Source organism: Oscillibacter sp. MSJ-31 (genome assembly GCF_018918025.1).
GTDB lineage: Bacteria > Bacillota > Clostridia > Oscillospirales > Oscillospiraceae > Hominicoprocola.
The window spans coordinates 1-42,341 of record NZ_JAHLPT010000019.1 but is presented as its reverse complement, the minus strand read 5'-3'; the positions used below and the strand labels follow the sequence as shown (position 1 = coordinate 42,341).

Here is a 42,341-nt window from a genome sequence, read left to right as displayed (position 1 = left end):
TGGACGAATCCTCGATCCACAGATTCTCGTTCGACTTGCATGTGTTAAGCACGCCGCCAGCGTTCGTCCTGAGCCAGGATCAAACTCTCAATAAAATGGTATCTAAACAGCTCTCGCTGCTCAAACCTTTATCGAGCTATTTGTCATAGCTTGCAAAACTTTTTATCCTTGCCTTCCGCCGTAATTGACTAAACCGGCTTCCGGCAAGCTCGATGTCTTTTCAGACACCTCATATCTGGTGCTTCTTTGTTCTTCGTTGTTTAATTTACAAGGTACACGCTCCAACCGCGGAACGAATTTTAGGTTACCACAACTTTCCGGCCTTGTCAACACTTTTTTTGTGCTTTTGCAATTTTTCTTCACTCGCGACGGAGGAAGGAAAGCCGTTGTCGGAAAGCCGTCCGCTTTTCGCGAACAGGTCGTATCTTAGCACGCCGCCGGAGCTTTTGCAAGTCTTAATTTTGTATTTTTCGTTTTTCGGTCAAACGGCACAATCAGAGCCGCTTATGTCCGTCATAACTGCTAAAAATAGCAGGAGAGAGGCGGGCAAAGCCCTCCTCCCTCCGAATATTTGACGGCTTTAGCCGTTGCAGCCGACGCCGAGCATCTGGCACAGCAGCGCAAGCAGAGCAGCACAATTCATAGCGCGTGAGCCTCCTTATCGGTAGTTTCGTCTTGATCAAGGACGCCGTCTATGATACCGCGCAGGCGGGCAGAATGCAAATGCAATGTCTTCCAGCGTTTTTTCTTGTCAGGAAAAGCGACGCGTGCTATACTATATATTTATTATGAGACCCGCTATTTCATCGACTGCCAAAGGAGCGAAGAGATGAATCCCAAACACACCTTAAAGGAATATGCCGACGCGCTCGCACGCGCCGGGCTTCTGACCGCAAGTACACTGACGCCCGCAGCGGAGGGTACCGTCATCAACTGTCTGAGCTACGACACGCGCAGCCTGCACGGCACCTCGCTGTTTCTCTGCAAGGGCGCGCACTTCAAAGCGGAGTACCTCTCTGCGGCAATCGCGCAGGGCGCGGTCGCCTATGTCGCCGAAAAGCCCTACCCCGTGGACGCGCCGCAGCTGCTTGTGAGCGACATCCGCTATGCGATGGTCGTACTCGGCCAACTCTTCTACGATCATGTGACCGACAAGCTCACGAGCGTCGGCATCACGGGCACCAAGGGCAAGAGCACGACCGCCTACTACGTCCGCTCCATCCTCAATGACTGGCTCACGAGCGAGGGCAAGCCCCCATGCGCCATTCTCTCCTCCATCGACAATTATGACGGCGTCATCACCGAGGAGTCGCACATCACGACGCCCGAGGTGCTGGAGCTCTATCAGCATTTTCAGAACGCATACGATTCCGGCATTTCCCATCTGGTGATGGAGGTCTCCTCGCAGGCGCTCAAGGTCGGGCGCGTGCGCGGCATGACCTTTGACGTGGGCGCGTTCTTGAACATCGGCACCGACCACATCAGTCCCATCGAGCACCCGGATTTCGCGGATTACTACGCCTCGAAGCTGAAGCTCTTCGACAGCTGCCGCGTCGGCTGCGTCAATACCGACGCCGACCACGCCGCGGAGACCATCGCCCACGCGAGGTCGGGCGGCTGCGAACTCATCACCTTCGGCAGCCACGCAAGCGATACGGTCTTTTGCGAACGGGTCGAAAAGCACGCCGACGGACTGTATTTCACCGTGCGCTCGCCGAAGTACAACGGTGAATTTTCCATCACGATGCCGGGTCTGTTCAATGTCTCCAACGCGCTCGCCGCGATGGCGATCTCCATGGCGCTCGGCGTGCCGGAGGAATTTGTCCGCTCGGGTCTGCGCAAGGCGCGGGCGAACGGACGGATGCAGGTCTACGAAAGCCGTGACAAGCGGGTGACCGTCATCGTGGACTACGCGCATAACCGCATGAGCTTCGACGCGCTCTACCGCTCGACAAGGGTGGAGTATCCCGGCAAGGAGATGATCTCCGTGTTCGGCTGCCCCGGCTCGCACGCGCTCCAGCGCCGCCGCGACCTCGGCGAGCTGAGCGGCGAGAACTGCGCCTTCGTTTACATCACGGAGGAGGACTCCGGCGAGGAGCCGTTCTCGCAGATCGCCGCCGACATCGAAAAGCACGTCAAATGCCCGCACCTCGTCTGCGAGGACCGCGCCGAATGTATCCGCCGCGCCATTCTCGACCGTCCCGAGCCGCACGTCATCCTGCTCACAGGCAAGGGCGAGGAGACGACCATGAAGCGCGGCAGAGAGTTCGTCCCCTTCCCGAGCGACGTGGAGCTGACTCTCAAATATCTGGCAGAATATGACGAAAAGGAGGCGAAGGCATGAAGAAAAAGGACTTTCTGCCCATCATTCTCGGCAGCGACGAGAACGCCTACGGCACGGCGCGTCTCTTCCGCGAGGCGTACCCCGAGGTCACGCCGCTGCTCGTGTGCACCGCGCAGCTCATTCCTACGCGGCACTCGCGTCTTTTTGACTGCCGCATCATCGCCGGCTTTGAACGCGAGGAGGTCTTTCCCGACGCGCTGCTCGGCGTACTGCGCGAGTGCTCCAAGGACTACGAAAAGCTGCTCGTCATCCCCTGCTCGGACTATTATACCGGTCTGCTCTGCCGCCATTATGACCACTTCGAGGGACTGATCGCGAACCGCTTCATCCCCGAGCAGCTGCTCGAGACCTTCGACACCAAGGATCGGTTCTACGCGCTCTGCGAGCAGTACGGTCTGGACTATCCCAAGACCGTCATCGCCGCGCCCGACGAGCGCATCGAGGTCGCCGACCGTCTGCCGTTCGACTTCCCCATCGTCGTCAAGCCGGAAAACTCCAACGCGCTCGACTACCTGCGCTGCCACTTTGAGGGGCAGAAGAAGGTCTTTTTCTTCGACACCAAGGAGGAATACCTCACAATGGTGCGCAGCATGAACGGCTCCGACTATCGCGGCAAGCTCATCCTTCAGGAGTTTATCCCCGGCGGGGACGACGCCATGCGTGTGCTCAACAGCTACTCCGACACGGACGGAACGGTGCGCGCGATGTGCCTCGGCCAGCCGGTGCTCGAATACTACGACCCCAAGAGCGTCGGCAACTACGCCGCCATCCTCTCGCGCGGCGACACGCTGCTCTACGATAAAATGCAGCGGTTTTTGCAGGCCATCGGCTACGTCGGCTTCTCCAACATCGACATGAAGTACGACAGCCGCACCGGGCGCTATGTGCTCTTTGAGATCAACCCGCGGCTGGGCCGTTCGAGCTTCTTCTGCCGCGCGGCGGGCATCAACATGATGAAGCTGCTCACCGAGGACGTGGTCTACGGCCGCCGCGGGAAGTGCATCTACAACGAAACGACCGCGCTGTGGTCCAACGTCCCGCGCGGCATCCTGACGAGGTACGTCACCTCCCCCGCCCTGCGCGAGGAGATGAAGCAATACAAAGCCCTGCACACGCTCTGGTACGGCAGCGACCTCGCCCCCGCGCGCGTATACCGGCTGGCAAGGTATTACGCCGCGCAGTACAAGAACTTCGCGCGCTATTATTTTGATAAGAGCAAAGAGAAATGACGCAGAAGCGCCGGCACGGAGCCGGCGCTTTTCCTATTTCACAATGCCGTACAGCTCCCGCAGGTCGCGGATCTCGTAGTCCACGCGCAGACTCTCCGGCTTCGGCGCTTTCTTCGGATTGAACCAGCAGCACGCAAGCCCGTAGTTGTTTGCGCCCTGAATGTCGCTCGTGAGTGAATCGCCGATGACCAGACAATTTTCCCGCGTAATGCCGTCGATGTGGGCGAACACATAGTCAAAGTATTCCACGGACGGCTTCGCCGCACCCGCGGTCTCGGAGATGAACGCCTCCTCGATGAGCGGCGCGAGCGCCGAGCGTCCCAGCCGCCCGCGCTGGACGGACTCGACCGCGTTGGTGATGAGATGGATATGGTGTGTTTCGCGCAGCTTGGCAATGACCTCCGCGGCATGTGGCATAAGATAGGTCGCATTGCTCAAGCTCGCCAGATGGATGCGGTTGCACGCTGCCGGCTCAAGGCCGCGGATGCCCTCGGCGGCAAAGAAGGCGCGAAAGCGCTCGAGCACCGTTTCGTCCTTCGTCAGCTCCCCGCGGTCGAACCTTTCCCATGTCGCGTTGTTGATGACCTCGTAGCGGTCGAAAAGCTCCTGCGAAAAGGGCAGACCGAAGGCGTCGCACACGGCGCGGAAGGCGTGGACATTGGCCTCGTCGAAGTCAAAGAGCGTGTTGTCGGCGTCGAAGAGCAGATAGGGATAACGTGTCATAGACGGGTCTCCTTTGATTTTTTGCCATGATACCACACTCTTTTGCGTTTCGCAATCAAATTCCCCCCGCCGTGCGCATAGAGTAAGAGGAATGGAAAGGGGGACGCCTATGGAAAAAACGATCGCCGTGCTCGGCGGGGACCGGCGCATGGCGCTGCTCGCGCGTCTGCTCGCGGAGGACGGTCATCCGGTGCAGACATGGGGACTCGCCGCCTTCGGCATGGAGGACACGGCGCTGGAGGAAGCGGCGCAAGCCGACCGCGTCGTGCTGCCCGTGCCTCTCTCGCGCGGGAAAAATCTCAACTGCACCGCCGCGGCGCTGCCGCTGTGCGGATTGTTCGCGCTGCTGCGTCCGGAGCAGCGCCTTTACGCCGGCGGCGTGAAGGCCGCCGACCGCGAGGCTGCGGCGGAATACGGTCTGACGCTGACCGACTACCTCTCGCGCGAGGAACTGGCGGTGCGCAACGGCGTACCGACGGCGGAGGGCGCCATCGAGGCGGCGATGGCCGCGACGGACGTGACGCTCTGCGGCACGCCGTGTCTGGTCATCGGCTTTGGACGCATCGGCAAGCTGCTTGCCCACCGTCTGCGGGGGCTGGGCGCGGAGGTCACGGTCAGCGCGCGGCGGCTGGACGATCTCGCGTGGATCGACGCCTTTGGCTACCGTGGTCTCCGCACGAACCGTCTCGCCGGACGGCTCGGGAGCTTCCGCGTCGTCTTCAACACCGTACCGAACATGGTACTCACAGAGGAGCTGCTGCGTGAGCTGCCGCGCGAGTGCGTGCTGCTCGAACTGGCATCGCAGCCCGGCTTCGACCGTGCGGCGGCGGAGGCGCGCGGGCTGAAGTGCATCGCTGCGCCGGGACTTCCCGGCAGGGCCGCGCCGGAGACCGCGGCGCGCGCCATCAAGCTGACCTTGGAAAAAATATGGGAGGAAGAAGCATGAGAACCGAACGCATCGGATTTGCCCTCTGCGGCTCATTCTGCAATCACCCGAAAATTTTGATGCTCTTTGAGGAAATGGCAGAGAGCTTTGAGATGGTCCCCATTCTCTCCGAAAACACAGCGCGGTACGACACCCGCTTCGGGCTGGCCGACGATCTCATCGCGCGCGTGGAGCGCGCGGCGGGGCGTCCCGCCATCCGCACCATCGTGGAGGCCGAGCCGTTCGGCCCGCAGGATCTGGCGGACGTCCTCGTCATCGCGCCCTGTACGGGCAACACCCTTGCCAAGCTCGCCCACGGCATCACCGACGGGCCGGTGACGATGGCGGCAAAATCACATCTGCGCAACGGCAAGCCCGTGGTCATCGCGCTGGCGACGAACGACGGTCTGAGCGCGAGCGCGCCGAATCTCGCCGCGCTCCTCAACCGGAAGAACTACTACTTCGTTCCCTTCGGGCAGGATGACCCGCAGGGGAAGCCCACCTCGCTCATCGCCGACTTTTCACAGCTCGTGCCGACCGTCGATGCGGCGCTGCGCGGCGTGCAGCTCCAGCCGCTGCTGGTGAAATAGGCGCAAAAAACGACCGCTCATGCGGTCGTTTTTTCATTCCTGTAAAATGCTCAGATAATCCGCGACGCTGCCGAGGACAAATGTCGGCTGTACCGCGCTGCCGGCGAGGTCTGCCTCCTTCGTCTCGCCCGAGAGGACGAGCGCCGTGTCGATACCCGCGTTCACGCCGCAGGCAATGTCGGTGTAGAGCCGGTCGCCGAGCAGCACCGTCTCCTCTGCGGAAAAGCCGCCGCGCGCCATCGCAAGGCGCGCCATATCGGGCCGCGGCTTGCCGATGACATAGGGCCGCCGTCCGGTCGCGCGGAAAAGCATCTCGCACACGCTGCCGCAGTCCGGCACAAAGCCGTACCACGTCGGGCAGACCCAGTCGGGATTGGTGGCAAGGTAGTCCGCGCCGCGGTTCAGGAGAATGCAGGCGTCCTCTAACTTCTGAAAGGTCAGCTCGGTGTCGAAGCCCATCACCAGGGCGTCCACCGCCGCGTCGCGGTCGTCCGTCAGGCGCAGTCCCGCCTGCGTGAGCTGCCGCTTCATCGACTGTGTGCCGCAGACGTAGAGGAGCTTTTCCGCCATGCCCTGTGCGTGCAGATGCGCGATGAGCGCGTCCACGCTCGTAAGGAAGTCGGAGGTCTCCGCCTCCACGCCGAGGCGGCGCAGCTTCTCCACATAGCTCTCCGCCCCGCGGGAGGAGTTGTTCGTCAGAAAGCGGTACGTCCCGCCGCGCGAGCGGATCGCGCGCAGGAAGTCCGCCGCGCCGTCAAAGAGCCGTTCGTCCAGATAGAGCGTTCCGTCCAGATCGAGCAGGAAGAGCCGCTTGGCGCGGAGCCGTGCAAGGTCGGGCATGGCTCAGGCCTTCTTTTTGCCGTCGATGGCGATGAAGAAGAAGGAGCTGACAGCCAGCAGGAACGGATAGAACAGATTCGGAATGATCTCAAACGCGGAGACCTGATACCCCAGCTCGTGCGCCGCGGCGATGGCGACGAGCATCTGCGCGCCGTAGGGGATGATGCCCTGGAAGATGCAGGAGAAGGTATCGAGAATTGACGCCGCCTTGCGCGGTGTGATGCCGTATTCCTCGCTCATTTCCTTTGCGATGGGATTCGCCATCACGATGGCGACGGTGTTGTTCGCGGTGGCGATGTCCATCGCGCCGACGAGCAGGCCCATGCCGATCTGTCCGCCGCGCTTGCCGCGGAACGCTTTTCTGATCCAGCCCAGCAGCGCCTCAAAGCCGCCGTACTCGCGGATGAGGGCGCAGATGGCGGAGACGAGGATGGCGACCATCGACGTTTCAAACATACCGGCGGCGCCGCTGCCCATGTTCTCCAGCAGCGCCTTGACCGCAAGCACGCCCGTCTGTCCGGTCGCACCGGTGGCAAGCACGATAACGGACCCGGACACAATGCCGATGAGCAGCACCACGAACACGTTGATGCCGATGATGCCGCCGACGAGCACCAGCACATAGGGGATGATCTGGATCAGGTGATAGCCGGGGATCTCCGCCGGGATGACGTCGGCGTTCAGCGTCAGCACGAGGATGAGCACGAGCGTCGCGAGCGCCGCGGGCAGAGCGATGTGGAAGTTCTCGCGGAACTTATCCTTCATCGCGCAGCCCTGCCCGTTGCAGGCGGCGATGGTGGTGTCGGAAATGAAGCTCAGATTGTCGCCGAACATCGCTCCGCCCATGACCGAGCCGATGCACAGCGGCAGGGAATAGCCGCTTGCCGCGGCAATGGGGATGGCGATGGGCGTGATGAGCGTGATGGTGCCGACGCTCGTGCCCATGGCGGTGGAGACGAAGCAGCTGACGACGAACAGCACCGCCACGGCAAACCTGGACGGGATGATCGAGAGCATGAAATACGCCACGCTCTCCGCGCTCGAGCGGCCCACCACGCCGACGAAGATACCGGCGGCAAGGAAGATGAGCAGCATCGTCACGATGTTCTTATCGCCGATGCCCTGACCCATCAGCGTGAGCTTGTCGTCAAAGCTCAGCGCGCGGTTCTGGCAGCACGCCGTCAGCAGCGCGACAAGAAAGATGACTACAATAGGGATGGAATAAAAGCCCATCGGGATCTTGAGCACATACTCAAAGATAAGTCCCAGCCCCAGGTAAAGGAGCAGGAACACAAGGATCGGCAGCAGCGCTGCGGGATTGGCTTTCTTCTGCATAGTGATTTTTCCTTCCTGATTTTCTCTCTCGTATTCTTAACGCACCCGTGTGTGGAAACGGCGGCTCACTCCGCCCAGCGGAAGCTCTCGCGGCCCGCGCCGAGCTGAAAATGGTATTTGACGATGCCGAGGTCCACATGGCTGTAGCTGCCGCCCCGGCTCTCCGCCCGAACGGTGTCGTCCGGCAGGAGCGTGAAGCGGAAGCGCTGCTGGTTCATCGCCGTGGGCGCGAGCAGCGCCGCCTTGAGGCCGCGGCCGAACCACTCGGGCAGCGTGCGGTCGGCGCGGTACACCTCGCGCATCGGACGACTCTCGTGCGCCTCGCCCTGCTCGGCCCCATAGCCGAACGCGATCACACACACGAGCCGCTCGTCCGGTGCGAGCACATAGCTCCTGCGCGCGACCGCTTTTGAAAAGGTCAGGCCCACCCAGCAGGTGTTGAGCCCCAGCGTCTGCGCGAGCAGCACAAGGCGTTCGCCGAACCAGCCGGCGCGCTCGTCAAGATCCTTTGCGCGCTTGCCGGCAAGCACGATGTAGTTGCACACGCCGCGGAATTTCCCGTAGTGCGCAAAAAAGCCGCGGAACGCCATCGGCTCATTCATCACGAGCTGGATGTGCAGTCCGCCCTCGGCGTTGCACGCGCGGATCTCCGCGCGCAGCGCGTTCACGATCGCCGGCTCGACCGGCTTTGTCAAATAGGTACGCACGCTGTGGCGTGCGGAGATCGCCTCCTGCACGGTCATGGAATTTCCCTCCTGTTCCCATATTCCGATCAATTGAATATTTATTGTATCACAGGAATTTTAGAAAGAACAGCCATATTTTGAACTTTTTTCAATTTTTTGCCTCTCGGGGACGAAAAAAGGAGGCCGCCGCGTCCGCGGCAGCCTCCTGCGTCAGTTTTGGGTTTTCGCCGCCGCTTTGACGGGCAGCATGAGCTGCATGGAAAAGATGCCGCCCCGTGCACGGAACTCGCACAGTCCGCCGCGCCGCTCGGCGATCGTCTGGATGCTGCGGCAGCCGTAGCCATGCCCCGCGCGCTCGGAGACCGGCAGGCCGTCGCGCATGACAAGCCCCTCGGCACAGGGGTTTTGGATCTCCACGAGCAGCTTGCCCAGCCGCACGCCGCAGTAAAGCGTCACCCAGCGGTCCGCCTCCGGCTGATCGGACACGGCGCGCAGCGCGTTCTCCAGCGCATTGGAGAGCACGGCGCACAGCTCGGTGTCGGAGACCGACAGCTCGCGCGGGAGCTTCGCGTCCACCTCCAGCCGAACGCCCATGCGCTGCGCCTTTCCGGCGAAGGCGGAGCAGAGCAGGTTCACCAGCTCGTTGTCGCAGTAGCGCTTTGGCGTGATGCGCTCGATATCCGAGCGCACCTTGCGGATATATTCCTCCGCCTGCTGCGGCTTTCCCGCCGCCAGAAAGCCGTCGATGGCGTTGAGATGGTGGCGCATATCGTGCTGATAGACGGCGGTCTGCACCTCTGCCCGGCGCAGCGCGTCCACCTCGATCTGCGACTGCTTCAATCCGGCCTCGAGCATGGTGCTCTGCATCTCCGCCTGCGCGCGGCGGCTGCTTTGGGCGTGATAGGCTGTGAGAAACATAACGTAAAAAATGATGAGCGCTGTGGGCAGGAACTCGTTGATCGCCCCGTAGCCGCGATAGAGCGCGTCGGAATAGACGACCGTGGCGTAATCAAAGAAATAATACGCCACCGGCAGGCTGCCGAATAAAAGCAGCGACTGCGGCGAGGCCATCATGGCCGCGTAGGCCGGGCGGACGAAGAAGCGGTAGAGCAGATAAAACAGCGGCCCGATCACCAGCGTGTAGCAGATCTCGCCAATCAGCTCGGAGCGGGTAAGCGCCGTGACCACCAGATCCACCCAGCGCGGGAGCTGGCAGCAGAGGTAGGCCGTGCAGATGCTCACCAGCGCCACGTCGACTTTCTTCTTCAGAATGCAGATCAGGATGAGCGCCAGCGGCAGGTGAGTGATGAGCGGGTAGAGCTGCCGCGCCATGTCCGCACCCAGCGCCAGCCAGCACACGCTCTGGATCATCAGAAACAGCGGGCAAGCGGCAAAAACAAGCGTTCTCTGCTTCGTATTCTCCCAGCCGCCGGAGATGAAGGTGCTGAGGAACAGGCCGTAGAGCAGCACCAGCCCGTAGTTAAAAACGCCGAGCGTGGTCAATACGGACATCGTCTCACTCCTCCCTCTGCGCGAACAGCAGCTTCATATAGTCCTTTTGAAGCTGGGGGTATAACAGGCGTGAGACCGGCAGCTCGCGCCCCGAAAAGGTACGCAGGCCGGCGGGCGAAAGCTCCTCGATCTGCAGCATATTGACGATGTAGGAGCGGTGGATGCGCATAAACTCCGGCCGCGCAAGCAGGGTATCCTCGTATTCCTTCATCGAGCCGACGACCTCGCGCACCTGCCCGTCGGCAAGGTTGAAGTAAAGGTGCTTGCCGTTGACCTCCACATAGGTGAGCTGCGAAAACGGCACGCGCACGATGATGCCGCCGGTGCGAAGCGTAAGTGCCTCCTGCGGGCGGCGCTCACGCAGCTCCAGCCGGTCAAGGATGGGATAGAGCGTCTTGGCGCGAATGGGCTTGAGCAGATATTCCAGCGCCTTGACGCTGTAGCTGTCATAGGCGAAGCCGGGGGACGAGGTGAGGAAGATGATGTCCGCCGCCTTGTCAAAGCCGCGGATCTCGCGCGCGGCATCCATGCCGTTCAGCCCTGGCATCATGATGTCGAGCAGGTACAGCGTGAAGCGCTCATGGCGCGCCGCGTCCAGCAGCGCCGCCGCGCTGCGGAAGCTCTTCACGCGCACGGGCGTGCCGCGGTCCTCCTCCCACGCGCCGATCAGCTCCGTCAGGCTCCCGAGCTCCTCCGTCTGGTCGTCGCAGACTGCGATGTACATTCCGCCGCCCCCTTTCCTCGCTTCCTTTTGCCTTATTGTAGCATACCATTCTTTTCCTTTCCAGCATTATCTCACATTTCAAGCCGCAAATCCATACATTTCAAGTCACCGACCGTTCCGCGGATGGAATTTTTTGCTATGCTGTGAGCATCAGCGGCCTCCTGCGGGAAGGGCGCAAAAAGAGCAGACTGCGGCGGCGCCGCCTTTCGGCGCGCCCGCGCGGTCAATATGGAGGGAAGTCAAATGAAGAAAAGGCTTTTGAGCGTCATACTGTGTCTTTGCATGACGCTCGCAATGCTGCCCGTCTCCGCTTCGGCGGCCGGCAAGAGCATCTCCTCGATCGCCGCGCCCAAGCTCACGCTGGACGAGAACCGGATGCCCGTGCTGACGTCCGGCCTCAGCAGCTCGGCGCACTGCACGGCGGCATCCATCGTGTACGACACCCCCGGTCCGATCGACGACTATGCCTGGTTCAGCGCGACCGTGACCTACACCGCCGACGACGGCTACAGCTTCGCGAGCGACCTCAAGGCCCGCTTCGGCTCGAAGTGCGCCTCCAAGCTCGTGAGCAGCAGCGGCTCGCAGGCGGTCGTGACCTACTACGCCTGGAGCCGGCTCGACAACAGCTCCGCCGTTACGCAGGGGATGAAGGACTATTACAAGGCGCACACGAGCGATACCGCCAACGGCCGCACGCCCATCGCCACCGGCAAGAAATTCGACCCCATCGCCGAGCAGCACCCCGACGTCACCGGCTACCACACCGCGCGCGTGTACAAGTACCCCGCCGTGGTGCGCAGCGCCGCGCTCGGCGACCTGTCGGAGACCGTGAAGATCTACGATCTGCACGCCGAGCAGCTCATCTCCGGCGTGACGGGACAATGGTATCTTGTCAGCTGCGGCAATAAGCTCGGCTTTGTTCCCGCCGCCTGTGTCACCGATGTGACGACCGGCGGCTCCTCCGGCAGTACGTCCGGCAGCACGACCGGCAGCGGCAGCGAAAATACCGGCGCATGGGCCGGCGCGCCCGGCGTATGGAGAGTCAGCGACTATGTGTTCGCGGGCGGCTCCGGTACGAAGGAGGATCCTTACCTCATTGCTACCGCCGACCAGCTCAACGCCGTGCGCCGCGGGATGGATAAGCACTATAAGCTCATTGCCGACATCGACCTGTCCTCCTGGGGCAACTGGACGCCCCTCGGCGGCAACCCCGCCTATGAGTACAACGGCCGCGACTGCGTCCGCTTCACCGGCTCGCTCAACGGCAACGGCCACGTCATCTCCGGCATGACCATCGTGGACCACCGCGGGCAGCTCTACAACGAGGGCAGCTTTGTCCACCGCTGCTACGGCCTGTTCAACAATGTCTGGAACGCCGAATTCACCTACGAGGCGCATCAGGATAAGCTCTACGAAAACGCTTCGTACAACAACATCTGGGATCTCGGCATCGTGAACTACAACATTGATCTGAGCTATACGGAGATCGCCAACGACGTTCACATCGACATCGGCGCGCTGAGCGCGTTCATGTCCAACTCGCGCGTTTCCAACTGCTACGCCTCCGGCGGCAGCATCCGCGTGCAGCTCGGCGGCGGCGCGCCGCAGGTCTATATCGGCGGCCTGGTGTCCAACGTCGGCAACTCTGCCTTTGTGGACTGCTACAACGCCTCGCCCATCACCGTCAACACCACCGACGGCGCGCGTGTCGGCGAAAAGCGCGTGCAGGCGGGCGGCATCATCAGCGGCATGAGCTACTGCTGGATCTTCCGCTGCTTCAACACCGGCGACATCACCGTTCCCTTTGCCGACAGCATCGCTCTGGACGCGATGGCCTGCGGCATCGTTGACACGCAGGACCACGGCGACCTGCCTGGCGTCTACGGCTACACGCGCACGGGCACCAGCTACCTCAAGGACTGCTACAACACCGGCAACATGACCGGCAACATGGCCTTCGGGCTTCTGGGCTATGCCTATGTGGACGTTTTCATCGAAAACTGTTACAGCGTGGGCGCGCTGAAGGTAGACTCCATGGCGGAAAAGGGCGGCACGGATTCGTCCTCGAACGACATCGCCTCCACCAGCGAGGGCTACAACTCCCTCAAGGGCAACCGCACGCACAACGGCGTCGGCGTCGTCTCCGGCGATGCGTGGCAGTATTCCTCGAGGCTGGGGCGCAAGGTGCTCAAGTCCCATCCCGAGGACGCGCTGGGCCTCGTCAAGCCCGCCGCGGCGACCGTCGGCGGCTTCGCCGACGTGAAGGCCGCCGACTACTGTGCCGACCCGGTGCTCTGGGCCATCAAAAAGGGCATCACCAACGGCACCACCGCCTACACCTTCTCGCCCAACGCCAAGTGCTCCCGCGGTCATATTCTGACCTTTGTCTGGCGCTCCCTCGGCTCGCCGGAGCCCACCATCGCCAACCCCTACTCCGACGTGACGGCGAGCGACTGGTTCTATAAGAGCGCCCTCTGGGCCTACGAAAAGGGCTACTACACCGGTGCCGTCTTTTCCGGGAATACGGACTGCACCCGCGGCGAGGCCGTGACCTATCTCTACAAGGGCGTCGGCGCCGACGCCATGGGGCAGTACCTCTCGGCGGGCTTCACCGATGTGCCGGCCTCCAGCCCCTACGCCAACGCGGTCAACTGGGCTGTTTGGGCCAAGGTCACCAACGGCGTGAGCGCCAACCAGTTCGGCCCGAACGAGACCTGCACCCGCGGTCAGATCGTCACCTTCCTGTGGCGCGCGCAGTATTACCGCGCGCTGCTGGGCGACTGGGAATCCATACAGGATTTCATCTGACCTGCGAACGCAGCCCCCGCCCCGTTCCTTTATCGCTTCTGCCATCAATATAAACCATTCTTACAGGAGGGAACCATGAAAAAGAAACTACTCAGCGCACTGCTCTGTCTCGCTCTGGCGCTCACCCTGCTGCCGACCGCGGCCCTCGCCGCGCCGACAAGGCTCAAGAGCGTCGACCTCGTCATCGACCTGCCGAAGGCGGGCGACCCCAACGAGATGGAGACCGAGGTCACCATCAAATCCATGAAAAGCGGCAACATCGACCTGCTCGCGAACGGCGCGGGCATCCTGTACACCGAGTGGCAGGGCGACGACGTGGAGACCGACGACGGCTATGCCTTCCGCGCAGGCACGACCTATCTCGTCAACATCAAGCTGGCCTTTGACACCACCAAGGGCTATTGCGCCAACTACAAAACCGTCAACGGCGAAAACATCGTCGGCCCCGACACCTTCTCCGCCACCGTCAACGGCGTGCCCGCCACCATCCGCACCAGCGCCCAGTATTATCCCACCCTGCAGGTCAGCCTGACCCTTGAGGGCGAGCGCTATACCGAGCAGGAGAAAGAGGAGCTCAACGCCGATCTGACGCGGAAAACAGACCTCCTCCGGCAGGCCAAGCGGGCGATAGCGACTCCCCGCACGCAGGCTGTGGCAGAGTCCAAGCAGCTTGAAAACTTTGTAAACGGTGTGACCGTCATGACTGACGCCAACCACGTTCTGGAGAACACCGACAGCATCCGTACCCTCATTCTGGACACCAATGGGAAAATAACGGATGGAACGTGCTTTTTCATCTGCTACGCGAAATATTTGAAGGAGCTCTGGCTCAGCGATAAGGTGGATGTCTATCAGTTTATTCAGGCGATGGATTCCTACCTCTGGCTGCCCATCGCCGGGTTATACCGGTGGGAGAGGCAGAGCGACCTGCCCTTCTACACCGCCGAGACCGTGGTGTATATCCCCGAATCTGCCGTGCCCGCGCTCAAGGCAGCCCAGGCCCAGCGCGGCTATAAGATCCCCTACACCATCAAGACCTACTCCGGCAATGACGTCTACGCTGCCCAAAAGGCGGGTGACGCCGCCGCGAAGGACAACTGGTGCACCGCCCACCAGTACACCCTGCAGATCCGGACGGCCGACCGTGTCTACACCTATGCGCAGGCCTGCCAATACGCCCGGCGTTATTACTGGTCCTGCGCCATCTGCGGCAAGTGCGAGTACAATGCGAACCATGTCGCTCCCCATAACTCGGATAAGGAGATCGAGCTCAAGACAGAGAAGCTGGCCCACTCGGATAACGGCGAGTATCCCACGGCGGAGGCCTATATCGGCGTGAACGCCGCCGGCGAGCACGTCTACTGGCTCAGCTGTGAATACTGCGGCCACTCCCACCGTTATCTCCAGCAGCATCTGACCTCACGGGATGTTTACGCCTCCGGCACGGGAATGACCCTCGCGCAGTATCAGGCGGAAGCCAACGCCTCCCTGCAGTGGGAGGAAACGCAGGCGCTGAACACCACAGAGCTGTATCCCGGCACCTTTACGCTCTCGAAGAAGTCCGCCGCCAAGACCAGCTCCTGGGCTGAAAGCGATGTGAACCTCGCGCTCAACGACGATCTGCTCGATACTGCCCTGCTCGGCAGCGACTACACCAAGCCCATCAGCCGTCTGCAGTTCTGCTCCGTGGCGGTGCGTCTGGCGGAAACGCTGACCGGCAAGAGCATCACGCCCGCCGCCGCGAACACCTTCACCGACACGAACAACGCCTACGTCCTCAAGGCCTATGCCGCGGGCATTACCACCGGCACCTCGGCGACCGCCTTCTCCCCCAACGCCACCCTGAGCCGTCAGCAGATGGCGACCTTCCTCCGCCGCACGCTGCAATATGTGGAGAAGAACTCCGGCTATTCCTACACCAGCTACACCTCCAAGCTCGCCTCCTACACAGATAACGCGCTGGTGCAGAGCTGGGCGAAGGAAGCGATGGCGTTTATGAACGCGCTTGATCTTGTCAAGGGCACCACCGCCACCACGCTCAATCCCAACGGCACCTGCACCATCGAGCAGGCGGTCATCGTAGCGGAGCGCAGCGTCTACGCCCACCAGATTGGCTGGTATCAGGCCGCACCGGTGACCAACGTCTATAGCTATAATGGCAGCACAGGGGAGACCGAGCGCGAGGACGGGGAGTACACCTCCTTCGACAGCACCAACGCCAGCCTCCACCCGGGCGATCTCGTCTGGATCACGGGCAAGCTGACCGGTGTGAGCAATCTGCTGGCCACCGCCCCCGGCACCACCGTGGACCAATGCGTGTACTCCGCCTATCTCCCCGGCATCAACCCGTACACCGGACAGATCATGTATCTCCACTATCGCGACCTCATCCCCGTCCGCGGGTAAGCCGCCGAAAGCCAATACCGTCCGCAAGCGCGGAGACCGTCGGTCTCCGCGCTTCCTTTTTTCCTCGGTTTCCGGTCATTTCGGCGCAAATGTCGGGGAGGGCTTGCGGGATGCGCCGCGGGATGGTATGATTGAGATGGGCGCATCGCGCCCGCCCCTCCGCCGTCACACCGCGGAGGGAGAACCGACAAAGCCGAGGAAACAACACATGGCATTGAAAAACAGCACCGACCGCGGCGCTCTGGAGCGTCTGCTGCTCTCGCGCCTGCCGCGCAAGGAGATCAGCACGCTCGTGCAGAGCTACACGCAGCCCTACCGCGAGCTGATGAGCTACTACCGCTGCGCGATGATGGAGGTCGAGACCAAGTTCAACGTTCTCAACGAGGAGCTTTCGCTCCAGTATGACCGCAACCCCATCGAGAGCATCAAAACGCGCCTCAAGTCCCCCGAGAGCATTGCCGAAAAGCTCCAGCGCCGCGGCTTCCCGCTGACGGTGGAGAGCATCGAGGAAAATCTCAACGACATCGCCGGCGTGCGCGTCATCTGCTCCTTCCCGTCGGATATCTACCAGCTCGCCGACGCCTTTCTGAAGCAGGACGACATTACGCTCCTCCAGCGCAAGGACTACATCGCCGAGCCCAAGCCCAACGGCTACCGCAGCCTGCACCTCATCGTGGAAACGCCCATCTTCCTGCACGATCAAAAGCGCATGATGCGCGTCGAGGTGCAGTTCCGCACCATCTCCATGGACTGGTGGGCAAGCCTTGAGCACAAGATCCGCTACAAGAAGGATCTGCCGGAGCTCGATCACGTCAACCGCGAGCTGTTCGAGTGCGCGCAGATGAGCGCGCAGCTCGACGCGCGCATGGAAAAGCTCCAGCGCCTCGCCGAGACTGCCGCCGCGGAGCAGCACACCGACAGCCGGTGGGGCGAGCGCCGGTCCGGTCCGCTCACGCGCTGAGTACCGGACTCCGGCGCACCAGCGTCTCCATACCCGTTTCCCGTTCCATAAACCAGCAAGGCTCCCCTGCCGAAGCAGGGGAGCCTTGCTGTTCGTTATAGCGTATATCGCGGGTCGACGCTTACACCGTCGCCTGCAGGAAGCGCATCAGCATGGCTGCGACCTGCCCGCGCCGGGCGAGGTCCTGCGGCGCCATACGGTTGCCGCCCACGCCGTTGAGGATGCCGTTGTCCACGCACCACCTCACGGCGTCGTAGGCCCAGATGCTGATAACAGTCGTGTCGTCAAAGCCCAGCTCGCCGCTGACGGCGGGGGAGCCGGCATAGCGGTAGAGCATCGCCGCCAGCTGCTCGCGGGTGACCGGCTGCTCGGGAGCGGTTCCGTCGGAAATGCCGTTCTCGACCGCCCAGACCGTGCCCTTGGCGTACCACGTCTCCCCGCCAGCCGTATCCGCGCCGGCAAGGCGCGCGAGCACGGTGCTGACCATGCCGCGGGTCATGGAGAGGTCAGGGCCGAAAGCGTCATTGCCCACGCCGTTGAACAGCTCGCGGGACGAGGCGAATTCCACGGCGTCCTTTGCCCAATGGTTCGCCATGTCGTTAAAGCGCTTGGCGTTGTCGATGATCTTGAGCCGCACGTCGCCCTCCGCGCGGAGCGCGACGCCGGTCTCGGTCACGACGGAGCCCTTGACGATCTCCTCCGTGCCGTCGGGATGGACGATCACGGCGACCATGCTGCCGCTCGGCTTGCTCACGGGAATGTCCACGCGGGTGCTGCCGACGCTCTTGGGTACGCTGACGGACGCCGTGATCTCACCGCTTGCGGGCTGCGCGGTCTTGATCTCCGTGCCGTCGGCACGCTTCTCGACGGTGCTCACGCTGCCGTCAGGCTTCGTCTCGGCGACGGTCGTGCTGCCGTCGAGCTTGGTGGTGGTCTCAACGGTCGTACCGTCGGGCTTCGTCTCGGTCTTGGTGGTCGAGCCGTCCGCATTCGTGACCGTCTCCGTCTTGCCGACCGCGCCGCCCGAGGCCGGCGCGGAAATATCGAGACCGCTCTCCTTGGTGTAATCGGCGGTGTAATATACGGTGACCGTCTCGCCGCCGTTTAGCGGGTAATCGGCGATACCCACATTGGGCGCCTTGCCGTTGACCTTGTACAGCCAGCCGCTGTTTGGCCCCTCGTCGTACTGACCGAGCGTTACGCCGCTGCGGATCACGGCACGCAGATAGCCGTCCTTGATATTCAGTATCAGACCGACCTGCGCCGCCGCTGTCTCGAGCGCTTGCTCAACGGTCGCACCCTCGGCGACCCTGACGCTGCCGGAATACCACGCGCTTCCGCTGCCCGGCTCGATGCTGACCGCGACCGAGATCCATTTCGCTGTCGTCGTACTGCCGGCCGAGCCGCCGGTGCCGCTATCCGTTGAGGTGGACGGCACCGTACCGGCGCCATTGGATGTGAAGCCATCGCTCGGCTTTTCGGGCCGGGTCGTTGTGGTGCTGCCGCTTGCCGAGGTCTTGACAAGCTGCGTATAGATATTGAAGCTCTTGCTGTCGCCGTTCAGGGACGCCAGCTTCTCCAGCGTCACGAGCGCGCGGAAGCCCTGCTCGGTCGCAAGCGCCGCAGCCTTCTGTGTCGACTCGCCGTTGACCGCGCCGACTGCCGCCGTGGTAAAGCCGTTCCTCGTGTCGTTGACGTACAGCAGCAGGGCATCCGCCAGAGAGCAGCCGCCCTTGACGAAGCGTTCATCCGAAGCTGGGTCGATGCCCACGGCGGTCAGGCCGATAATGACCATGGCGTCGGAGTTCACGTTGCCGTAGGAGCCGTTGCTGTTCTGGGCCTTGCTCAGGCCCGCGACCGCCTTATCAATAAAGCTCTTCACCGCCGCACGGTCTGCATACGCAGCCAGAGCCGTCAGGGCCGTGCCGGTGGTGTCGGGGTCGGCGTAGGTCTCCCCCGCCCATTTGGTGAAGAACAGGCCGTCATCGCCCAGGTTCTTGCTGTCGGTCAGTAGAGCAATCATGCTGTTTCTTTGGGCGTCGGTCAGCTTGAGCTGACCCGCCTGCTCCGCCAGCAGCACCCAAGGTGCGGTGTAATGGCTGCTGCCCAAATTCATATCTGCCAGCTTGGCAGCGTTGCTGTATTCTGTGCCGTCAACGGTTTTCAGCTTGGTGCTGTTCACGCCGAGGGCGGCGAGAATGATCTCCGCCTTGGCGCGGTCGGTCACGAGCGGCGTATTGCCTGCCAACTCGTTGGTGGTCAGATTCAGATAATTTTCCCTTGCGGTATCGCTGGTTTTCACCGCGGCGCCGTCCAGTTTGGCATAGGCAGCCATGTCGAATACGACCCAGTCGCTGGAACTGTTGGTGTAAGTTTCCGCAATGTTGTCCATCAAGGTTTTGCGGGAATTGACCGCCGGGTAAATATTGACGGTGACCGGCTTGCTCAGGGTCTTGTCACCCTTGCGCCAAGTGATGGTAGCGGTCGCCTCGATGACCTTGCCGGTCTCGTTCTTCTTCGCCAGCCGGAGCTTGCCGTCCACCACCTTGAGATAAGCCCTGTTGGTGTCGCGCTCGCCCACGGAGCAGGTGACGGTGATACCTTCATCTGCGGCTTCGCCGCTCTTGAGTAACGTGATCTCGTAATTCTCTCCGGCAGTAGCGGGCACCGCCAGCACATCGTTGTACTTTCGGGATTCCTTCAGCAGCTCGTCCTCGGATTCGCTGCCGCCGGTGTAGGTGTTGCTGCCGCTGTTGATGAGATAGCCGCTGCGGATGGTGCCCTTGCCGTAGAGATTATTGGTCTTGCCCGCCGCGCCGAGCAAGACGCCGCTGTTGCTGCTGTCCTTGATGGTGGGCACAAAGTCGCCGGTCTGATAGCCTGCCTCACCCAGTAGACCGCCAACGGTGCAGCCGGGGGCGTTGACGGTGCCGGTATTTGTGCAGTTCGTCAGCTGCACGCAGTTCGCGTTCGCACCGACCATGCCGCCAACAAAGGCTTTCTCGTTATCACCGGTGACGATGATGGTGCCGTTGTTCACGCAGTTGGTCAGTGTCATGCAAATGTTCCAATAAACGTATTCCACGCCGTCATCATAGCCGCCCACCAGACCGCCGACACCGGCGCTGCCCCGTGCCAGAGAAGAAACGGTGGCGTTGTTGACGCAGTTCTTGATCTCGACCTTGCCCCGGGCACACCCCGCGATGCCGCCCACATGAGCATAGGGCTCGGAGCAGTAGACCGTGCCGTTCACGGTCAGATTCTCCACCACCACGGTGGGCTGTTCGTCAATGGGAGTGGTGCTGTCCCGATCCGGCTTACTGTTCAGACAGCCGAAGAAACCAAAATAGCTCAGACCGGGGTCGTCCACCGTAATGGTCACGCTGTGGCCCTTGCCGTCAAAATGGCCGCTGAAGGGGAACGCGGTGTTCTTGCCCAGCGGTGTCCATGAGCCGGACACGGTGATGTTATCCGTCAGCTCAACATAAGCGTCGGACAATTCGCCGTCGTTGACCTGTTCTGCAAAATAACGCAGTTCTGCTGCCGTACCGATGAGGATGGGGGCCTCCTTCGTGCCCGTACCGGAGGGCTCGGTGGTCTTGTAGGTCAGCGGGACCGCGATGGTCTTTGCGGTCTCGTCCTCGCCGACGGTGAAGCCGGTCTCGGGAATGTCGTTATAGTCGGCGTCCGCGCCGAACGTGACCGAATAGCTGTAATCGCCCGCCGCAGAGAGGGTGTAGACACCATCTGTAGACGTCAAAGCCGTTCCTTCGCTGTCCTTGACCGTCAGCACACCATCCTCCACGCCGGTGAAGGTGAGGGCGCAGGAGAAGGCGGGCTCCACAGGCTTGGGGATGCCGTCTTTATCTACGGGTGTCCACTTGGGAACGGGATAGCCGCCGAAGTCGGCGCTAACAGCAAAGCCGTCCATGGTGAGGGATTTTAGTTCGTCGGTGGAGAGTTTATTAACGGAACCAGTATAGTTGTTTTCGTAGCTTTGTTTCGTGGGAAGAATTTGGAACGATTTGTCGCTGTTATTTGTAGAATCGTAAGAAAAATCGGTTAACTCAACTGTATAAGACGACAGATATCCGCAATAGGCAACCGCACCAACCTTACTGCCTGACATAGCACCCGCTACATAGCTGTTATTCACCGTTAACTTGGGCGAGCCACTATTAAAATAACCAACAATACTGCCGCCGTATTTACCGCTGGTGATATTCCCCAGAACAGCTGCGTTTTTTACAGAAATTGTACCGGAGAAAAAGGTTGCCGCGCCTAATAGTCCACCAGCATAACCGGAATTACCACATGTTAAAGTGACATTGCTGAGGCAATTGTTGATTACAAGCGCAGATGTACCGGTTACATATCCAACTAAACCGCCAATAAAGGTATTTGAACTACTGCTGCTACTACCGATTGCTCCGCTGACAACGCAGTTGTCGATTCTGCTGTTGCTGTTGTCAGCAATTTTACCAACGAGTGCACCAATATTGTTCCAGTTTCCAATATTCTCTGTGATGCTCACACCCGTCATTTTGACATTGATGATAGACCCATTCAATTCACCGATCAGACCCGTGTTGACCGGTGAGCCATACTTACCAGTTCCACCCTTCAAGGTCAAACCGGAAATGGTATGGCCGTCACCGTCCAGATAACCGATCAGGCTGGTGATGGGCGTCCATTCCTCGCCAGCAAGGTCAATATTTGCCATCAGCTTGGCGCAGGCAGGGCTTTCACCGCCGTTGACCTGATCGCGGAAGGCCTTCAGTTCGTCCGCATTGGAGATCAGATACGGCTCATCAAATGTACCTTTACCGCTCAATGTGCCATCCGCCGCCCGGACCGTGGCAGGCAGCAGGCTGACGACCATTACAAGGGCCATCAGCAGGGATAATGCGCGTTTTTTCATTTTTTCTTCCTCCTTTTGCATGAAAAAAACGTCTGTACCCGCCCGCCTACGCGAGCCGTACAGACGCAAAAGGGCGCAAAGACCCCTTGGTGTCTCTCGGCTCCCGGTGTGGGCAGGAGCGTCCAAGGCCGTCCGGGCATTCTGACTCATCTCCTCGTGGGAGCTTCACAGTGACCCGCTCGCGGGGCTTTTCACCCCATTCCCCCGTTCCGGTTTTTCTCCGGCAGACGGCCTTGATCGCTATTCTTTTTCGCAGCGGAGCATCTCCCCCGCCGACTGTCCTATCATAAAGAAATTTTACCCAAAAAGCAAGAGCAAATCGCGGGGCGGCGTCATGCGCGCCGCCTTCTCTGCATACTCACCGAAAAGCGCCGCCGGACTTTGCGCATTTTCCCGAAAAATTCGGGCGGGTAGCTTTCTTGCGAGAACGCTCTTTTTCTGTTAAAACGAAATCATAATCGCAAGTCCAATTTGAAAGGAGCGTGAACGTTTGTCATTGCGAGGGAAACAGGCCAACGGCCTTGTGACGCAGCAGTGGGTGCTGCGCGCCGCCGTAGCGCAATTTCTGGAGAAGGGCTACACCGGCACGACCACCGCAGACATCACCGGGGCGGCGGGCATCGCTCAGAGCTCATTTTTCCACGTCTTTCCCAGCAAGGAGGCGCTGCTGCTCGAGCTGGTGCGGCGGATGTTCGGCGGGCAATTTGACCTCGCCGGACAGCACAGCGGCGCGGCGGACCCCGTGTTCCTCTATGCGGCGGAAACGGCGCTTTCACTTTCTATTGCCACAGCGCAAAGGAAGGCAAGAAGCTTGACGTGATCCGCAAGAATGCCAGCGTTGCCTTTGAAATGGATTGTCAGAATACCCTGAACTCTCCCCGCGCAAGCGGGAGCTCTCCGCCGTATCGCTTGAAGTAGTCCAGCAGCAGGTCGGACATCTCCGTGCCGATCTCGCGCACGATCGGGCAGCCGACATAGCCGTCATACCCGCCCGTGCCGCTGGCGCGGTAGCTGCTCAGGCAGGCGGTGAACACGTCCGTGTCCTTCACGGGCGTTCCGTTGAATGTCAGCTCGACCACTCGCTCGCCCACGGGCCTTGCAATGTCGTAGGCATAGGTCACGCCGGCGTAGTAATCGTAATTATAATGCTCCACCTTGGGCTCCAGAAAGCAGTCCGACACCCGCAGCGAGCCGTCGGCGTTTCGGGTGAAATATTCCGCGCTGCGCTCCATCGCCCTGCGCAGGACGGCGCCGGTGATCTCCAGCACCGTCAGCGTGTTGGTGTAGGGGTAGGCGTTGAGAATGTCCCTGCGGCGCACGGTCTGCGGCAGACCCGCCGCGTCGTTGGCAAGGCTCGTGACCGAGAGCTGCGCGCCGCTTGCGGCGAGCTGCACGGTGTTGAAGAGGTCGGCGAGGGCGCTGCCCTCGGCCGCCATCCGCAGCGGCGTATCCGGCAGCATCGGCGTCTCCAGATGTCCCACCACCTGGTCGAGCCAAGCCTGTGCGCCGCGCTCCATATCGGCGAACTCCGCGAGCCAGTCCGCCCGGCATTCGCCGTGGGCGGGGACCGTTTCGCTGGAAAAGCGCTTCCCGCCGCCGGACACGGCGGCCTCTACCCGCAGGAACTCCTGCCCCTTGTCGGAGGGCTGCACCACGAAGGTGCCGCTCACCAGCTGCCCGGGCACGGACATATGCTGGTGTCCGGTCAGCAGGATGTCGAGATCCAGCTCCTGACAGATGCGGTAGGCGACGTTTTCGCGGGTCGCGGAGAGCACGCGCCCCGTGGCGAGGTCGCGCTCGAAGCCGCCGTGGTAAATGCCGACCGTCAGGTCGACCTGATCACGCAGCCTTTCCAGCGCGGCGGCCACGGCGGGGATCGGGTCGGTGATCGCAATGCCGGCGAGGTGCTCCGGCTTTTCCCAGATGTTCACATAGTCAGTCACGATGCCGATGATGCCGACCCGCAGCCCGTTTTCCAGCGTGTGGATGCGCGCGGGAAAGCGCACCCCCGCCTCGTCCCAGCGGACGTTTTCGCACACGCAGCGCGCTTTCAGCACGTTGAGGTAGCTGTCAAGGTACGGCATCCCGTAGTTGAAGTCATGGTTGCCCAGCGTCACATAGTCATAGCCGCAGCGGTTCATCATCTCGGCGAAGCGCGCGGCGCTGCCGATGGTATCGTGGCAGAACGCCCCCAGCGGCGAGCCCTGCAGGATGTCGCCGCCGTCGATGACGAGGGTGTTGCCGTCCTTGCGGAAGCGGCTGGCGCACTTGAACAGCCCCAGCTCCTTTTCCCCCTGTCCGCGGTAATCGGTCGGATAAATGTAGCCGTGCAGATCGGAGGTAAAATAGATTGTCAGCTTTTTCTCGTCCATCGCTTACCCCCGTGCCAGCTTCACGCGGATCTTCGCCGAGATCCACTCGATGATGAGCACCAGCACGATCAGCCCCAGCAGGATCGCGCCGACCTCGTTCCAGCGGTACGAGCTCATGGCGAAGATCAGCGGCGCGCCGATGCCGCCCGCGCCCACAAGACCGAGCACGGTCGCGTCGCGCAGGTTCATGTCGAAGCGGTAGATGATCGTGGAGGTGAAGTCCGCCGTCAGCTGGGGCAGGATGCCATAACGGATCTTCTGGAAGGTCGTGCAGCCCGCGGCGTCCAGCGACTCTAGGATCCGCTTGTCAAGGTCCTCAATGCTCTCGATGAACATTTTTGACACCATGCCAATCGAGCAGAGGGACATGGTCAGCAGGCCCGCGAACGGCCCGGGGCCGGTGACGCGGATGAACATCAGTCCGTAGGCAAAGGCGGGGATGGTGCGGATGGCGGCGATGAGCACGCGGCCGACGAGCGCCACGCCCCGCGGCACCAGATTGCTCGCCGACAGGAACGACAGGGGCAGCGAGATCACCGCGCCCACGATCGTGCCGAGGAAGGCGATGCAGAAGGTCTCCAGCAGCAGGTAGGGCACGCCGTCTGTGCCGAGCGTAAGGAGGAGCTTCGCCGAGGGATGGAAGATGCCGGAGAGAATGTTCCCCGCCACCTCCAGCCCGTTGCCGGTGGAGCTGCTGACCCTCACCGCCGTGCCGGACCACGCCAGAAGGCAGGCGACGATGAACGCCGCCAGCAGCTGCCACACCCACGTCTTCGGCGCGGAGGCATAGGCTTTTTTGATTCGTTCGTTCATAGCCGTTCCTCCTCACGTCAGGCGCTTGCGCAGCGCGTGGCTGATGCCCTCGATGACCATGACGGTGACAAAGAGGACGATCAGGATCATGCCAAGGCTGTCGTATTCGCGCCAGCCGATCTTTTCATTCATAATGAGGCCCAGTCCGCCTGCGCCCACATAGCCGAGGATGGAGGCGTAGCGCACGTTGCCCTCCAGACAAAACAGGGACACGGACAGATAGGTGGGCAGCACCTGCGGAAAGACGGCGGCGGTAAAGGCGCGCAGGCGCGTAGCGCCCAACGCCTCCATGGCCTCGTAGGGTCCCATATCCACCGTTTCGATGATCTCAAAGAGCTGCTTGCCCACATAGGCAAAGGTGAAAACGGCGATGGCACAGGTGCCCGCCATGGTGCCGAGACCGAAAATGTAGGTGGCGATCAGGGCGCACACCAGCGTCGGCAGGGTGCGCACCAGACTCAAAAACAGGCGCACAAGAAACACCACAACGCGGTTCGTCACGATGTTGCTGGCTGCGGCAACGGCAAATGGGACCGCCAGCACCGCGCCGATGAACGAGCCGAGGATGGACATTTTGATGGTGTCCCACAGCGGCTGCCAGATCTTGCCGAGGTAGGCGGTGTTCGGCGGGAACATCGCCTTGAGGATGTCGAAGAACTTGCTGCCCTTTTTCACCAGCACAGCAAGGTCAAAGCCCGTGATGCGGACGGAAAGGACGGTCAGCGCAATCAGCACAAGTAAGATCAGCGGCGCGCGGCTGCGCTTTTCCTCCACCGCCGTACCGTCCGCCAGCGTATAGACGTGAGGCTTGAAAATGCGGTCGTAGAGGCTCATACGCACTCCTCCGCGCCGGCCTGCTCCCCGTAGATGGCGTCGAGCACCGCCTGATCCACCTTTGCGGAGGGGCCGTCGTAGACGATCTTACCGGCGCGGATGCCGATGATCCGGTCGGCGTATTCCAGCGCCAGCTCCACATGGTGGATGTTCAGCAGAATGGAGATGCCCATCTCCTGATTGATGTGAACGAAGTCCTGCATCACCTGCTTGGCGGTCACAGGGTCGAGGGCGGCGACCGGCTCGTCCGCCAGAATGATGTGGGGGCTCTGGGTCAGCGTCCGCGCCAGCGCTACGCGCTGCTGCTGACCGCCGGAGAGCTGGTCGGCGCGCATATACGCCTTGTCCAAAATGCCCACCTTGTCCAGCGACTCGAGCGCCTTGATCTTGTCCTCTTTGCGGAACGCGCCCAGCAGCACACGCCAGAAGGGCATATCCGGCACGCAGGCGGAGAGCACATTCTTGATCACAGTCGTGCGCGTGACCAGATTGAACGACTGGAACACCATGCCGATGCCCCGGCGGAACTGCCGCAGCGCCTTGCCGGAAAGGGTGCTCACATCCGTGCCGTTCACCGTCAGCGTGCCGGCGGTGATCCGGTGCATACGGTTCACCGCGCGCAGCAGCGTGGACTTGCCCGCGCCGGAGCGGCCGATGATGGCGACGAATTCGCCGTCCTGAATGGTCAGGTTCACATCGTCCAGGCCCACGGTGCCGTTGGGATATACCTTGGATACATGGTCAAATACGATCATACGGTCTCCTCTTCTTCCTGATATGAAACGCGGGGAGGACGGCACAGCGGAAGGTTCTTGCCTGTGCGTATCCTCCCCGCGTTTGGGAAAGTTCTGGCTTAGTTCGCGGCGGTCAGCTCCTGAATGAGCTTCTGCGCGGCGCGCTCGTTGTCATAGTCGGAGGACTGCGCCTTCTGATAGCCGTTGTGGCTGTAGATGGCGATGACCTGCTTGCCCTCGTCGGTGTTGCCGATGTTGATGAAGGCGTTCTGCAGGGCGGCGATCAGCGCGTCGTCCATGATCTCGGAGTTCTTGCTCACGGAGATGGTGTCGTTGTAGATGGGGGCGGTGACGCCGATGACGTTGGTCTCCTCCCAGATGGAGGCCTCGCGGTTGAACTCGGTGTTCCAGCGCTCGGCATAATCGCGGCGGGCGTCGGCATAGGTCACGAGCACGTCGACCTGACCGGAGGCAAGACGCGCGAAGGCGCTGGCGTAGGAATCGGACTGCACGGCGCTGCTCAGGTCAGAGATGCCCTTGCCGTAGTGATCCTGCAGCCACAGGGCGGGATAGATATAGCCCGCGGGAGAGGAGGTTCCCATGATGCTCCAGTTGGCGCTGTCAAGGTTCTCCCAGGTCAGCTCCTCGCCGCCGTTGACCTTGGCGGCCAGCTCCTGACCCTTGTCGGAGGGACCGGCGATGATGAGCGCGCGGTAGGAGACCGCCTGCTTCTCGGACGCCTCGGTGGGCTGACCGTCGTTCCAGTCCTTGGCGTTGTCGGAATCCTTGCTCAGACCGTTGCGGGTCGCGGTCAGGATGACCTCGGCGCCGTCGTCATAGAGAACATAGGTGCCGCCCGGGATCAGACCGACGTCGATGGTACCGGCCTCAAGACCCTCGCCGACGGCTTCGTAGGTGGTGCCGACGGTGATCTCGACCTCGCCGACCTCATAGCCCTCCTTGGCAAGCTCGTCCTTGAGCAGCTGCTTGAGGGGCTCGGTCGCGGTGATGATCTCCTGCGGCTCGCGGGACGGAACGAACGCCACCTTCAGCGTTTCGATCTGCTTTGCGCCGCTCTCGCCGTCCTGCTGGGGTTCGTCAGCGGTGGTGTCCTTGCTGCCGCAGCCGGCCAGCAGGCCGAGGCTCATGACCAGCGTGAGCAAAAGTGCAAGACTTCTTTTCATTGTGTTTTCCTCCATAATGTATCGTTTGCGTTTCTCCGCCGGATACCCCGTCGGAGCCGATGATCGCGGAAAACGGCGTTTTCCGCCGCACCGCATTTTGAGTATAGCACAGCCGCGGAGGGAAAATTTTTCCGGTTGAGTAAAAAAAGTACCGATTAGACGCTCTCCTTCCGCTCAAAATAGCGCGCCATCAGATCCTCGAACACCAGAATGACGTGCCCGAAGAAGGGATTCGGCAGGCTGCCGGCGAGCGTCTGCTTTGTCCCGTCGAGCACGAATACAAGGTCAGAGAGCTGTGCCAGAGTAGAATCGCCCCGTCGGGTAAAGGTCACGATCTTATGTCCGTGCTGCTTTGCGTGGCGCACATCGTTGAGGACCGGCTCCGTCTCGCCGCTCTGGCTGACGGCGAACATGACCGCCGCCTCGTCATTCACCGCGCCGCGGTGCGCCTCCTGAAAGAGCATATAATCGTAAAAATGCACATTGTTGAACGCCATAAAGCCGCAGATCGACAGGCGCTGCGTGATATAGGTCCCCACAATGTTGGAAAAGCCCTCGCCGGTCGTGAACATCTTTCCGCCGCGGCGCTCCCGGAGCAGCGCGCAGAAGCGCTCGACCAGCGCATCGTCGTAATTGTCGATCAGGCTCTTGAGGTTTTCCGCCTTTCGGTCCCCCGAAGAGGCAAGCTGGCGGCTGAGGTGGTAATAGAGCTCGCTGTAGCCGTCAAAGCCCAGCCGCTTGCACATTTTGACGATGCTGGTCGTGGACAGGAAGTTTTCATTTGCGATCTGCTGGATGCCCACGCGCTTCTCGCCCCGTTCGATGTGCGCGGCAATACCGGTGATCACCTTGCGCTCATCCTCCGAGAGCAGATTCGTCAGCAAAAAATAATTGTCTCCCATGACGGGTCCCCCTCTCCTGTGATCTCAGCCGTGCCGCCCCGGCCGTCCGTAGCACAGCCACCATCCCAGCGCGCACACCGGAAGCGCGCACAGCACATCGAGGATCGAGTGCCGCTTCATGAAAACCGTGGAAAGGCTGATGCACAGCGCCAGAAGCACGGACGCCGCCTGCCACCACGCCCGTTTCCGGAGCCGCGGGCTGTCCCACAGCGCGAACAGCGCCGCGGCGGAGCCAATGACGTGGAGCGACGGGCAGACGTTCGTGTTTGTGTCAAAGGTATAAAACCACGCGACCGCCCGCGTGAGCGCATTGTCATGTGCAAACGCCTCGGGCCGCAGCAGCTGCTGCGTCGGGTAGATGAAATAAACGACGGTCGCGGCCGTATAGGTGACGATGACGAACCGCATCATCCGCCGGAAGGCGGGCACATCCTGAAAAAAGGTATACGCCAGCGCGCCGATCAGATAGACGAACCAGAGAAGATACGGGATCAGCGCCCATTCGCTGAACGGGATCGCATCGTCCAGAGCGCAGTGCATCACATGATAGGCCGCATGGGGGCGGAAGCGCTCCAGCGCCAGAAACGCCAGCCCGAAAACCGGCCAAAAGAGCAGCAGCTTGATGTGCGAAAATTCCGGCGTGTTGAGCTTACGCAGGCGAAACTGCCGGTAGTCCGGCCTTATGACCGTCTGTGGGGCTCGCGCTTTCATTTCTTCTCCGCGCGGGCCATGGCTGCGATGTCGCCCACGCCGTCGAGCACGATGCTCGGACGGTAGGCGTAGGTGCGGAGCGTCTCGCGCGTCGAGACGCCGGAGAGCACCAGCACCGTGGACATACCGCTTTCCATGCCGGAAATAACGTCGGTATCCATGCGGTCGCCGACCATCACCGCCTCGGCGGAGTGGCAGTTCAGCATTTTCAGTCCCGTTCGCATCATCAGTGGATTCGGCTTGCCGCAGAAATACGCCTGCTTGCCCGTCGCCATCTCGATGGGCGCGATGAGTGCGCGGCAGGCGGGCGCGATGCCGTTTTCGATGGGGCCGGACACATCGGAGTTCGCGCCGATGAGCTTCGCGCCCTGCATCACAAGGTTCGTCGCCTTTGTGAGCGTGTCGAGCGAATAGCTGCGCCCCTCGCCCACGACCACATAATCGGGGTTCACATCGTTCATCGTGATGCCCGCGTCGTAGAGGGCGTTGAGCAGTCCCGCCTCGCCGATGGCAAACACCGAGCAGCCGGGTGCCTGCTCCCGCAGGAAGGCCGCCGTGGCGAGTGCGCTCGTATAAAAGTGCTCCTCCGGCACATCGAGGCCCATGCGCGCGAGCTTCTGGTTCAGCTCGCGCGGCGTGTAGCCGCTGTTGTTCGTGAGAAAGAGATATTCCTTGTCCTCCTCGTGCAGCCATTGGATGAACTCCGCCACGCCCGGCAGGATGCGGTTGCCGTGGTAGATGACGCCATCCATATCGCAGATGAAGCCCTTTTTCTCGTTGAAATTGATCGAAGCGCCCATGTAGATTTCTCCTTCGTTTCTTCTTTCTGTTTGGTATGTTTTCCTGTTATATCATTGAAAGGAATGGATTTCTATATCTTTTCTGTAAAATCTACGATAAGCCGCCGGTAAAGTCGAGCACACACGCGCGCAGGCGCAATATCTCCTCCGGCGTATTCCGGCTCAGGTGCATTCCCATCCCCAGCTCGCGTCCCGCCTTCGGGCTGACCGGCAGCGTCCGCACACCCTGCGTTCTCCCCCGCATCATGATCTCCGTCATCATGGTGATGCCGAGCCCCTTACTGACCATGCGGATCACCGTTTCATCGTCCACATGGCAGGGGCGGACCTTCGGCCTCACCTTTTTCGGGCTGAGCGCGGCATTCACATCAATGTCGAACCGCCCGTAGGGCATCAGGAACTCCTTCCCGTCGAATTCCTCGATGGGAAAGCTCTCTCTCCCGCCGACCGGATAATCCTCCGGCAGGATGGCATACATCGCGTCGTAATACAGCGGCGTCCAATCGCAGTTGACGCGGCTCTGCCGTGCGGCAAAGATGACGTCGGTGCGCCCCGCCTCCAGCAGCTCGAACGGCTCAAGCTCATGGTCCACCATGCGAAGATCCACGTCGGTCTCCGGACACACGCGGCGGAAGCGGTACAGAATTTCCGGCATCCAGTGCATGGCAAGGCTCGCATACGCGGCAATGCGGATCGTCGCCGTCCGCTTTTTCGCGATGGCCTCGATCTGATTCTCCAGCCTTGCCGTCGCGCTGAGATATTCCCGTATGGCGGGCAGCAGCGCTTCTCCGTCCTCGGTCAGCGCGATGCCGCTGTGGTCGCGCCGGATGAGCGTCATGCCGATCTCGCGCTCCAGCCCGTTGATCAGGTGCGTCAGTCCCGACTGGGTGTAGCCCACCACCTCAGACGCTTTGGAAAAGCTGCCGAGGTTGACTGCCGTCATCAATATTTCAAGCTTCTTGCTGTCCACAGGTCTGCCGCCTCCTGTCCATCAGGGTATTTCAATTTGTAATATAACTATTATAACCGGTCGTTTCTCTTTTTCAAGTGCAGGGTGTAAGATTCTCGGCACAAAGGAGTTGATTTTCCATGACGACCAAAAAATTAACGCTCCGGCAGAAAATTCTTGTTGCCGGAACACTGTTCGGAATGTTCTTCGGGGCCGGAAACCTGATCTTCCCCGTCCATCTCGGCCAAATGGCGGGGCAGAATGCCTTGCCCGCGATCATCGGCTTTATCATCACGGCGGTCGGCATCCCCATCCTCGGCGTCGCCGCCATCGGCGTCACGCACTCCGACGGACTTCAGACGCTCTCCGGCAAGGTCGGCAAGGGCTACGGCATTTTCTTCACCTGCCTGCTCTACCTGACCATCGGCCCGCTCTTCGCCATCCCGAGATGCGCCACCGTTTCCTTCACGACCGGTATCACGCCCCTGCTGGGCGCGGATTCGCCGGAGCGGCTGTATCTGCTCCTCTTTTCGGCGGTGTTCTTCGCCTTCGTGCTCTTCTTCTCTCTGCGTCCCGGTAAGATCACCGTCTGGATCGGCAAGATCATCAATCCGCTCTTCCTGTTCTTCTTTGCCGTGCTGATGCTCGCGGCGCTGCTCGCGCCCGGCGCGGCGATCTCCGCGGTCGAGCCAGTGGAGGCCTATCGGAGCGACGCGTTCTTCCCCGCGCTCATTGAGGGCTACGGCACGATGGACGCCATTGCCGGTCTCGCCTTCGGCATCGTGGTCATCGACGTCATCCGCCGCATGGGCGTGGACAATGACGACGCCATTGCCGAGGACGTGCTCTCCTCCGGTCTGCTCACCGGCGCGCTGATGGCGCTGATCTATGTGGTGTCCATCGTGGTCGGCGCGCAGTCGAGAGGGCTCTTCGAGCTGTCTGAAAACGGCGGCATCGCCCTCACGCAGATCGCCGGACATTACCTCGGCGGCGTGGGACTGTTTATTCTTGCCTTCACCATCACCTTTGCCTGTCTCAAGACCTCCATCGGTCTGGTCACCGCCTGCGCGGAGACCTTTTCCAAGATGACGAACGGGAAGATCTCCTACCGCAGCTGGGCGATCCTCTTCACGGTGTTTTCCTTTGCCGTGTCGAACATCGGGCTGAGCGCCATCATTGAATACTCCATTCCCATGCTCATGCTCATCTATCCCCCGGCGATCGCGCTCATTCTTCTCGCCTTCCTCGGCAAATTCTTCGCGCATGACCGCACCGTTTACATCACGACCATGACCGGCACGTGGGCCGCCGCCATTTTCGACTGCATGAAAGCGCTGCCCGCGCCGGTGCAGGCCGCGCTCCATCTGGACGCGCCCATTGCCTTCGCCGCCGCGCATCTTCCCCTGTTCGACAAAAACCTTGGCTGGCTGCTGCCCGCGGTCATCGGCTTTGCGGCCGGCATGGCGATCCGCGCGAGCCGAAAGTAAGCGTCCGCAGCTCTTTCATAAACTGCCGTCCGCATCCTTCTGATGAATAACGGAAATGCTCAGAATACCGCACGCGAAAATTTTTATGCAAAAAATTTGTTTAAGGCAGCTTTTGCATAATGGAGTCGGAATAAGATATACACCAAGGGACAGGCACGAGCCTGTCCCTTATGTGTTCGTCAGTTATAATCGGCAGAATTTGTATATCTCCTGCTTGCCGAAACAATGACCGACCCAACTACGACCCCGAGTATAGATATGTATTGCGACAGTGATAAGCCATAAAGCATTCCGCGGTAACTATCACCTCTGAAAATTCCAGAACAAAACGCAATTCTGTTGGAAACGGCTTATCCCATCACAACGGACATGGCAGCCAGAAGAATTGCCAGGAATGCAAAGCTGATCCCAGAAAAAAGGAAAAGAAAGCGCTTCCCGCCATTGGGAACGCGGCGCGTATATTCCCGAAACGTAATAAGGCTTGCCAGAGAAGCCACCAGCGTTCCTGCGCCGCCCACATTGACGCCAACCAGAAGCCCGCGGGCATCCTGCGTGAAGCGGCTGAGTAAAATGGCGGCAGGGACATTACTGATGATCTGGCAGGTGAGCGCGGAGATCAGCATGGTCCCGTGGGACAAAAGGCGGGCGAACAGCACCCGAACAGGTTCCATCCGGGCAAGATTGCCGGAAAAGGTGAAGAACGCGGCGAAGGTGGCCAGCAGTCCCCAGTCCACGGTTTTCAATGCGTGCCGGTCCAGAAACCAGAGCGCCAGAACAATGACCGTCAAGCCAAGGACATAGGGCATCAGCCGCAGCACCATGGCAACGGCTAAACAGAATAGCCCACCATAGACGGCGGCTTGGCGGGAGTCTACCGCGGCCTGCGCTTCCGGCACACAAAGCTGGTCCTTTGGAAACGCCAAGCAGCACAGGAGAATGAGGACGGTAGACAGGATGAAGGGCGGCAGCATTGCCGAAAAGAACGTTTTCGTGGAAAGACCGTAATAGCTGAAAAGATAGAGATTCTGCGGATTGCCGAAGGGCGTGATCATTCCGCAGAGGTTGGCGGCGCAGTTTTGCAGAATGAACAGAAGCGCGGCGTGCTTTTCCTGACCGGTAGAGGAAAGCACAAACCAGCCAAGCGGCAGAAAGGTCAGCAAGGCGGTATCATTGGTCAGAAGCATAGACCCGAACATGGTGATGACTACCAGCGCCGTACACACGCCCCGGACCGTGGAAAAGGTGCGTACCATCCGCTGGGAAAGAGCGGAAAAGATATGCAGATCCCGCAAAGCACCCACCACTGCCAGCACACAAAACAGGCAAGCAAGCGTCTTGAGGTCATAATAACCTAAGTAGTCCCTATCAGGCGGGACAAAAAATGCCGTTACAACTGCGGCCAGTAGTGAAATGACCAGCATGGCATTGGCGCGGCACCAAGATTTGATCTTACTCATAAAAAGCCCCTTTGCGTGAAAAATACAGAATTTCGCGTGTGTATTTCCGTGAAGAAGATAACACATTTTAGGATAATTTACAATGAGGTTTTATTAACCCGGCAAACGCCAAGGGGCAACGCAATTTGGTGCATATTGTGCGCTGCCGAAAACAATAGGACCTCTCCAAAAACGCACCGCTGTAACCACAGAAGATGTCCAAAAAGTAATAGCTTTCTTCAAGGAGTTGTGGTATGTGTTGTGGCTACCAAAGAAAGGAGCGATGCTCATGGCTAAGAAATGCGCCAACGGCGAGGGCAACATCAGAAAACGAAAGGACGGACGCTGGGAGGGCCGCTACACCGCGGGCTACCATCCCGAGACAGGTAAGCGGATCATTAAAAATGTTCTCGGCAAGACACAAGCAGAATGCAAGGCGAAATTGAGTGCCGCGCTGGAATCGGTCAAGGGTATCGACGTCAGCCGCACCGATGAATACACGGTTGCCGCTTGGCTGCGGACGTGGTTTGAATTGTATGCCAAACCACACATTCGCCCATCCACCATGAACTACTACCACCGGAACATCGAACAGCATATCATCCCTGCTATCGGGGATATCCCGCTGAATAAGCTCACCACCCGTGACCTGCAAAAGCTCTACAACGATTTACAAAGCAATGGCAGGTTGCGAAAGGTACAGAAAAAGGAAAAACCCGGACTGAGCAATTCCACTGTGCGCGGCATCCATATGATGCTGCACAATGCTCTTGACCGGGCGGTGAAGGAAAAACTCATTCTCACCAATCCCACGGAGAATTGCATCATCCCCAAAATTGAGAAACAAGAGATGAAAATCCTTCACCCAGACCACATCAGCGCGTATCTGAACGCCGCCGAGCGGCGTAATGCCCTACCGATGTTCTATCTGGAATTGATCAGCGGCTTGAGAAAGGGCGAGCTGGTCGCGCTCCAATGGAGCGACCTTGACGAAGCCAGCTGCACCATCTCCGTCAGTAGGCAGGCCAGCTGGGACACAGAGCACCAGCTCATTCTAAGCCGCCCAAAAACCGGCAACTCCATCCGCGAGGTGTCCATCCCGCAGGATGCCGTGGAGCTGCTGAAGCAGGAGCACGCCAAGCACCCGGACAATCCGTGGATGTTCCCGTCCAGCAGAACAGGAGAAATGTATCACCCCGACTCGGTGGTAACACTCCACAAGCGGATCCTCAAGGACGCGGGGCTGGAGCATATCAGGTTTCACGACCTGCGTCATACGTTCGCGACCCTGGCACTCCAAAACGGGGTGGACGTCAAAACGGTCAGCAGTATGCTCGGGCACTACGACGCGGGCTTCACCCTCCGCACCTACACCCACGCCACTCGGCAGATGCAGCAAAAGGCTGCGGAGAAAATGGGCAGTTTCATGGCACAGATTCGATAAGACCCACAGACAAGCAGAGCACCGGAAAGGAAACGGTTTCCTCTCCGGTGCTCTTTCACCCTTTCCGCGCATTTCCGCGTGTGGGTCACGGTGTGGGTCAAAATTTGCCCCACACCCTGACCTACAATGTTTGTGGCGTTTATATAACAAAAAAGCACCGAAAACCGAAGTTTTCTGTGCTTTTTGGAGCTGGTGGGGTGACTCGAACACCTGACCTGCTGATTACGAATCAGCTGCTCTACCGACTGAGCTACACCAGCGTCTTTCTCAAAGACGAATGATATTTTAGCACACTTTTTTGCCCGCGTCAAGACAGAAACCATTGTTTTTTCCCGGTCTGCCTTCTTCTCATTTTTGAACGTGCATTTCGGTGAATAATACCATTTGTATTTGCGCTCGCTCTCTTGCATTTCGGACGGCCCGCCGGCGGCGTCCGCGCCCCGCAAACCGAGCCGGCATCCCAAACCGCTGCCCGACGCGCTTCGTCAAAAATCGGGAAAACCCGTACTTTGCCTTCCTTTTCCCGACTTTTTCCGGCACGCTCTCTGCCCTCGCGCGATTGTTCGACGAGTTCACATAAGTTTTTCAATAATGCTTTTCTACAAATAGTTATCCACAGTTTCCACAGACTTATCCCCAGACTTTGAACGCCCTATATTTCTTTGGTTTTCTGAAATTCTCAGACATTCTGCACAGCCGCAGCGTCAAATGTCCCGTCCCTCTCCGGTACATGACTCGTTTGACATAACGCACGATATTTCTTCTCCCTTTTGCAAATAACGTCCGCTTGTTTCCATAACGCCCTTATTTTGCAGGATTTCATTTTGCTCCGTCAAAAAGGAAAGCCGCAGACCTTGACAGGTCTGCGGCTTTTATTCATCTCAGGCGAATATGTCGCGCACCTGCGCACGGTAGGCGACCACCGCGTCGTCGATGTCGCGGGTGGCGTAGGCGTTGAGCGACAGGTCCGCGCGAGCGCCGGCCAAATACTCATAGTAGCCCTGCGCGCCGATCATCGCGCCGTTATCGCCGCACAGCCGGAGCGGCGGGAGGTACAGCTTCACGCCCTCGTGCGCACATGCCGCCATCAGGTCGGCGCGGAGGATGGTGTTCGCGGCCACGCCGCCGGCGGCGACCATCGTTTTGCGTCCGCACGTGCGCGCGGCCAGCATGGCGCGCGGCACCAGCTCATCGGACACCGCGCGGGTAAAGTCCCGCGCGAGCGCCGCGCGGTCGAGCGGCTCGCCCTTCTGCTCGGCGTTGTGGGCGAGGTTGACCACCGCCGTCTTGAGGCCGGAAAAGCTCATGTCGAGCGGGTGCCCCTCGATGCTCGCGCGCGGCAGGTCGTACACGCCGCCCGCGCTCTGCTGCGCCAACTCGTCCATCGGCTTGCCGCCGGGATAGGGCATCCCGAGCACACGCGCGGCCTTGTCGAAGCATTCGCCCGCCGCGTCGTCGCGCGTCGCGCCGACGAGAACAAGGTCGGTATAATCCCGCACGTCCACGAGCAACGTGTTGCCGCCGGACATGCACAGCGCCAGGAACGGCGGCTCCAGCTCCGGGAACGCCAGATAATTCGCGGCGATGTGGCCGCGGATATGATGCACCGGAATGAGCGGTACGCCCAGCGCGTAGGCGACGGACTTGGCGAAGCTCAGCCCCACCAGCACCGCGCCGATCAGGCCCGGCGCGTAGGTGACCGCCACCGCGTCGATGTCCCGCTTCGTCACGCCCGCGTCCGCGAGCGCCTTGTCCGTCAGCGCGGCGATGGCCTCGACGTGCTTGCGCGAGGCGATCTCCGGCACCACGCCGCCGTAGAGCGCGTGCATATCCGCCTGCGACGCGATGGCGTCCGAGAGCACGCGCCGCCCGTCCTCGACGACCGCCACCGCGGTCTCGTCGCAGGAGGATTCAAAAGCCAGTATTTTCATCTTAATCTGCTTCTTTCTATCATTCTTCGCCGCATCTCTCACGAGACCGCCGGGCGCTTGCGCCCGCCCGCGGAGGCGGGGCGGCAGCAGCAAAGCTGCTGCCAAGACGTGTTATCACAGCTGAAATCAAACCGCTTCGCGGTTTGATCGCTCGTCGCAGGAGGATTCAAAAGCCAGTATCCTCATTTCGCTGCCTCCCCAAACTCCCGTGTCATGATGACGGCATCTTCCTTGGGATGCTCATAGTAATTCCTGCGGCATCCCACGCCGCGGTAGCCGTGCTGCCCGTAGAGCGCGATGGCGGCGTAGTTGCTCGCGCGCACCTCGAGTGAGAGAAACGCGAGATGATTGCCCTCGGCAAAGCGCTCGAAGACATCGAGCAGCTTCCCCGCGACGCCGCGGCGGCGGCAGTCGGGCCGCACGGCGACATTCGTGATGTAGCCCTCGTCGAGCACGACCTGCAGGCCCGCATAGCCGACCACGCGGTCATTTTCGTCCAGCGCAACGAGAAAGGCCGAGAGCGCGTTGTCCAGCTCCTCGGCGAGCGCATTGCGCGACCACGGCACGGTGAAGCAGCTGCGCTCCAGCTCCGCCACCGCGTCGAGGTGCTCCGTTTTCATCGGTACGATCCGCACCGGCATGACTTTACCGTTCATCCCTTTGCCTCCAGCCAGTTTTTGCCCCAGTGCGCCTCCGCCACCAGCGGCACGGAGAGCTGCATCACGCCCTCCATCTCCTCCGTGAGGAGCCGTGCCGCCTGCTCCGCCATCGCCTCGGGGCACTCGACGATCAGCTCGTCGTGGACCTGCAGCAGCAACTTCGCCTCCGGTGCCTCGCGTCTGAGACGGTCATGCACGCGCACCATCGCGAGCTTCATCACGTCCGCCGCCGTGCCCTGAATAGGCATATTGAGCGCGACGCGCTCGCCGAACGAGCGGGTGGCAAAGTTGCTCGCGGTCAGCTCGGGGAGGTCGCGGCGGCGGTGCATGAGCGTTTCGACATAGCCCTGCGCCTTTGCCCTTTCCACGATCTCGGTCATGTAGCGGCGCACGCCGGAGAAGCGGTCGAGGTAATTCTGAATATACTCCTTCGCCTCGTAAACGCTCACGCCGATGTCCTGCGCGAGCGAAAACGCAGAGATACCGTAGACGATGCCGAAGTTGACCGCCTTCGCGTGCGAACGCATCTGCTTCGTCACCGCCTCCGTCGGCACGCCGAACACCTGCGAGGCGGTGACGGTGTGAATATCCTCGCCGCTCAAAAACGCCTGCCGCATCGTCTCGTCGCCCGCGATGTGGGCGAGCAGCCGCAGCTCGATCTGGCTGTAGTCCGCGTCCACGAGCACCTTGCCGCGCTCGGGCACGAACATCCGCCGCAGCTCGCTGCCGAGCGGCGTGCGCGTCGGGATATTCTGCAAATTCGGCTCGGTGGAGCTGAGCCGCCCCGTGGCGGTCACGGTCATCTGGAAGCTCGTGCGCACGCGCCCGTCCGGCCCGATGACCTTCAGCAGCCCGTCGCAGTAGGTCGATTTCAGCTTGGCGTACTGGCGGTACTGCAGCACGTCGGCGACGATGGGGTGCTCCCAGCGCAGCTTTTCGAGCACATCCGCATTCGTAGACCAGCCAGTTTTCGTCTTTTTGCCGTGCGGCAGACCGAGACGGTCGAAAAGCACCTCGCCGAGCTGCTTGGGGGAATTGATGTTGAAGCTCCCGTCGGCCTCCTCGTAAATGCGCTCCTCCAGCGTTTTCAGCTCCGCGTCCATCGCCGCGCCGAAGTCCGCGAGCGCCTTCGCGTCCACGCGCACGCCCGCAAGCTCCATCTCCGCGAGCACGCGGCAGAGCGGTAACTCGACCTCATAATAAAGCGCATGGAGCTGCCTCTCCTCGATGCGCGGCACAAGCTCCTTATAAAGCGAGCCGACGGCGGAGGTATAGATATGAAACGCCGTTTCCGCCGCTCTCACATCGCCGAGCAGATCGAACACCCCCGGCTCCAGATGCGCGGGCGCGGCAAGCTGCGTGTGGAAGTAGACGGCAAAGAGCGAGGCGATGTCATACCTGCCCGCCGTCGCGTCGAGGAGGTAGGCGGCGAGCGCGGTGTCGAACACGAAGCCCTCGGCGGGCAAACCGTTTTCCAGCAGCGTGTGCATGAGGTCCTTGACGTTGTGGCTGACCTTTTTGATGTCGGTGGAGAACAGTGCGCGCAGCAGCGCGTTCCAGTCGCCGGAATAGCGATCGAAGAAAAACTCCGCGCTCAGCGTTTCCCTTTCGCTCTTCTCCCACTCCACGATCACGCCGGAGAGGTCGGGCAGCGCGAGCACCGTCACATGGCCCGCCGCGCGGAGGCGTGCAAGACATTCCTCCGCTCTTTCCGCGCTCGTCACAGTCTCGACCGTCACGGTGCATTCGACCGTCTCTGCGGCGCTGAGCGGCTCCGCCGCGGGCTTTAGCCCCATTTTCTCGATGAGCTTGTGGAACTCCAGACGCATGAGCAGCGGATAGAGCGCGTCCGACGGCGCTTTGCGCAGGTTGTCCTGCGGCGTGAACTCCAACGGCGCATCGGTGAGAATCGTCGCGAGGTGATAGCTCTGCCGTGCGCTTTCCTCGCCCTCAGTCAGCTTTTTGATGACGCCGGGCTTGGCGTTAAGCTCCGGCAGGAGACGGTAAATTTCGTCGATGCTGCGGTACTTCTGAACGAGCGCCATCGCCGTCTTTTCGCCGATGCCGGGAACGCCCGGGATGTTGTCGCTCGCGTCGCCCATGAGCGCCTTGAGGTCAATGATGTGGATCGGCTCAAAGCCGTACTCCTCGGCAAAGCTCTCAGGCGTCATGCGCTTCGTGGTGGTCTGCCCCATGCGGGTGGAGATGAGCTTGACGGTCGTGTGCTCCGTGATGAGCTGAAGCGAATCCTTGTCACCCGTCGCTGCCACGCAGTCCCAGCCCGCCGCCTCGCATCTGCGCGAGATGGTGCCGATGAGATCGTCCGCCTCGTAGCCCGCCAGCTCGTAGCGCGGAATGTTCATCGCGTCGAGTACCTCTTTCATCACCGGAAGCTGCATCGCCAACTCCTCGGGCATCCCCTTGCGCTGGGCCTTGTAGCCCTCGTACTCCAGGTGGCGGAAGGTCGGCTCGCGCCGGTCGAAGGTCACGCACACTGCGTCGGGCCGCTCCTCGTCCTCCAGCCGCGCCATCGTGACCAGAAAGCCGTAAATGGCCTGCGTATAAAAGCCGTCCTTCGTCGTCAGGGGACGGATGCCGTAATAGGAGCGATTGAGGATCGAGTTGCCGTCCAGCACCATCAGCTTCATCGTCAAAAACCTCCGTGTTCGCATTCTTTTTCATGTTACAGTATAGCCCATGCGCGCGCAAAACTCAACAAAAACCGTTGACAATGCATCACAAAGTGTTAAACTTCTTGTATTCCGCTTTGTTGGGAAAGGAGGCGTCGCCGTGCGGCTTTCCATGAATACGCGCTACGCCGTGATCCACGCCTCGTTCTGGGGCGCCTACGGCTCGCTCTGGGCCTTTATCGCGCTCGTGCTCGAATACAACGGCTTTGCGAGCGCGCAGGTCGGCGTCGTGACCTCGTGCGCGACGCTGCTCTCGGTGTTCCTCTCCCCCGCGGTCTCCTCGTTTCTCGACGCGCGGCCCGGCCTCGAAAACCGCCACGGCGCGATGGCGCTGCTCACGCTCGCCGCGGCGCTGTGCCTGCTCGTATGGCTCGTGCCGCTGCCGCGCCCGTTCGTGTTGGGCGCGTGCTTCGCGCTCATCGGCGCGTTCCTCTCCTCCACCCCGCCGTTTCAAAACGCCATGGCGATGGACGCGAACCGCTGCGGCATCCCGGTGGTCTACGGCTTCTGCCGCGGCGTCGGCTCGGTCTCCTACGCCGCCGCGGTGCTGCTCCTCGGCTTTGTGCTCGAGCGCCACGCGCCGACGCTGCTCCTGCCGATCTTTGCCGCGCTGACCGCCTGCGGGCTTATCGCCATGGCCGGCTTCCGCCTGCCCGAGCGCCCCGATGAAGCGGCGGACCGCCCTGCGGAGCACCGGAGCATCGCCGCCGTGCTGCGCAGCCACCCGCGCTTCGCGCTCACCCTGCTCGGCTGTATGTTCTTTTTCCTCACCCACACCATCTCCAACACCTATATGAACGCCCTCGTCGCCAAGGCCGGCGGGACCGCGAGCGCCGTGGGCACGAGCCTTGCCATCTCCGCCGTGCTGGAGCTGCCCGCGATGACGCTGGTCTCCCGGCTGCAAAAGCGCTTCTCGCCCGGCTTCTTCCTGCGCTTCGCGGCAGGAGCCGAGGTCGTGAAATTCCTTATTTTCTACCTTGCCCGCTCAATGCCCCTCATCTACCTCGGGCATTGTATGCAGTTCTTCCAGTTCGCCGTTTACGCGCCCGCGACGGTCTACTACGTCGCCGCGGCGCTCCCCGAACGCGACCAGCTCAAGGGACAGTCGCTCATCTATGTCGCCGGCAGCGGACTTGGCGGCGCGCTGGGCAATCTCCTCGGCGGACGGCTCCTCGACCGCAGCGGCATACAGGCCGCGCTGCTGCTCGGCACGGTGAGCGCGGCGGCCTCGCTGCTGACCTTCTGCCTCTCCACGCGGGAGGACTCCCGATGATAATCATAACCACCAGTAAACTGGTGGTTTGGTCTGCCCCTAAAAGGGGCTATTACGACCGTAGCCCCTGAAAGGGGCGTTGAAGGTTTGACACCGCATTACCATTTCAGGCAGCCGC

General features: G+C 61.0%; 31 protein-coding genes, 1 tRNA gene and 1 rRNA gene. 11 read left to right on the top strand and 22 right to left on the bottom strand.

Going from position 1 to position 42,341, the window contains the following annotated elements; translation table 11 throughout:
* A 16S ribosomal RNA gene (locus KQI17_RS10930) occupies nt 1–95 on the bottom strand; the annotation flags it as partial.
* A 734-nt stretch (nt 96–829) separates the two neighbouring features.
* Here KQI17_RS10930 and KQI17_RS10925 point away from each other — a divergent pair.
* Together KQI17_RS10925 and KQI17_RS10920 are read left to right on the top strand one after the other, a co-directional pair.
* Entirely contained in the window at nt 830–2,344 is a 1,515-nt protein-coding gene (locus KQI17_RS10925; RefSeq protein WP_216496264.1) for a Mur ligase family protein, read from the top strand.
* On the top strand, nt 2,341–3,573 hold the full coding sequence (locus KQI17_RS10920) for a hypothetical protein (RefSeq protein WP_216496263.1): 1,233 nt from the start codon (nt 2,341–2,343) through the stop codon (nt 3,571–3,573). The genes KQI17_RS10925 and KQI17_RS10920 overlap by 4 nt, the downstream gene beginning before the upstream one ends.
* Nucleotides 3,574–3,606: 33 nt before the next feature.
* On the opposite strand, the gene KQI17_RS10915 is transcribed toward KQI17_RS10920, so the two are convergent.
* Nucleotides 3,607–4,296, bottom strand: coding sequence for a YjjG family noncanonical pyrimidine nucleotidase (locus tag KQI17_RS10915; RefSeq protein WP_216496262.1), 690 nt, complete (start codon nt 4,294–4,296; stop codon nt 3,607–3,609).
* Nucleotides 4,297–4,405: 109 nt separating this feature from the next.
* On the opposite strand from KQI17_RS10915, the gene KQI17_RS10910 reads away from it, so the two are divergent.
* Both KQI17_RS10910 and KQI17_RS10905 read left to right on the top strand, forming a co-directional pair.
* The gene (locus KQI17_RS10910) at nt 4,406–5,242 is read left to right on the top strand and encodes a dipicolinate synthase subunit DpsA (protein ID WP_216496261.1); all 837 of its coding nucleotides are present in this window, start codon (nt 4,406–4,408) and stop codon (nt 5,240–5,242) included.
* Nucleotides 5,239–5,811: a dipicolinate synthase subunit B gene (locus KQI17_RS10905; RefSeq protein WP_216496260.1), complete on the top strand. Its 573-nt coding sequence runs from the start codon at nt 5,239–5,241 to the stop codon at nt 5,809–5,811. Before KQI17_RS10910 ends, KQI17_RS10905 begins: the two co-directional genes overlap by 4 nt.
* 33 nt (nt 5,812–5,844) lie before the next feature.
* Here KQI17_RS10905 and KQI17_RS10900 read toward each other — a convergent pair whose 3' ends face one another.
* From KQI17_RS10900 to KQI17_RS10880, 5 genes are all read right to left on the bottom strand, one after another.
* Nucleotides 5,845–6,651 carry an HAD-IIA family hydrolase gene (locus tag KQI17_RS10900; protein ID WP_216496259.1) on the bottom strand — a complete coding sequence of 269 codons (807 nt, stop codon included), beginning with the start codon at nt 6,649–6,651 and terminating at the stop codon, nt 5,845–5,847.
* Between the two features lie 3 nt (nt 6,652–6,654).
* The gene (locus KQI17_RS10895; protein WP_216496258.1) at nt 6,655–7,986 is read right to left on the bottom strand and encodes a Na+/H+ antiporter NhaC family protein; all 1,332 of its coding nucleotides are present in this window, start codon (nt 7,984–7,986) and stop codon (nt 6,655–6,657) included.
* Between the two features lie 65 nt (nt 7,987–8,051).
* Nucleotides 8,052–8,729 (bottom strand): nitroreductase family protein, encoded by a 678-nt coding sequence (locus KQI17_RS10890; protein ID WP_216496257.1) that lies wholly within the window; start codon nt 8,727–8,729, stop codon nt 8,052–8,054.
* Between the two features lie 153 nt (nt 8,730–8,882).
* Nucleotides 8,883–10,184 (bottom strand): sensor histidine kinase, encoded by a 1,302-nt coding sequence (locus KQI17_RS10885; protein ID WP_216496256.1) that lies wholly within the window; start codon nt 10,182–10,184, stop codon nt 8,883–8,885.
* A 4-nt stretch (nt 10,185–10,188) separates the two neighbouring features.
* Complete coding sequence (locus KQI17_RS10880; protein WP_216496255.1) at nt 10,189–10,908, bottom strand: LytTR family DNA-binding domain-containing protein; 720 nt, start codon at nt 10,906–10,908, stop codon at nt 10,189–10,191.
* Nucleotides 10,909–11,190: 282 nt separating this feature from the next.
* Here KQI17_RS10880 and KQI17_RS10875 point away from each other — a divergent pair, with 282 nt between their 5' ends.
* The 3 genes from KQI17_RS10875 (at nt 11,191) to KQI17_RS10865 (ending at nt 17,083) form a co-directional block, all read left to right on the top strand.
* Nucleotides 11,191–13,716, top strand: a complete 2,526-nt coding sequence (locus KQI17_RS10875; RefSeq protein WP_216496254.1) for an S-layer homology domain-containing protein — start codon at nt 11,191–11,193, stop codon at nt 13,714–13,716.
* A 75-nt stretch (nt 13,717–13,791) separates the two neighbouring features.
* Entirely contained in the window at nt 13,792–16,122 is a 2,331-nt protein-coding gene (locus KQI17_RS10870) for an S-layer homology domain-containing protein (RefSeq protein ID WP_216496253.1), read from the top strand.
* A 208-nt stretch (nt 16,123–16,330) separates the two neighbouring features.
* Nucleotides 16,331–17,083 (top strand): GTP pyrophosphokinase family protein, encoded by a 753-nt coding sequence (locus tag KQI17_RS10865; RefSeq protein ID WP_216496252.1) that lies wholly within the window; start codon nt 16,331–16,333, stop codon nt 17,081–17,083.
* 121 nt (nt 17,084–17,204) lie between these two features.
* On the opposite strand, the gene KQI17_RS10860 is transcribed toward KQI17_RS10865, so the two are convergent.
* Complete coding sequence (locus KQI17_RS10860) at nt 17,205–22,004, bottom strand: S-layer homology domain-containing protein (protein ID WP_216496251.1); 4,800 nt, start codon at nt 22,002–22,004, stop codon at nt 17,205–17,207.
* A 490-nt stretch (nt 22,005–22,494) separates the two neighbouring features.
* Between KQI17_RS10860 and KQI17_RS10855 the strand changes: the two genes are divergently transcribed.
* Nucleotides 22,495–22,824 (top strand): TetR/AcrR family transcriptional regulator, encoded by a 330-nt coding sequence (locus KQI17_RS10855; protein ID WP_216496250.1) that lies wholly within the window; start codon nt 22,495–22,497, stop codon nt 22,822–22,824.
* 37 nt (nt 22,825–22,861) lie between these two features.
* Here KQI17_RS10855 and KQI17_RS10850 read toward each other — a convergent pair whose 3' ends face one another.
* The 9 genes from KQI17_RS10850 to KQI17_RS10810 form a co-directional block, all read right to left on the bottom strand.
* A complete protein-coding gene (locus KQI17_RS10850; protein ID WP_216496249.1) occupies nt 22,862–24,376 on the bottom strand; it encodes a bifunctional UDP-sugar hydrolase/5'-nucleotidase in 1,515 nt (504 codons plus the stop codon).
* A gap of 3 nt (nt 24,377–24,379) precedes the next feature.
* Nucleotides 24,380–25,189 (bottom strand): phosphonate ABC transporter, permease protein PhnE, encoded by an 810-nt coding sequence (gene phnE, locus KQI17_RS10845; RefSeq protein ID WP_216496248.1) that lies wholly within the window; start codon nt 25,187–25,189, stop codon nt 24,380–24,382.
* Nucleotides 25,190–25,201: 12 nt separating this feature from the next.
* Nucleotides 25,202–26,023: a phosphonate ABC transporter, permease protein PhnE gene (gene phnE, locus KQI17_RS10840; protein WP_216496247.1), complete on the bottom strand. Its 822-nt coding sequence runs from the start codon at nt 26,021–26,023 to the stop codon at nt 25,202–25,204.
* Nucleotides 26,020–26,778: a phosphonate ABC transporter ATP-binding protein gene (phnC, locus tag KQI17_RS10835; protein ID WP_216496246.1), complete on the bottom strand. Its 759-nt coding sequence runs from the start codon at nt 26,776–26,778 to the stop codon at nt 26,020–26,022. Before phnC ends, phnE (KQI17_RS10840) begins: the two co-directional genes overlap by 4 nt.
* A gap of 98 nt (nt 26,779–26,876) precedes the next feature.
* On the bottom strand, nt 26,877–27,941 hold the full coding sequence (locus KQI17_RS10830) for a PhnD/SsuA/transferrin family substrate-binding protein (protein ID WP_216496245.1): 1,065 nt from the start codon (nt 27,939–27,941) through the stop codon (nt 26,877–26,879).
* 155 nt (nt 27,942–28,096) lie between these two features.
* A complete protein-coding gene (locus tag KQI17_RS10825) occupies nt 28,097–28,843 on the bottom strand; it encodes a MurR/RpiR family transcriptional regulator (protein WP_216496244.1) in 747 nt (248 codons plus the stop codon).
* Between the two features lie 24 nt (nt 28,844–28,867).
* Nucleotides 28,868–29,554: a phosphatase PAP2 family protein gene (locus KQI17_RS10820; protein WP_216496243.1), complete on the bottom strand. Its 687-nt coding sequence runs from the start codon at nt 29,552–29,554 to the stop codon at nt 28,868–28,870.
* A complete protein-coding gene (locus tag KQI17_RS10815) occupies nt 29,551–30,354 on the bottom strand; it encodes an HAD-IIA family hydrolase (RefSeq protein ID WP_253285792.1) in 804 nt (267 codons plus the stop codon). The genes KQI17_RS10820 and KQI17_RS10815 overlap by 4 nt, the downstream gene beginning before the upstream one ends.
* Before the next feature lie 91 nt (nt 30,355–30,445).
* Nucleotides 30,446–31,324 (bottom strand): LysR family transcriptional regulator, encoded by an 879-nt coding sequence (locus KQI17_RS10810; protein ID WP_216496242.1) that lies wholly within the window; start codon nt 31,322–31,324, stop codon nt 30,446–30,448.
* 119 nt (nt 31,325–31,443) lie between these two features.
* Here KQI17_RS10810 and brnQ point away from each other — a divergent pair, with 119 nt between their 5' ends.
* Nucleotides 31,444–32,790 (top strand): branched-chain amino acid transport system II carrier protein, encoded by a 1,347-nt coding sequence (gene brnQ / locus KQI17_RS10805; RefSeq protein WP_216496241.1) that lies wholly within the window; start codon nt 31,444–31,446, stop codon nt 32,788–32,790.
* A gap of 350 nt (nt 32,791–33,140) precedes the next feature.
* On the opposite strand, the gene KQI17_RS10800 is transcribed toward brnQ, so the two are convergent.
* Nucleotides 33,141–34,247, bottom strand: coding sequence for an SLC13 family permease (locus KQI17_RS10800; protein WP_216496240.1), 1,107 nt, complete (start codon nt 34,245–34,247; stop codon nt 33,141–33,143).
* Between the two features lie 268 nt (nt 34,248–34,515).
* Here KQI17_RS10800 and KQI17_RS10795 point away from each other — a divergent pair, with 268 nt between their 5' ends.
* Nucleotides 34,516–35,670, top strand: a complete 1,155-nt coding sequence (locus KQI17_RS10795) for a site-specific integrase (RefSeq protein WP_216496239.1) — start codon at nt 34,516–34,518, stop codon at nt 35,668–35,670.
* A gap of 184 nt (nt 35,671–35,854) precedes the next feature.
* Here KQI17_RS10795 and KQI17_RS10790 read toward each other — a convergent pair.
* The 4 genes from KQI17_RS10790 to polA form a co-directional block, all read right to left on the bottom strand.
* Nucleotides 35,855–35,930, bottom strand: a tRNA-Thr gene (locus KQI17_RS10790).
* A 621-nt stretch (nt 35,931–36,551) separates the two neighbouring features.
* Nucleotides 36,552–37,601, bottom strand: a complete 1,050-nt coding sequence (gene tsaD / locus KQI17_RS10785; RefSeq protein ID WP_216496238.1) for a tRNA (adenosine(37)-N6)-threonylcarbamoyltransferase complex transferase subunit TsaD — start codon at nt 37,599–37,601, stop codon at nt 36,552–36,554.
* Between the two features lie 182 nt (nt 37,602–37,783).
* Nucleotides 37,784–38,257 (bottom strand): ribosomal protein S18-alanine N-acetyltransferase, encoded by a 474-nt coding sequence (rimI, locus tag KQI17_RS10780; protein WP_253285791.1) that lies wholly within the window; start codon nt 38,255–38,257, stop codon nt 37,784–37,786.
* Nucleotides 38,254–40,908: a DNA polymerase I gene (polA, locus tag KQI17_RS10775; RefSeq protein ID WP_216496237.1), complete on the bottom strand. Its 2,655-nt coding sequence runs from the start codon at nt 40,906–40,908 to the stop codon at nt 38,254–38,256. Before polA ends, rimI begins: the two co-directional genes overlap by 4 nt.
* Before the next feature lie 142 nt (nt 40,909–41,050).
* Between polA and KQI17_RS10770 the strand changes: the two genes are divergently transcribed.
* The gene (locus KQI17_RS10770) at nt 41,051–42,223 is read left to right on the top strand and encodes an MFS transporter (protein ID WP_216496236.1); all 1,173 of its coding nucleotides are present in this window, start codon (nt 41,051–41,053) and stop codon (nt 42,221–42,223) included.
* The last annotated feature ends 118 nt before the right edge of the window (nt 42,224–42,341 follow it).

Bases quoted from the DNA above. Each gene is read 5' to 3' on its own strand.
- KQI17_RS10895 (WP_216496258.1), bottom strand. From the start codon at position 7,986: ATGCAGAAGAAAGCCAATCCCGCAGCGCTGCTGCCGATCCTTGTGTTC.
- phnE (WP_216496248.1), bottom strand. From the start codon at position 25,189: ATGAACGAACGAATCAAAAAAGCCTATGCCTCCGCGCCGAAGACGTGG.
- KQI17_RS10815 (WP_253285792.1), bottom strand. From the start codon at position 30,354: ATGGGCGCTTCGATCAATTTCAACGAGAAAAAGGGCTTCATCTGCGAT.
- KQI17_RS10850 (WP_216496249.1), bottom strand. From the start codon at position 24,376: ATGGACGAGAAAAAGCTGACAATCTATTTTACCTCCGATCTGCACGGC.
- KQI17_RS10870 (WP_216496253.1), top strand. From the start codon at position 13,792: ATGAAAAAGAAACTACTCAGCGCACTGCTCTGTCTCGCTCTGGCGCTC.
- phnE (WP_216496247.1), bottom strand. From the start codon at position 26,023: ATGAGCCTCTACGACCGCATTTTCAAGCCTCACGTCTATACGCTGGCG.
- KQI17_RS10865 (WP_216496252.1), top strand. From the start codon at position 16,331: ATGGCATTGAAAAACAGCACCGACCGCGGCGCTCTGGAGCGTCTGCTG.
- KQI17_RS10795 (WP_216496239.1), top strand. From the start codon at position 34,516: ATGGCTAAGAAATGCGCCAACGGCGAGGGCAACATCAGAAAACGAAAG.
- tsaD (WP_216496238.1), bottom strand. From the start codon at position 37,601: ATGAAAATACTGGCTTTTGAATCCTCCTGCGACGAGACCGCGGTGGCG.
- KQI17_RS10925 (WP_216496264.1), top strand. From the start codon at position 830: ATGAATCCCAAACACACCTTAAAGGAATATGCCGACGCGCTCGCACGC.
- KQI17_RS10890 (WP_216496257.1), bottom strand. From the start codon at position 8,729: ATGACCGTGCAGGAGGCGATCTCCGCACGCCACAGCGTGCGTACCTAT.
- phnC (WP_216496246.1), bottom strand. From the start codon at position 26,778: ATGATCGTATTTGACCATGTATCCAAGGTATATCCCAACGGCACCGTG.
- KQI17_RS10905 (WP_216496260.1), top strand. From the start codon at position 5,239: ATGAGAACCGAACGCATCGGATTTGCCCTCTGCGGCTCATTCTGCAAT.
- KQI17_RS10880 (WP_216496255.1), bottom strand. From the start codon at position 10,908: ATGTACATCGCAGTCTGCGACGACCAGACGGAGGAGCTCGGGAGCCTG.
- KQI17_RS10885 (WP_216496256.1), bottom strand. From the start codon at position 10,184: ATGTCCGTATTGACCACGCTCGGCGTTTTTAACTACGGGCTGGTGCTG.
- KQI17_RS10800 (WP_216496240.1), bottom strand. From the start codon at position 34,247: ATGAGTAAGATCAAATCTTGGTGCCGCGCCAATGCCATGCTGGTCATT.
- KQI17_RS10900 (WP_216496259.1), bottom strand. From the start codon at position 6,651: ATGCCCGACCTTGCACGGCTCCGCGCCAAGCGGCTCTTCCTGCTCGAT.
- KQI17_RS10830 (WP_216496245.1), bottom strand. From the start codon at position 27,941: ATGAAAAGAAGTCTTGCACTTTTGCTCACGCTGGTCATGAGCCTCGGC.
- KQI17_RS10825 (WP_216496244.1), bottom strand. From the start codon at position 28,843: ATGGGAGACAATTATTTTTTGCTGACGAATCTGCTCTCGGAGGATGAG.
- rimI (WP_253285791.1), bottom strand. From the start codon at position 38,257: ATGAACGGTAAAGTCATGCCGGTGCGGATCGTACCGATGAAAACGGAG.
- KQI17_RS10910 (WP_216496261.1), top strand. From the start codon at position 4,406: ATGGAAAAAACGATCGCCGTGCTCGGCGGGGACCGGCGCATGGCGCTG.
- KQI17_RS10820 (WP_216496243.1), bottom strand. From the start codon at position 29,554: ATGAAAGCGCGAGCCCCACAGACGGTCATAAGGCCGGACTACCGGCAG.
- brnQ (WP_216496241.1), top strand. From the start codon at position 31,444: ATGACGACCAAAAAATTAACGCTCCGGCAGAAAATTCTTGTTGCCGGA.
- KQI17_RS10915 (WP_216496262.1), bottom strand. From the start codon at position 4,296: ATGACACGTTATCCCTATCTGCTCTTCGACGCCGACAACACGCTCTTT.
- KQI17_RS10875 (WP_216496254.1), top strand. From the start codon at position 11,191: ATGACGCTCGCAATGCTGCCCGTCTCCGCTTCGGCGGCCGGCAAGAGC.
- KQI17_RS10860 (WP_216496251.1), bottom strand. From the start codon at position 22,004: ATGAAAAAACGCGCATTATCCCTGCTGATGGCCCTTGTAATGGTCGTC.
- polA (WP_216496237.1), bottom strand. From the start codon at position 40,908: ATGAAGCTGATGGTGCTGGACGGCAACTCGATCCTCAATCGCTCCTAT.
- KQI17_RS10920 (WP_216496263.1), top strand. From the start codon at position 2,341: ATGAAGAAAAAGGACTTTCTGCCCATCATTCTCGGCAGCGACGAGAAC.